This window comes from Paenibacillus sp. DMB5, assembly GCF_001517085.1.
Taxonomy (GTDB): domain Bacteria; phylum Bacillota; class Bacilli; order Paenibacillales; family Paenibacillaceae; genus Paenibacillus_AQ.
Map to the genome: position 1 here is coordinate 287,992 of NZ_LRAC01000124.1, position 57,671 is coordinate 345,662.

The window sequence follows — 57,671 nt, forward strand, 5'->3', positions numbered from 1 at the left end:
ATAAAGCTTTAACACAGGATAAGATCCATTAGATCAAGTGATTAGAGGCGGAACTCTTCTGCCTCTCTTTTCACTTTAGAAAGAGGGAGCATCTTGCGGGGAAAAACAAATACAAAAAAGATCGAAAAACATCATATTGAGGACATGGTAGGGCGTATATATATGTCCCTTTGCGTACTGCTTCTGATCGTGATCATTGTTTCAATGGTCTATTTCGTAGCGTCCAAGGGTATTGCCAACTTTATCAGCGGTGAAGTGAAACTGACCGACTTCCTGTTCGGCACCAAATGGGCGCCTGAAGCAGACACACCGTCTTATGGAGCTTTGCCATTTATCACCGGTTCCTTCCTGGTTACCTTGCTTGCTGCACTGATTGCCAGTCCGCTCAGCATCTGTGCTGCGCTGTTCATGACTGAAATTGTTCCAGGCTGGGGGAAAAAGCTGCTGCAGCCGGTAATCGAGCTGCTGTCCGGTATTCCGTCAGTTGTATACGGCTTTGTAGGTCTTAGCGTTATCGTTCCATTCCTGCGTGACACATTTCCCGGCCAGGGCATCGGGGTTGCTGCAGGCGCGCTTGTACTGTCGGTTATGATTCTGCCGACAATCACAAGCGTGGCTGCAGACGCGCTTGCTTCTTTGCCGCAAAATTTGAAAGAATCCTCATTTGCGCTCGGTGCCACCCGTTGGCAGACCATCTCGCGTGTCATTCTACCGACTACAATGCCGGCGATCATGACCGGGGTAGTACTGGGTATGGCCCGTGCGTTCGGTGAAGCTCTTGCTGTTCAGATGGTTATCGGTAATGCGCCTTTCGTGCCGCGCTCGCTCTTTGAATCGGCCTCTACGCTGACCAGTGTCATTACACTCAGCATGGGGAACACAACCATGGGCTCGACGATTAATAACGCGCTGTGGAGTATGGCGCTGGTTCTTATGCTGATGACGTTCGTATTCGTCCTCCTCGTAAGAATGCTCGAAAGGAGAAATAAGATTTGAAGCCGAAGACAGCAGACAAAATTGCCACGACCCTTATCGTATTTTTCGCACTATTGATTGTAGCCATCCTGATCGGACTATTGGGATACATTCTTGTACGCGGGCTTAATCATATCAGCTGGGATTTCCTGACCTCGGCTCCGCAGAAGATCCGCGCAGGCGGCGGGGTAGGGCCGCAGTTATTTAACTCCCTCTACCTGCTGGTGCTGACCTTGCTCATTACCATTCCGCTTGGCCTTGGCGCCGGTATTTTCATGGCGGAATATGCCCGTCCCGGCAAGCTTACGAACTTCATCCGTCTGATTGTGGAAGTACTGTCGTCCTTCCCGTCGATCATTGTCGGCCTGTTCGGCCTTTTGCTGATTGTAAACTTTTTTGATCTCGGATTCTCCTTGCTGTCCGGCGCCATTGCGCTTACGTTCTTCAATCTTCCGCTGATGGTGCGGATAACCGAGCAGGCTTTCCGCACAGTGCCCAAAGCGCAGAAGGAAGCCGGCTTTGCGCTTGGACTATCCAAATGGAAGATTGTAACCTCTGTATTACTTCCGGTAGCCCTGCCAACCATCATTACCGGAACGATCCTGTCCGCAGGCCGTGTCTTTGGTGAAGCAGCAGCTCTTATGTTCACAGCGGGGATGAGCAGCCCGCGTCTGAACTTCTCGGATTGGAATCCGCTGCATTCAAACTCACCGCTGAATCCGTTCCGTCCGGCTGAAACGCTGGCGGTGCACATCTGGAAAATCAACAGTGAGGGCCTGGCGCCGGATGCAATCCAAATCGCAGCCGGAGCTTCAGCCGTTCTCGTAATCATGGTATTGCTGTTCAACCTGCTGGCCCGTTATTTCGGCAGATTTATTTACCGCAAGCTGACAGCATCCAAAAGAATAAATTAGTGATAAACAGGAGGAGTAAGAGATGGGAACAGCGGCAGCGGTGCGCGAATCATTTCAAACAGAGAACCTTAGTATTTTTTATGGAACTTACGAAGCGGTTAAGGGAATCAGCCTTCCTTTTGCCCAGAATACAGTTACAGCACTGATTGGCCCTTCGGGCTGCGGTAAGTCAACGTTCCTCCGTTCGCTGAACCGGATGAATGACGATATTTCCGGTTCAACAACCAAAGGCAGCATCTGGATTGACGGGGTGGACATCAACGCGCAGGGTACGGATGTGATCAAGCTGCGCCAGAAGATCGGTATGGTCTGGCAGAAGCCGAACCCGTTCTACAAATCCATCTACGAAAACATTGCGTTCGGCCCGAAATATCACGGCGTGAAGGGTAAAGCAGCTCTGGATGAAATTGTGGAGAGCAGCCTGCGCCGTGCCGCACTGTGGGATGAGGTTAAAGACCGGCTGAAGGATTCCGCACTCGCCCTGTCCGGCGGACAGCAGCAGCGTCTGTGCATTGCCCGTGCGTTGTCTGTTAACCCGCAAATTCTCCTGCTTGATGAGCCGGCTTCCGCGCTTGACCCTGTATCAACAGGTAAGGTTGAGGAGCTGATTAAGGAATTGAAGGAAGACCTGCGGATCGTTATTGTTACTCATAACATGCAGCAGGCAGCCCGCATTTCGGATTACACTGCGTATTTCTACCTTGGTTCGCTCGTCGAATATGACAAGACCGAGAAGGTATTCAGCAATCCGGAGAACCAGATGACCCAGGAATACATTATGGGCCGTTTCGGCTGACAGTTAATAATCATAAGAGCATCCTTCGGGATGCTTTTTTTGTTCGCAGCGATGATAACACTTGAAAAACTAATGCCATTAGTTTATATTGTAACTAATATCATTAGTTTTATTGGGGGAGATCCGCATGAGAGTTATTCAAACAGGAAATTTACTGCAGCTTACCTGGTTTCCGAAGTTTTTTCCCGTCAATTGTTATCTTGTCGTTGAGGACAATGAGCTGACCCTTATTGATGCGGCGATGCCGTTCAGTGTAAAAGGAATTATGAGTGCCGCCGCCGGGCTGCAGATGCCGATTACACGCATAGTGCTGACTCATGCACATGGCGATCATGTAGGGGCACTGGATGAGCTGAAGAGGCAGCTTCCGGCGGCCAAAGTCTACATCTCTGAGCGGGACGCCGATCTGTTAAGAGGAGACCGGACATTAAGGGCGGATGAGCCGCAGATGCCGCTGAAGGGTTCAGTGCCCAAGAATATTACTACAGTGCCTGATGTGCTGCTGCAGGAAGGCGATCTAATCGGCTCCCTTCAGGCTATCAGCACACCTGGACATACACCGGGATCCATGTCCTTTTTGGACCAGCGCAGCAGGGCGCTGATTGCGGGAGATGCGTTCCAGACTTTCCGTGCTACCGTTGTAGCTGGTACGATAGTTCCGCTGTTTCCTTTTCCGGCGATGGCTACCTGGCATAAAGAATTGGCACTGGCAAGCGCCATTAAGCTTGCAGAGCTATCTCCGGCTGTGCTGGCGGCAGGTCATGGCAATATGCTGACAGAACCTGTTCAGGCGATGAAGCAGGCGATCCGGCAGGCTCAGAATTCTTTGAATAAAGGAGGCCGCTAAATGTCACCCAGAGCAGGTTTGGATAAACGTACCCTGGTGCTTGCTGCGGCAGAACTTACTGATGAACACGGTATGGAGGGGGTGACGCTCGCCCTGCTGGCTGCAAAGCTGGGCGTGCGCTCCCCGTCCCTGTATAATCATGTTAACGGGCTCAAGGAGCTGCGCACACTGCTGGCTGTATTCGGGCTGGAGCAGCTCTATGCCGTAATGTCAGCCTCATTAGAAGGAGTCAGCGGAGAAGCGGCAGTTCATGCTATTAGCAAAGCCTACGTTACGTTTGCGCAGCAGCACCCCGGTCTGTACGAAACGACGCTGCAGGCTCCGGAGCAGGGGAATGCAGAGCTTGAAGAAGCCGGTGCGAGAACCTTGCAGTTAATTATCAGTGTACTGTCCGGCTACGAGCTGGGCAGTACTGGCGGACTGCACGCAGTCAGGGGCTTAAGAAGTATTCTGCATGGCTTCGCCGCACTCAGGAACAAGGGCGGCTTCGGGATGCCGCTGGATCTGGAGGACAGCCTGACCCGGCTGATCGATTCTTATATTGCCGGAATCGGATGCATGAGAACCGTGGATTAAGCTGCAAGAGAACTGCTGGATGAAATCTAACCTAAGGGAGAGATGAGCAGGATGGAAGAGCAAGGTATTGTAACAACCTATGAAGAGATGACAAAGGTAGTGGACAGGCTGGGAATTCTGCCGCTGGCCCAGCTGATTCCCGGACATCCTTCGGTAAACGGATTAACCAAGGCCGAGAACTGGCATACCGGGTCAGAGCTTGATCCCTGGTCATGGCGGGCCAGGTTCCCCGGGGAGGGGTTAGCCGGATATGGCAAGTTCATCCGCAAAAAGGCCGTCCTGGTTTCGCGGGATTGGTTCCCGGCCTTTGTCAGAACTGTAGGCAGCTTAACGGAGCTTGAAGAACGGTACAACAACGGCCTGGCCAGCAGGGAGGCAGTAGTCCTGCTGCAGATCATCCGCGGCAATGAGGGCATTGAAACACGTGAACTGCGTACACTGGCCCAGATGAAAGCTAAAGAGCAGAAGACGGCGTTTGACAATGCATTGAATGAACTGCAGGGTACAGCAGATATTGTGATCTCCGGTGTCAAGGCACGGCTGAATGCTGAAGGGGAAGTTAACGGCTGGAACAGCACCTCCTTTGAAACAACCGGTCACTGGATGCAGGAGAATGATCTGCACAGGTTTGAGGGATCACGCGAGGAGGCAGCAGGTTGGCTACATAAGGCAATGGACAACGCATGGGCGCCAGAAGCGAAAGCCTGGATCAGCAAAGTTTTGTCTATCTAAAAACGAAGGATGTTCCTGATGGCCGGGTCACGGCCGGAGAACATCCCGGTAAGCGCTTTCTATTTGCGTTATATAAGGAATCAGCTCTACAGCATTGGTGCCAGGTAAGCAATCAGGAAATAAAGGAAGCCGAATAGAAGCATGATGTAGGCTGTGTATTTGATGGCGTTGGAGGCTACGATGCTTGCGTCCGTGGGTGGCTGAACCTTGGTGCGCCCGTTTTCCATGCGCTCCGGTTCCTGGGACAATGACTCTTTCATAGTGTTCCCTCCTAATATTGATGGATCTAAGAATTGGCAATACAATCCTTATTTGTATTGTGACATATTTGTGAATAAAATTCAACAATATTGTGAATGAATTTTGAACAAAAGTTAAAATTTAAGCAAAAAGCCCCCTGCCATGAAAATGGCAGGGGGCTTTTAATACTATTAAGTTTTAGGCCCAGTTTCCGGCACGGAAAATCGGTTCGATCTTGCCGTCATCCGTAATTCCGTCGATATTCATCTCCGGTGAACCCATCATAAAGTCCACATGGGTAAGGCTGTGGTTCATTCCATGCTCAGCAAGCTGCTCCTTGGTCATGTTAATACCGTCCTGGAGAGTGAAGGCATATGCCGCCCCCAGCGCCAGATGACAGGAAGCATTTTCGTCATACAAGGTTGTAAAATAAAGTATGCCGCTCTCGGAGATTGGCGAATGATATGGAACCAGTGCCACTTCACCGAAGTAAGCGGCACCCTCATCCATAGCGAGGAGCGAAGCCAGCGCTTCATAGCCGACTTCTGCGGTAAAGTCAGTCACTTTACCATTCTCCAGGGTCAGGGTGAAGCGGTCGATAATATTCCCGCCATAGCTAAGCGGCTTGGTGCTGCTGACTGTTCCGTTCGCGCCGGTCTTGAGCGGTGCTGTGAAAACTTCCTCTGTCGGGATGTTGGCGAGGAAAGGAACCCCGCGTCCGTTGACCGCGCCGGCCTGACACCAGATATGCCCTTCAGGCAGCTCCAGGGTCAGATCCGTACCGGGAGCTGTGTAATGCAGCTTACGGTATCTGCGCTCGTTGAGAATATCGCAGCGCTGCTTCAAGCCGCCCAGATGCTTGCTCCATGCTTCCACCGGGTTCTCCTGATCCGCACGGACTGCCTTGAATATAGCGTCCCAGAGCAGGTCTACCTGATCCTCAGGCGCCGCATCCGGGAATACCTTGGCTGCCCAGGAGACCGACGGATAGGCTACGATGCTCCAGCTGATCTGATTGGACATCAGCATCTCACGGTAAGGGGCCATGGCTATACCTGCTGTACGCTGATTGTCTGCAATCCGGCTGGCTTCAATGCCGTTCAGCAGATCCGGATTGGTAGACACTACGTTCAGGAAGGCTGCACCATTGCGGCCAAGGTCCTCCAATTCGTCTGCATGCCATTTTGGCGGCTCGAGAAAGCTCTCGGAAGGCGCGAGCTCATAACGGGTCCGCGTTACAAATTCATCGCTGTAATTGACTTTGACCAGCTTTGCGCCTGCTTCATAAGCCTTACGGACAATCAGACGCACCAGCTCCGCAGATACGATATCCGCGTTGATGACCAGAGTTTGTCCGGGTTGGACATTGACTCCGATCTTCACCGCTAGCAGTGCATAGTTCTCCAGCTTTTGCTTGAAATCCAGCATAGGTTCAGCTCCCCTTAATTGTCTCTGTATAATTAAAATGCCCAGTTACCCTTCAAGAAGACAGGCTCCTGTGATCCGTCTTCATTGATCCCGTATATATCCATCTCACCGGAGCCGATCATGAAGTCAACATGGGTAACACTTGTGTTCAGACCGTTCTCAACCAGCTCATCCTCGGTCATTTCTTTGCCGCCTTCCAGACAGAAGGCATAGGCTGTGCCAATCGCCAGGTGATTGGAGGCATTTTCGTCAAACAGGGTGTTGAAGTACAGAATATTGGACTCGGAAATCGGTGACTTATGCGGTACAAGCGCTACCTCGCCAAGGTATTTGGCTCCTTCATCCAGACCGATCAGATATTCCAGGGAATCCTGGCCCTTCTCGGCACTTACACTGATGATACGGCCGTTCTCAAAGGTAATGGAGAATCCGTCAATGATGTTGCCGCCGTAGCTGAGCGGCTTGGTTGCTCTGACGGTCCCGTTGACACCGGTTTTGAGTGGTGCGGTAAAGACTTCCTCAGTCGGCATATTGGCAACGAACGAATGTCCCTTGGCGTTAATGCTGTCACCCTGGGCCCACAGGTGGCCTTTTGGAAGCTCGATGGTCAGGTCGGTACCTGGTGCTATGTAATGCAGGCTCTTGTATTTTTTGGCGTTGAGGACATTAGCCTTCTGCTCCAGAGTATCCAGGTGCTCCTGCCAGGCGGCAACAGGATCTTCGCGGTCCAGGCGTACCGTGTGGAAAATGGCCTCCCACAGCTTATCAACACGTTCCTCAGCAGGTGAATCAGGGAATACCTTATCGGCCCAAGCCTGCGACGGAATAGCAACGATGCTCCAGCTGACTTTGTCGGACATCTGCAGCTCACGGTATTTTTTGAGCGCTGCTCCGCGTGTCTTCTGGAAGTTCGCAATCCGCTCCGGATCAATGCCCTTCAGTGCATCCGGATTCTCGGCAATTACATTCAGGAAGGCTGCTCCGTTCTCGGCGAATTCAGTCATTTCACCGGCAAACCAGGTCGGTGCTTTGGTGAACACCTCAGGTGCGGCATGCTCGAACTGCTGGCGGGTGATGAATTCATCACTCCAGTTCACTTTTACCAGGCTGGCTCCCAAGGCATAGGCTTTGGCAGTAATCAGACGGACGAATTCCGCTCCGGCAATCGGCGCATTTACAACCAGAGTTTGGCCGGGCTGGACATTGACTCCGACTTCAACGGCGAGGTCCGCATATTTACTGAGCTTTGCTGCAAAATCAGTCATTGGTTTTCCTCCAGTTTATTCTTTTTTTAGTGCTGGAAAGCATTGTACTAAATTATTAACCGCCGGATGAAAAAAGTCAATTGCTCCAGTAAAGAGAGGAAATATAATGGTTATAAATGCTATACTATGGTGGTATGATTCATCAGAAGAAAGGCAGGATAACAGCATGAACGTAGAAATTATCAAAGCCGAGCTGAAACAGGAGGAAGATAAGAGCTTCGTGGGAAGAACGGTATTCACGGTGGAGCAGCATAAGCACCCGTACGAAATTACCTTTTTCAGCAAAAAGGGCAGTGAGTGGGATTACAGCCTCAGCTTTGCCGGTGAACCGGGAAGTGAGGAGCAGTTCCTTGAGGTGGACGGGCTGCTGGAGAACGATGATGATTTCTTCAATCAGCTGCTGGACGCCGCCCTGGATACTCAAGAGGATACCGAAGAATAGTACAACACAAAAATGCGACCGCTTAGGGCAGAAGCCGCCTCCCAAGGGTCGCGTTTTTTTATCCTATCGTAATATTGCCTTCCGGATAGCGGAACAGCTCTTTGTTCTTCTTCGGTTTAATGGCATAAGCCAGAGTCAGCGGTCCGGTACGGCCGACGAACATCAGAATGATAACCAGGATTTTGCCGGGGGTGGTCAGCTCCGGAGTCAGGCCCATTGTAATACCTGAGGTGCCGAATGCCGATACAGCCTCAAACAGCACGGTCAGAAAATCAGCGCTTTCGGTAACAGACAGCAGCATTGTAGCAATAAGGACAAGCATCAGCGACAGCAGGGTCATTGTAATAGCTCTGTAGACGTTATCCTTGGAAATCCGGTGCCGGAACATAACGATGTCTTCCTTGCCCCGGATTTTGCTGTAGGCAGTGACGACCAGGATGGCAAAGGTGGTAATTTTGATCCCTCCGCCGGTCGATCCGGGTGCGGCCCCGATAAACATTAGCAAAATCATTAGAAACTGGGTTGATTCACGCAGCAGCGGAATTTCAATCGTTGTCACTCCTCCGGAGCGCGGTGTAATGGCCTGCAAAAAGGAAGCCATAAGCTTGCCGCCGGCGTGCAGCGGTTTAAGTGTTGTATTCAGCTCCAGCCAGAAAAAGACAGCCGCTCCGATCAGAATCAGCACCGCCGAGGTGGAGAGGACAACCTTGGAATGCAGGGTCAGGCGCTTGCGTTTCGGAAAATCCACAATATCCGACAATACGATAAATCCGATACCGCCGAGGAAGATCAGCAGCATAGAAGTAATGTTGACAATCGGGTCTTCCACATACCGGGTAAGCCCGCTGAACGGCCCGTGAACATCACCAAACAGGTCAAAGCCGGCATTGTTGAAGATAGACACACTATGAAAGAGTCCGTAATATACTGCTTTGCCGGCCGGCATATCCATAATAAATCTTACAGTAAACAGCATGGCCCCGATTAGTTGAATAACGAGTGAGTATATGAGCACCCGGCGGATCAGCTTCACTATTCCCTGCATGGAATTCTGATTCATCGACTCCTGCAGCAGCAGCCGCTCCTTCAGGGAAATCCGTTTGTTCAGCACCAGCGTAATCAGCGTTGCCATCGTAACAAAGCCGAGGCCGCCGAACTGAAAGAGCACCAGCAGCACAATCTGCCCGAACACGGTCAGCTGAGTGCCGGTATCAATCACGGCAAGCCCGGTTACACAGGTTGCAGATGTGGCCATGAACAGGGCGTCAATGAAGGAAATCCGCCCGCTTGTTGAAGCAGCAGGCAGGCACAGCAGCAGGGTTCCGACTGCAATCAGCAGTACGAAGCCGAGCGATAATATTTTGGGCGGTGTCAGTCTTAAATGCCCCAGCGATATATTAGCCAAACCATCAATCCTCCGAAGTCTTGTAATGATCCTCCAAGATTATAGCATAAGTTGCTGCCGCTTCACTAAAGGGGGCAGGGAATTGGCAGATTTTATCGAATAAGTAAGCCTGTGAATCCAATTCTGCAGATAATAGAGGAGGCTATGCTTGCTGTGACAAGTCCGATTATGAATCAGATTGGTGCCGTCTTTATACCGGTAAGTGACATTGAAAGATCGAGAAATTGGTATTGCAGCTTATTGGGACTTCCGGCAGACGAGGAAGTGTTGTTCGGGCATTTGTATGTGGTTCCGATGCAGGGTCCTGGTATTGTGCTGGACAGCAAAATTTATACACCCGAATCTATACTAAAAGTCCCGGCCTTTCATTTTAACACAGAGGATATTGATGCCGCCTATGATTTCGTCAAAGCAAGCGGCGCAGAGCTTCTGACTGATATCGAGCATGACCATTGGTTCAATTTCAAGGATCCTGACGGAAACGTCCTGATGATCTGCCGCTGCTGACAGCGGCTTTCCGCTGACAGGTATAGTTGAAAAGGAGCCTGATGTTATGATTAGAGAAGCATTGCCGCAGGATGCCGGTGCGCTTGAAGCCCTATACCGCAGCTGCTGCCGGACCATCCTGACATCCGGGTAACTCCGGACAGAATAAGCGCCATCCGCATAAATCCGGACAGCTTTTTGTTTGTATATGTCAGCAACGGGGAGGTGGCGGGGACAATACACCTGCATCTGTGCATGGATGCGCTCAGCGGCGACCGCCCGTTCGCCATTATTGAACGTGTTGTGACCGCCTCACATGTGCGCGGTCTGGGATTTGGAGCCGCCCTTATGCGACATGCTGAAGAAACGGCAATGAGCCGGGGAGCCCTTAAGGTAATGCTCTCCAGCAACACACGCAGGGAAGAAGCCCACCGTTTTTATGAACGGCTTGGATACGACGGCGAGGGTAGCCGGCTGTTCAAGAAATATCTGTAGAAATAGACAGAGGACTTGAAATAATTGGAGGACACCTTTATGAATGTATCATTCAGAAAGCTTGTCCCGGAGGATGCCGGCAGGCTGCTCAGCCTGCAGCATTCCCTGGATGAGGAGACTGCTTTTATGCTGCTGGAGCCTGATGAACGGCAGACGAGCGTACAGCAGGTCAGGGAGATGATAAAAAGCAAGGAGAGATCGGTTAATTCCATTCTGATCGGTGCCGAAGCAAATGGTGAGCTGGCCGGATATATATCGGTGAGCGGCGGGGATCTGAAGCGGATCAGACATAGCGCCTATATTGTAATCGGCATCCGCAAAGCCTTTCAGGGGCTGGGGATCGGTAGCGGATTGTTTCGGGAGATGGAGGCTTGGGCGCGTACAAGCGGAATTGTCAGACTTGAACTGACCGTGATGGCCCATAATGAACGCGGAATTGCACTGTACAAGAAATGCGGCTTTGAAATTGAGGGAATGAAGAAGAAGTCCCTGTACATAGACGGAGAATGGATTGATGAGTATTATATGGGTAAAATTCTGGACTGAAATATAGGGAAGCAGAGGCACGACGTCCTGATCTAAATACACAAAGTCGCCCCTTGGCAGGGGCGACTTTGTGTTAGTTATATATAAACTGAATTATTCCGCTGGCTGTCCATCTGCGTCTTTCTCGCCAATAAACACTTCAACTTTGCGTATCCGGTTCTTGTTCATTTCCCGGACGGTCAGTGTAATATGCTCATGCTCCATGCTCTTGCCGTTAGCAGGTTCGGCCATGTGACTGTACAGCCAGCCGCCGATTGTGGTCACTTCATCATCATGGAGGTCAATCCCTGCACGTTGCTTAAGCTCCATCAGCGATACCTTGCCGTCGAACAGATAGCGGTTCTCATCAAGCTGTTCTACGTTCTTGCTCTCATCGCCGTCGAACTCGTCGCGGATCTCGCCGACAATCTCTTCGAGGATATCCTCTATTGTGATAAGACCGGAGGTGCCGCCGTATTCATCAAGCAGCAGAGCAATATGTACGCGCTCTACCTGCATGCGGGTCAGCAGTGTCTTAACCGGGGTTACCTCGGATACGGTAAGCAACGGAAGAATCAGTTTTTTGAAATCAAAATCAGGATCGTTATCGTACTGCAGATAAAGCTGCTTCGTATTGATCATCCCGATAATATTGTCTTTGCTGCCGTCGGCCACCGGGAACCGGGTATACTGCTCTTTACGGATGATGTCGAAGTTCTCCTGGAGTGTATTATCGGTGAACAGACAGATCATATCAGTCCGCGGAACCATAATTTCCTTGGCCAGCATTTCGTCAAAGTTAAAAATACGGTTAACGTAGCCATACTCAGCTTTGTTGATCTTGCCGTTCTCGTAGCTCTCGGATAGAATGAGGCGGATCTCCTCTTCGGAGTGTGCATCTCCGTGCTCACTGGCCGGCTTCATGCCGAACATACGGACCAGCAGATTGGCCGAGCCGTTCATCAGCCAAATTAAAGGGTAAAGAATTCTGTAGAACCAAATGATCAGCGGTGAAGTAAATTGACCGATTTTTTCCGGAATGTTGATTGCAGCTGTCTTGGGAGCAAGCTCACCGACAACAACGTGCAGGAAAGTAGCGATGATGAAGGCCAGGAAGAAGGCAATCGGTTCACTGACACTGTGACTCACATTTGCGAGGTCAAACAGCGGCAGCAGCAGCTGCTCAAAGGCCGGTTCCGCAAGCGCCCCGATCCCGAGTGCTGTAATGGTGATCCCGAGCTGACAGGCGGAGAGATAACCGTCAAGGTTGGCAGCCACCCGCTGCACAGCTAATGCATTCTTCTTGCCGTCGAGGACCATCTGGCTTACCTGGCTGCCTCTAAGCCGTACCACTGCAAATTCCGTCGCTACAAAAAAAGCGGTTAATACAATCAAAATAGCCACCAACGTCAAACTAAGTCCTATACCCATAAAATCTTTACCATCCCTCTCGTCGTTAAAATAGGTTATACTCATATTATGAGTTCATATGAACTCATTGTACGAACTTTCGTTTGAAAAATCAAATGGCGGAGGGGTGCCATCAATGCAAGCTTTCACATTAAGCCGTAAGGAAATGTCTGCTCTCCTGCTCTCCCTGACGGATAAAAGTGAACAGAAGCCGCTACACATCCTGCAGGAAGCGTGGTCGAAATTCCATAAGGAGGAAGTGCGGAAGGGAAGGTCTCTCACTGCTTTTTTGTCTACCGATATCCCGCCTATTCTGCAAAAGATCATCAAAGGTAACACAATTAATGGACTCTCACTCGCAGATATTGCCGCCCTGGGCAAGCTCATTGAATATTCCTCCTTGTCGGCTACTGCGATGCAGAACTGGGTCAAACGCGATTTCAAGGAATATCTCGGCTCGCCCAGGCTGGGCAGGAAATACTCCGTTAATCAGGCTGCGCTTCTATTTATAATAGACGATTTGAAGGCCTCACTGGATTTCGAAAGCATCCGCCAGCTTTTCCGTATTCTGTTCCTGCAGCCAGAACGTGACGACGATGATCTGGTTGAACCGGCTGAGCTGTACTACGGCTACGCGGAGCTGTTTGAGGACATTAAGCGCAGTCCCGCGCTGCAGGCACAGGGAGTCGCCGAGCGAAGCGCCAGCAATGAATATTCATGGAAAACAGACAGTACCCTTAGGGGGGCGATGGAGAAAATGATGGACAGGCTGACCCATCTTTCCCGGTCCCAGAAGGATGCGGTGCGCAACATGCTGATGATTGCGGCGATTTCAGTGCAGACCTGTTATTTTCAGGCGCTGGCAAGACAATACTGCAATGCCGCTTTATTCCTTGATTTTTGACTGCTGCAAATTTAGAATGTACTGGAGTAAACAATGGTAACAGGCTACATAGCCGAAAGACGGGAAGAGGTGCATGGGTAGATGAGTCAAATGACGCTGCTGCGTAACCCGAAGCAGCGCAAGCTGCTGCTGAGCGCAGGCTTAAGCTGGATGTTCGACGCGATGGATGTCGGAATGGTTTCCTTTGTCGTTGCGGCGCTGGCTAAAGAGTGGTCGCTGGGCCCGGAAAAGATCGGGCTTTTAACCAGTATAAATTCAGTGGGGATGGCTGTCGGAGCTGCTGCGGCAGGTATTCTGGCCGACCGCTTCGGCCGCAAGTCGGTGCTGCTGTGGACGCTGCTGATCTTCTCGGCGGCGAGCGGATTATCGGCATTTGCCACAGGGTTTGCGATCCTGTGTGCTCTGCGTTTTGTAGCCGGCTTCGGCCTTGGCGGAGAGCTGCCGGTCGCTTCGACGCTGGTGTCCGAGAGCATGCCGGCGGCGGAAAGAGGACGGGCTGTCGTCCTGCTGGAGAGCTTCTGGGCGTTAGGCTGGATTGCCTCGGCCTTAATCGCGTTCTTCATTATTCCGGATTATGGCTGGCGGGTCGCGTTTGCCATAGGTGCGGTACCGGCGCTGTACGCCCTGTATTTGCGGAAGGCGATTGATGATTCACCGCGGTTCACCGAGATGAAGAAGCAGAAGCCTGTGCCGCTGGGCAAGCGGATTGCAGCGGTATGGTCTGCGGAATACCGCCGCTCAACCATCATGCTGTGGATTCTCTGGTTCACCGTAGTATTCTCATATTATGGAATGTTCCTCTGGCTGCCGACCGTAATGGTGCTGAAAGGCTTCAGCCTGGTGAAGAGCTTCGAATATGTGCTGATTATGACGCTAGCCCAGCTTCCGGGCTACTTCACTGCCGCGTACTTTATTGAGAAGTTCGGCCGCAAGTTCGTGCTTGTAATCTATCTGCTGCTCACGGCCGTCAGTGCCGCCTGGTTCGGCAATGCAACAACAGAAGGGATGCTGATGGCAGCCGGGATCTGCCTGTCCTTCTTCAATCTGGGTGCCTGGGGAGGCATGTATGCCTACAGTCCTGAGCTCTACCCGACAACGGTCCGTTCCACCGGTGTGGGGCTGGCAACCTCCTTCGGACGGATTGGCGGCATTCTTGCACCGCTGCTGGTCGGAGTGCTTGTAGGGAAGGATGTAACCATCAGCACCATCTTCATGCTGTTCTTCGTAACGATTGTCATCGGGGCACTTGCCGTGCTGGTGCTTGGCAAAGAAACAAAGGGAACGGAACTAACCTAGGATGTTTAACGTTTATGATGGCCCGCCTGTGATTTACGGCGGGCCCATTATTTTTTCTTTTTTTTCACAACAATAAAAATCATTATGACGAGCAGCAGCAAACCCGCAGATGACCATATAATTGGCCAGTCAAATGAAGCTCCGCCGGCATATTCTCCGTTATAGTCCGCTCTAATAAACGTTCCATTGTCCAGTTTGACCGCAATCGCTTCATTGATATTAACGCCTTTAATACTGTAATATTTAGTCCCCTTTGGGTATTGGTTCGAAAAATTACCGGAATAAGTGCCTTCCTCATCCGAATATTTTGTAACCTGGCCGATCATCGAATCCACTTCTTGGGCTTCTACCCGTTTGTCCGAAATGACATAAGACTTTCCTTCATTTACAACAAATCTGTTCGCCCAATCGGCATGCACAGCCTTTACTGCCAATAAAGTGCCGGCAAGCCAGAACGCAATCAGCAGAAACAGAGACCTTTTCAAATGATCACTCCTTTCATACCTATTATAAGACGGGTATATTTTAGTATTGTTGCGCTTTTGCAGCTATTGCGGACTAATCAGTACTATAGTATATTCTTACTTGAATACACAAACGAACGTTCTCATTGTCCGGCTTTGCGCGTGACAGATGCTCATCATAAGATCTTGAGGCGCGGCGCGCTCAGGGTCTTATTTTATAGGCTGGCCGCGGGCCGTTAACCGCTGCATCAGGCAGACACGCATATGATATAATGTTGAAATGACTAATGTTTACGAGTGGGGAGATTACGGATGGCGAGAGACAGGCAGGGCCTGCATTTTTCGGAGCTGGTCTGGGAGAGTACAGAACAGGATATGGCGGTTCCACCGCGGGAATCCGGACACAACCCGTCTGAAGAGCACAGCTCTGTGATGAAAAAGACGGCAAAAAGCGGACAGGCTGACGGAAGCGCTCCGCAGCAGCTGCAGCTGTGGGATCTGGAGCAGGGCAGCCCGCCGGCTTCTATGGGACAGTCTGTGCAGAAGACGGAACAGCCCAAAGAGTGGAATGTGCCGCCCAAAGAACCCCGGATGAAGTCTGCTCCTCCTCTGCCGCGTACAGCGTCCTCCGCTTCGCCCGCCAAGAAGGAGACAGAGAGCGAGTTCGTACAGCGTGCGGCTGAGCTGGAGGATATGACTGCAGATGAAGCAAAGCTTGTCCCGTTCAAAAGCTACTGGCCGACCTACAGCCATATGACCGCCGAGCAGAGCCGCTGGTACTTCTTCTGGCGGAATGAAGTGAGACAGGGTCGGTATCCGAAGACGGATCTGTCTTACATTTTTCTGCATGTGTATGAGCTGATTAACGGTATCGGCTGGCGTGATCCGAATGACGGTTACCGGCAGCTGGGGCTGATCTGGGAAGCTTACCGGGCCCAATATAAACGGCTGGATCAATACCTGGGCAGCTGGATGGCGGACTTTTCATTTGTACACAAGCTTGACGTTCCCCTGTCGCTGATCGTTGCGCGTACACGCGGATTATCCGGTGATCTGGCGGAGATCGAACTGCTTCGCTGTCTCAGCACCGCCCCGGAGCAGCTGACCTTCGAGGTTCTGACTGTGATGTCTGACTATGATATCAGCAAATCTAAGTTCTATGCCGGTGAGGGAAAAGAAGCGTCTGAGCGCTACATACCGCAGGTGGTAGCCTTAATCGACGCCTATGTCGCGAGGAAGCACGGGGCACGGCTGATCGAAAAGTTCCCTCCAGGGCCTCCGGTCATGCGGGAGCGCTACCTGTTCCGCAGTGCGGTATATGATATCTCGCGTTATGGCTATTCTGTACTTGTACCTGTCGTGAGGATCAGCAAGCTGCTGCCGCTGCGCAGCCTGATTACCCGCCTGTTCCGGCTGACCGAGAACAAGCTGCGGGAGCTTATGGGCTTCCGCGGACGGCTGAAGGATATCCGGATAGACCCTGACATGGACGAGCTGATTACCAAATACCTGCAGCGGGAATTCCGCAAAGCGGAGCAGGAGGCCAAGGGTCCGGCAGTTGTCATAGACCAGACGAAGCTGGAACAGCTGCAGAGCGATTCCGAGGTTGTCCGCAGCCTGCTGACAGTAGAGGTATATGATGAGCCGCTTAAGGAGCAGGAGTATGTAGCGGAAATGGTTCAGGCTGATAGCCGGGAGCAGGGTTCAGAGCAGCTGCATGCGGGGATATTGGAACGTGAACAAATTTTAATGGAAGCTGAGAACAACCTGGAACAGGATTATGGCCAGCCGCTTGAGGACAATATTGCTGCTGAAGGAGAAGCTGCGGTTGTACAGACGTCTGCCGGTGTCACTCCGGAATGGGAGGAGCTAAGCGCAGAATTGCTTCCATTGCACCGGAAGGTGCTGCTGGCGCTGGCCGCGGATAACGGGCCTGTCCAGGTTGACAGAATTGCCGCAGCTGCCGGAACGATGGCAGAGCTGCTGTATGATGAGATCAATGAGCTTGCGATGAATATACTTGGTGATCTGCTGATTGACGGCGGGGAGCTGGCTGAGGAATGGAAGCCGATGCTGGATTTACTTAATGAGGTGAATGATTAAATGAGTGAATTAAAAATACCAAAGCGGATGACAACGGCACTGGTCAATTCCCTGACTGCCGGAGTCGTGCCGCGGATCGGGCTGGAGCATATAGCTGTCGGCCGCCGGCCTGAGGTGGAGGCGATACTTCGGGACATGGAGAACATTGCGGACGGCGGCGCGGCCTTCAAGCTGATTACCGGTAAATTCGGCAGCGGCAAAAGCTTTTTGCTGCAGATTATCCGCAACTATGCGATGGACCGTGACTTTGTGGTCGCGGATGCCGATCTGTCGCCTGAGCGCAGGCTGGTGGGCACGAAAGGTCAGGGACTGGCAACCTACAGGGAGCTGATGAGCCATCTGTCGACCCGCACCCGTCCGGATGGCGGAGCGCTGGAGATCATGCTGCAGAAATGGATTATGGGGCTTCAGCAGGCTGTAATGCAGGAGAAGGGTCTTACAGCCGACGCTCCGCAGCTTGCGGAAGAGGTGGAGCAGCGGATTTACAGTGTCGCCTCCGGGATGCGGGGCTTAGTGCACGGCTTTGATTTTGCCAAGGTGCTGGCCTCTTACTGGAACGGCCATAAGCTGGCCGAGGATGAGCTGAAGCAGGATGCGCTGCGCTGGCTGCGGGGCGAATTCGCCACCCGGACAGAGGCGCGAAAGGCGCTTGGTGTCGGCGTATCATTGACGATGATAACTGGTACGATTATATGAAGCTCTGGGCGGAGTTCACCGGGGCAATTGGGTATAAGGGACTGCTGCTGTTCATTGATGAAGGCGTGAATCTCTATAAAATCACCAACAGCATCTCACGGCAGAGCAATTATGAGAAGCTCTTGACCATGTTCAACGATACGATGCAAGGCAAGGCGGAGCGCCTGGGCATCTTCATCGGCGGCACCCCGCAGTTTGTCGAGGACGGGCGGAGAGGCCTGTTCAGTTATGAGGCCCTTCGTTCACGGCTGGTTGCAGGGCGTTACGGTGCAGCGGGGCTAAGCAACTTTACCGGGCCGATCATTGCGCTGGAGATGCTTTCGCATGAAGAAATTCTGGTGCTGCTGCAAAAGCTGCGGGATATTCACGCCCTGCACTACGGCTATGAAGCAAGACTGACCCAGGAGCAGCTGGTGCATTTCATGGAAGAGGCTGTGGGCAGGCTGGGGGCGGACGAGCTGCTGACCCCGCGCGAAATCGTGCGTGACTTCATGGATCTGCTGCACACGCTGAGCCAGCACCCTGAGCTGTCCTTTGAGAAGCTTGTAGGTGAGCGGACGATTAAACCGGATGCAACCGATGAGAATGATCTGGACGGCCTGCTTGCGGAGTTTGACCTATGAGCAGCAACCCGTTCTACAGGCTTGCTCCGTTTATTAAAGAGTTTATATACAAAAACCGCTGGGAGACATTGCGAGAGGCCCAGGTGGATGCCTGCCGCGTGCTGTTCGACACGCCGCATCATCTGCTGATCGCCTCCGGGACGGCTTCAGGAAAGACGGAGGCGGCTTTTTTTCCGGCGCTGACCGAGCTGTATGAGCGGCCGTCCGATTCCGTGGGCATCCTCTATATCGCGCCGCTCAAGGCGCTGATCAATGATCAGTTCACACGGTTAAATGATTTGCTGCGCGAAGGCAACATCCCGGTCTGGCACTGGCACGGCGACGTGCCGCAGGCTGACAAGACCAAGCTGATGCAGAAGCCTTCCGGCGTCCTCCAGATTACTCCGGAGTCGCTGGAAGGCCTGCTGATGAACCGGCCGAATGCCATTCCGGCCCTGTTCCATGATCTGCGCTTCATCATCGTCGATGAAGTGCATGCGTTTATGGGCGCGGACCGCGGCATCCAGGTGCTCAGCCAGCTGGCGCGGATCTCGCGGATGGCCGGCTGCCATCCGCGGCGGATCGGGCTCTCCGCTACGCTCAGCGACTACGCCTCCGTGACGGAGTGGCTGGCCGCCGGCACGCGCGAGAGCGTAGAGGTGTCCGCGCCGCAGGGCGGGCGCAAGCTCCGGCTGAGCGTGGAGCATTTCTCGTTCCCGGATGCGCGGGACGAGGTGCAGGCCGAACGCCTGGAGCTGGCGCGCCAGGCGTATTACGGGTTTATCTACGACCATACGCATCTGAAGAAGGCGCTGGTCTTCACGAACAGCCGCACGGATGCGGAGGAGACCATCCTTGAGATGCGGCGGGTGGCCGCGAAGCGCGGGGAGCGCGACGTGTTCCATGTGCACCACGGCAGCATCTCGGCGATGCTGCGCGAAGAGACGGAGGCCGCGCTCCGCGAGGGCTCCGGCCCGGCCGTTACCGCAGCGACGCTGACGCTGGAGCTGGGCATTGACCTTGGCGAGCTGGAGCGCGTACTGCAGCTCGGCGCGCCTTACAGCTGCGCGAGCTTCGTGCAGCGGCTGGGGCGTTCCGGGCGGCGAGGCGATGCCGCGTCCGAGATGATCTTTGTCACGCCCGAGGAGGAGGACGAGGAGGCGCAGCTTCCCGCACGGATGCCGTGGACGCTGCTGCGGGCCATTGCTGTCATCGAGCTGTACGTGCGCGAGAAATGGGTTGAGCCGCTGAACGTGCGGCAGCTGCCGGTGGGGCTGCTCTATCATCAGACGATGAGCATCCTCAAGAGCATGGGTGAAGCCGAGCCGGAGGATCTGAAGGAGGCAGTCTTGACACTGCCATCCTTCCGCGGGATAGATCCTGCGGATTATGATGCTTTTATGGAATACATGATCGCGATGGGTCATATCGAGATGATGGATGAGGGCACGGTGCTGATCGGCCTGGCCGGCGAGAAGATTGTGAACAACTTCCGTTTCTACGCGGTGTTCAAGGACGATGAGGAGCATGTCGTGTACAACGGCACCGAGGAGATTGGCTCTATTACCACCGTACCGCCGCCGGGCTATTGCTTCACCCTTGCCGGTAAGCTGTGGAAGATCGAAGAGGTCGACAACCGCCACAAAGCGGTTTACGTCAAAAGCTCGCGCGGCAAGGTAGACACCCTATGGCTTGGCGCAGGCGGTGATGTGCATACCCGCATCATGACCAAGATCCGTGAGGTGCTGGGCTCGACAGCGATATATCCGTACCTTGCACCAAGCGCAGCCGCCAGACTGGAGCGGGCGCGCCGGCTGGCGAAGGAGAGCGGGCTGCTTACCCGCGAGGTGCTGCCGGCCGGCGGCGATTCGATCTTTATCCTGCCATGGGCGGGAAGCCGGCAGTTCCGTACACTGGAACGCCTGCTGAAGAACAACCTCAAGGGTCCGCTTGGCCTGCGATCCGTCGTGCCGATGGAGCCATACTACATGGTCGTCGCCGGCAAGGCGGATGCGGAGACGCTGGAGGCGGCGATTCTTGCGGAGACGACCGCTGCGTCCGACCCGCTGTCCTTGCTCAGCAAGGATGAGGCTCCCTACCTCGGCAAATACGATGAATTCATCCCACATGAACTGCTGCGCAAGGCCTTTTCCCTGGACGGGCTGGATGTGCCGGGACTGCAGGGAGTGCTGGATAAGTGGCAGCGGGGGCAGTGAAAAGGGGAGAAACCTAGCGTGACCTCCCCTGAGTGGCACTTGATGAGCCGGAATTTAATTGTGATTGTATTTTGTGCAACCGATCTGCTGTATACAATACAATTGATCATACGGGCAGCGTTAAGTGTTACTGTACAACGCCTACCCTCAGAAAAGGAGCAGCTGCGGCTGCTCTTTTTTGTGCGATTTCATTTACATTTAGGAGTGAGCTGATTAAACTAAGTGGAATTTCGCCATCTAATTCCAAGTCATTCGCTCTATATCAGATTTTAGTTGGAAAAACGCTACTTAATTTTAACGTTTCCGCTCCAAAAGCGGGATTCCGGCCAATTTAAGTGATGATTTACCACTTAATGATCTTCAATTCTGATAAACAGCAGAATTAAGTAGCAAAAATCCACCTAAATCCTGCACCCAAATAATCTGCGAGCCTCAACCGCTGATAGCATCCCGTTCCAATCCGTAGCATCCCGTTCCATTCCGCTCCAACCCGCCATCGAGGCCACCCCATTCCAGCCCTATCAATATAGAAAAAACAAACCTTTATTCTGCAGTTCCCACCTTGTTGGAAGCGCTTAATGGGATGATAATTAGCCTATCACGAGTTAGGGGGCATACAAACAATGGTCAAAAGAAACATGCAGAAATCACTGGCAATCGGATTCAGCGCAGTAATGGCACTCAGCTTGGCCGCATGCGGCAACTCGGACAATAATGCTAACGACTCCGCAGCCACTAACGCACCCAAGAGCACAAACAGCACGAACAGCGGCGGAAATGCAGCAGAGCCTGCACCGGACAGCGGCAAAAAAGTAACGATTACCTTCCAGAACATCTATCCGGACCCGGCAACGCCTTCGCACAAGATGATCAACGAGCTGACTGAGCAGTACATGAAGGAGCATCCGAATGTAACGATCGAGCTGGATACGCTGAATACGGACCAGCAAAAGGTCAAGTTAAAAACACAGGCCGCTTCCAAGGAAGTGCCTGATATTACGATTGTGAACCCGGCTGCGCAGATGAAGCCGTTCGTGGATGCCGGGCTGTTCGCTCCGCTGAACGATGTGCTGGACCAGAACGGGCTGAAGGATACCTATCAGGAAGGTCTGCTGGATTACTACAGCTTCGACGGCAACGTGTACGCACTCCCGGACGGCAATAACATTGAGGTTGTGTACTACAACAAAGAGCTGTTCGAGCAAGCCGGTATTGCAAATACGCCTACCACATTTGAGGAAATGCTGCAGGATGTCAAGATCCTGAAGGAGAAGGGCATCACACCGCTGGCAATCGGGGAAAAAGACTCCTGGACCGGTTCCTTCCTGTTCATGAATATCCTTCTGCGCACAAACGGCGGACCGGGCTTCCTGCAGGATGTACTTAGCGGCAAGAAAACGTTCGAAGATCCTGCGTTCATTGAAGCGGTAGATGCATTCCAGCAGCTGGTGCAGGCTGGGGCCTTCCCGGATGGGGCAACCTCGATTGATGCCAATGCCGGCGGCAATATTTTCAAATCCGGCAAAGCCGCTATGTGGGTTATCGGCTCCTGGGAGACCGGCGCGATCGACGCATCCTCTGTAGCCGGCAAGGTAGGCGCCTTCCAGTTCCCTACGGTTAACGGTAAAGGCAATCCGAACGAATTCATGCTGGCACCGGGCAGCGCCTTCGCGATCTCCGCGAACAGCGAGCATCTGGCCGAAACCAAGGACTTCCTGAATTTCTTTGCGTCCAATCTGCCGAAAAAACAATTCGAGCTGAAGAATGCCGTAGGACTTGGCCAGAAGGTGGACGGTGACCTGAAAGCGGCAGGATACTCCGATCTTGCTGTCAACATTGCCGGATTGTTTAACCAGGTTCAGGGCGGGGATCTCGCTTTTGACAACACGATGAATCCGGCAACCGCACAGGTTCACCTGAGCAGCATCCAGAATCTGTTCGTGCAGAAGGTGGATTCGGCGGCAGTGGCAAAAGAGCACCAGCAGGCTTTTGAAGCCAACAAGGAATAAGCATTAACGGTTTAGTTTTCAGGGGCTCCGGCCCCACATAATAACACACTCCCCATCTCCGGTGCGGATAACAGCCGATCTAAAGCTGCTCCGCACCGGATTGTAATGGGCCTAGATAAAAGAATCTGCTTGATCTGGAGGCGGGAAAGATGAAAGTACTTAAGGTGCCAGCGCGTACAATAGCCGTCTTCGTATTGCCGTGTCTGCTCTTATATGTGTGCCTTGTGTTCATACCCATACTGGTATCCGTATATACAGGTCTGCTGAAATGGGACGGCTTGTCGGCCGCGACGTTTATCGGGCTTGGCAATTTCAAGGATATGTTCTTTAATGATCCTGTGTTCTGGCCTTCCGTAAAAAGAACCCTGCTGTACGCCGTTGCTTCCATGGTGGAAATTCCGCTGTGTCTGCTCATGGCGATTCTGCTGAACCGTTATTTGCGCAGAGGCAATACACTGGTGTCGATCTATTTTACACCGGTCATTCTGTCTGTCGTCATCATTGGACAACTGTGGAAAACCGTCTACAATCCTACCTCCATGGGCGGTATGCTGAACGGTGTGCTGGTCTCCCTGGGGCTGGAAAGCTGGACGCATAACTGGCTGACGGAGCCGCAAATTGCGATGTACGCCCTGTATTTCGTATCCCTTTGGCAATACTTCGGCTATCATCTGCTGATTCAATATACAGGTGTGCAAAATATTCCCGATGAGCTCTATGAAGCAGCTAGAATCGACGGGGCAGACGGCTTCAAGGCCGACCGTTACATCACCCTTCCGCTGATTGTCCCGATTTTCAAAATATCGATTGTGCTTGCTTTTATCGGCTCGCTGCAGGCCTTTGATCTGGTTATGGTCATGACTGCCGGCGGTCCGGCACATGCCACTGATGTCATTTCCACGCACATGTACAACAGCTCGTTCGGCTCCTTTAAATACGGCTACGGCAGTGCGATCGCGACCTTCCTCGTTGTGGTATGCCTGGTCTTCACCGGCTTTATCAATATGATTTTTAACAGAATCGACCGTAAATTCAATTAGACAAGGGGTGCACGGTGATGCAAACATTCAAAAAAGGAATCGTGTATCTGCTGTTCGCCATTCCTGTAGTAACCCAGCTGTATCCGCTGCTGTGGCTGCTATTATACTCACTCAAGACGAATGAAGAGATTATGGACGGTAGCTTTTTTTCCTTTCCCAAATCCTTTCAATGGCATAATTACAGCGAGGCTTATACTTCGGGCAACTATCTGAAGTACCTGGGCAACAGCGTGTTTGTTACGGGGATTACGATGGTATGTGTCATTGTGCTGTCGTCCATGGTGGCTTACGCCATCTCCCGGTTCCGCTGGAAGTACGGCGGTGTGGTGATGACTATTTTCCTGATGGGGATGATGATCCCGATGCAGGCTACGCTGCTGCCGCTGATGATTATTTTTAAAAATATCCATGTCCTCAATACGCACTGGTCGCTGATTCTGCCATACATCGCTTTTTCCACACCGATTGCCGTCTTTATCCTGTCAGGCTTTATGCGCGATATTCCGCATGAGATTGAAGAATCAGCGTTTATCGACGGGGCGAGCGTTTACCGGATTTTTACCAGCATCATTCTCCCGGTGTCGGTTCCGCCAGTTATGACGGTGTGCATTCTGACGTTCATTAATATCTGGAATGAGTATATTCTGGCCGCCACGTTCATCTCTGCAGAGAAGCTGAAGACGCTGCCGTTTGGGGTATACACCTTTGTCAGCCAGTATTCGGTCAACTACGGTAATATCGGGGCTTTTCTCGTCATGGGGGCATTGCCGGTGATCCTGATCTACTTCTTTCTGTCGAACCGGATTACGAAAGGAATGGTCGCGGGGGCGGTCAAAGGCTAAAAGCCGTTGCTTTCCAAAAAGGGTTGGAATTATAATAGGGAACGGCAGGACAGATCAGGTGGGGCGAGGGAGGAGAGTCTTATGCGAAACGGCTTTCATTCCATCCATTACCGGTTGTTTCTGCTGTTTCTTTTTTGCATGTCCAGTATTCTGGTTAGTGTCAGTCTGCTGTACTATAACCGGACTACCGAGCAGCTGCATGAAAAAATCAGCGATTTGTCGCAGAAGAATGTCGCCCAGACGGCCGGGTTGTTCACCCTGCTTTATAAGGGATATGACGCGCTGTCCAAGTCGCTCAGCAATAACTTTGAAATGATCCGCCTGCTCAATGAAACAACCGATGAACCGGCGGTGGCCTATATTAACGAACAGACGATTACGAATATCATCGGCTCTATTTTTTACTCGCGTGATGATCTCGTAGGCATTCATGTCATTACCGACAAGGGCAAAATTTATAATTACGGCAACTATATGAATGTGGTCGATCCGGATTATAAAACAACCGACTGGTACAAGCAATTGCAGGCTTCCTCCGGTAAAATGGTCTGGCTCGGCGTCTATGAGCATTCGCTGATCGACCAGGTGGAGGACAGTCCTGTATTCGCTTTCGGACGGCAGATTTTTGACCTCAATGAGCATAAGCCGATCGGCATTGTCCTGTATGAGACCAATCCCGAGCCGGTGCTGGATGCGCTGGACAACCTGAAGCTCGGCGAGCACAGCCAGGTGTATCTGATGTCGCAGGACGGACGGTTTGTCTCCTCGGCTACTGATCCTACACCGGAAGTAGAGAATCTGCCCGCCCTGCCGGCTTATGAGGATGTGATGGTGAAGCAGGAGACGGACAGGCTGATTGTGGCCTCGAAGCTCTCTTTTTCAGGCTGGTGGGTCATGTCGATTACGCCGGATAAGGATCTCAATGTGGAGCTGGTCGAGATGAAGCGCTATCTTCTGATTGTCATTTCGATTCTGATTCTGGTTTCCACACTGATTGCGTTCATCGTCTCAAGAACCATTTCTTCCCCGCTGAAGAAGGTTATCCGTGAAATGCGGCAGGTGGAGGTCGGGAATTTCCGCGGAATGGTCAATGTGTCGTCCTATCAGGAGATCAACATTCTCGTTGCTTCTTTCAACCGGATGGTCCGGCGGATCGAGGAGCTGATTGAACGTGTGAAGCTGTCGTCCGTCAGTGAAAAGAACGCCGAGCTGCACGCTGCAGTCCCAGGTGAATCCGCATTTTCTGTACAACACGCTCGATATGATCTACTGGATGCTGGATGAGGAGGGCAATGAGCAGCTTGGGGAGCTGGTGCTTTCCCTCTCGTCAATGTTCCGTTATAGCAGCCACTGGGAGGACGGGGCAGAGGTTACACTTGCGGAAGAGCTGGAGCAGACCGGCCATTATCTGGCCATCATCTCGATCCGCCTGGAAGGCCGGCTGAAGATTGTAACGGATGTCGGAGAGCACTGGCTGGGCATTAAGGTGCCGAAGATGACGGTGCAGCCGGTCATTGAAAATGCGGTGAAGCATGGTCTGGAGCCGCTGGACCGGCAGGGCATTCTCAAGGTGTATACCTGCGAGGAAGACAATATACTTAAATTGGTGATAGAAGATAACGGCAACGGCATGACGGAAACGGAGCTGCAGCACCTGCTTGATTCCCTGGATGGCAGAGGTCCCAGAGAATCCGGCAAAAGCGGCATCGGACTCCAGAATCTGCACCGCCGCCTGCAGCATATGTTCGGGGAGAGCTACGGGCTGCAGATTCAGAGCTATCCGGGGACCGGGACCAGAGTTTCGATCCTGCTGCCGCTTACCGGGGAAGGAGACCTGATTACATGAACATACTCATCGCCGACGATGAACGGGTTATCCGAGAAGGTATCATGCGCACCATCAAGCATCTCTATCCTGAGTATGAGGTATATGTTGCGGAACGGGCCGAGGACGCGGTCAGGCTGATGGAGGAGCAGCATATTCACATTGTCCTGACCGATATTCTGATGCCGGGGATGAGCGGTCTTGAATTCATGAAGATCACAAGGCGCAGATTTCCTTACGTGAAATGGGTGGTCATCTCGGCCCACAGCGAATTCGCATACGCCCAGGAGGCCGTCCGGCTTGGTGCCCGGGATTATCTGCTCAAGCCGATCGGTAAAAGCAAGCTGCAGGAGATTATCAGCAGTCTGACTGAGGAGATTCAGCAGGATAGCGATTTATCCAGGCAGGGGGAGCGGCTGCGGGCCAGTCTGCGCTTCCTGCGGGAAGGGGTATTTCAGCGGCTGGCTTCGGGACTTGATATAGGCAATCTTGATTTGAGCCCTTTTATCGCAGACTACAGCTGCTATTATCTGGTGATGGTGCAGCTTGAGCCAGGTGAAGGCGGGGTAAGGCTGGAGCATTTTATCGTGGAAAATGTGCTGTCGGAGCTGGTTGAGCGGCACGGGCGCGGTTTTGTGGTCAGCTATGACCGGCGGAGCCTGCTGGGTCTGATCACCCTGGAAGAACATGCTCAGATCGGGAAGTTTCAGGCGGAGGTGCAGGAGCATCTTAGCCATTATCTGAAAATTCCCTTTCAGCTGCTGTATTCCGGATTAAGCCATGACTTCAGCAGTGTGCCGCAGGTAGTGAAGCGGATGCGGGAGCCTCGGCTTCACAGGCCTTTGAGCTGGAGCCGGTGAAGGGCAGCGGGGAGAAGGCGGTTGAAGTGGCGCTGCACTATATCCGGGAGCATTATGCGGAAGACCTTTCCCTGGAGCGGATGGCTTCTGTCGTTTTTCTCAATCCGGCTTATTTCAGCCAGCTGTTCAAGCAGAAGACCGGACAGGGCTATAAGGAATATGTAACCTCGCTCCGGCTGGAGCAGGCCAGGCTGCTGCTGTTGAATCCGAAGCTGAAGCTGGCCGAAATCGCTGAGCGGGTCGGCTACCAAGACATGAAGCATTTTACCCAAATGTTCCGTAAAAGGACCGGGCTTACGCCGACCGAATACCGCCAGCAGGCGAATATTAACATTCAGCTGTCGAAGGGGACACCGCCGCAGTAAAAAAGCAGCAGATTCCGGTTTCGAAACCGGTGTCTGATGCTTTTTTCACATTTGATTTCGTTTCCCTTTATATTCCGCGTCGCTGTTTAGATATTATTGGTATTGAAGTAGAAATTGCTGATGCTGTCCTCTGCTCCGGCCGCAAACAGAATGATTACAACGAACAGCAGGATAAGCAGGGCGTAAATAATCGTTCCGACAATCCCGCAGACCAGTCCGGCAATGGCCAGGCCCCGGCCGCCCTCATAACGGTTACGGATTTCCTTCAGGGATAGCGCGGACAGTATAATCGCCACGATTCCGAAGAGAAGGCCGATATAAGGGGTTACAATGGAGAGAATCCCCAGTACGAGAGAGGCGATGGATTTGCCGTTAGTGTGTGCCGGCGGAGGCGGCGGGGGCGGATAGTAATCCTGTTGCTGACCATACGGTTGATAATTCATGATAAACTCCTTCTAAAAAGTAATGGTTGCTTCGTCTTTTTTAAAAGCTCATACGTCCATTATATTACATTCGTTTCAGGTATAGCAGACCCCGATTTCACTTATTTCTGCTCTGGGGTGTAATTGATCCAGTGCTCCAGCTTGACTGCCAATGTCAGCCCGGCAGCTTCAGCCAGGCGGATAGACGCTATATTGGTATCCTGCACCTGATATCTCGGTATGTAACCGCGTGCCAAGGTATAATGCAGCGCTGTTCTGACTACACGGACAGCCAGCCCCTGTCTCCGGCCGGTTCCGCTGTATGCACTGCCCCGATCTCCCAGATCTGCTCCCCGTTGCGGAAAACGATACAAGTACTGAGCGGAGTCAACTCCTTATAAATGGCTACCGAAAAGGCGCTGTCCTCAAAATATTGTGCAATCTCCTCCGGTGTATAACCGTTCTCCATCCACAGCGGCAGCAGACGCTCATCTATCTGATCGTTAACGATAGCTTCCATATCCGGTTTGAATATTTGGCCGGGGGTGGTGGTGTAGGAATAGAAGCTGCGGACCTGTGTTAGCGGAAAATGAGGGGCAACAGCAATCCTCGCTTCCTGCTGGAGCTTGAACACCAGGCTGGCATCTGCGGGAATCCTGCTTATGAGATCAGAGAGCACTTCCGGATTGCTGTAATCCATGAGTACAACATAATCCGCTTCCGGATATACCCTCCTGTCATAGGCAAAGACATCAGCCGGCAATAGCAGCAGAATCCCCCAATGCTCTGCTTGTTCCACCAAATAACTGTCCATAACCTGATGATAGGCAGTCATCATTTTTAGCAGTGTCACATTTTTCAGCGGATTTCTGCGCAGGTAACACATGATATCATCATAGCTGCTCAATTCTTTATCACCTCTTTTTTCCGGCAAGCGCTGTTTGGCTCTGATTCTCCACATTTTACTATAAAACAGCCCAGATGGCTTCACTTATATCTGCGGATCTGCTTGAGCGTTAACACTGCGGCGGTACCGAACAGGCTGAGCAATACCCCTGCAGCACCCATGACCATGGAGACTCCGAATGCATCCGCACCTGCTGAGAACACCGCCAAACCGAGCGGTGGGGCGACACTCATCAGCGAGCCCAATACGCCGAACATCCGGCCCTGCAGCTCTCCGGGCACCTCCAGCCTCAGGATGATATTGATCAGCAGAGTACTGAAGGAGAAAGTGAAGCCGATCAGCAGAATGACGGGAAGAGCCGCGTTCATCGCTGAGGTGACGGACAGAAGGATATAGAGCGGACCGAGCAGTACCAGGCTTGCGGACACAACGATACCGCGGTGCTTCAGTCTTTTTCCTGCCAGAATAATCATCCCTGAACCCAGCATATAGCCCAGTGGAATACTGCTCTCCAGCAGTCCGAACTGTAACGGCGTCGCTTTCCAGACCTGGACGGCCATTACCTGGGTAAGCATCAGGCAGGACAGGAAAAACATCGTAAGCACCGGCAGCAGAATGGTAATAGATCTGGCAAAGGCATGGCCCCAGATGTAGCGGAAGCCTCCGGCCACATCCTGTTTAAAGGAGCGGGCCGTATCAGCGGCCGGGACATTACCAGCAAAAGAGCCGGCGGCTGCAACCAGCAGGCACGCGAGCATAAACGTCATTCCGTCTACGAATACAGCCCAGGCTCCGCCGACGGCTGCGACAAATATACCGCCTAAGGCATAGCCCAGCGTCCGCGAAATATTCTCGGACAGGGTCATCCAGCCCGCCGCCTGCTGTATGTAATCTTTACCGACGACCGGAAGCAGCGAAGCCTGGAAGGCAGGGGCCTGGAACTGGCCGGCTGCGGTCACGATGCCGGTCAGGCAAATGATAAGTATGTAGGACGGGGAGTTCAGGGTGAGCGTGAAGGCTATTGCCAGTACGGCTATGCTCTGGACAAGATAGGAGCACATAATCAGCGTTCTGCGGTTCATCCGGTCGGCAAGCGTACCTGTCACACTGCCCAGCAAGGAGCAGAGGAGAAGATTGCTGATTGTCAGGATGCTCATCATCCTCGCGCTGCCTGTTTCCTGCAGCACCCACAGGCTGAGCGCCAGCGCATGAAAGGCATTCCCCAGAACCGATAAGGTACTGGCACTAAAAAGAAAAAGAAAGGTCCGGTTTCTGTACAGAGCCGGGTACTTGCCGGATGCTTCAGGTACCGTTTGGCCGGAACCGGCAGCAGATGGAATCATGGCATAGCCTCCTATAATAACTTGGTTTAAGAAGCAGCAATGGTTAATGAGCCGCTATCACTTAAACGTTTAAGTTATTATAAAGAAATTAAGGAGAGATATCAACCAGAAATTGGTTGCTGGCGGCAATTGCCGATCATCCGGAGCGGATTTCAGGGTCGCCATCAGTTCAAACGCAGTCTGTGCCCGGTCATTCTGAAAGCGGATGATCCGTGTATCCGGCTGGACAATTTCCGGAAAACCGCAGGTGCACAGCGCTGTAACCGAGGCAGCGAGCCCGGTGCGTTCGACCGCTTTTGCCAGAAACTCATTAATGACGATGATATGCTTACCGCGGCTCTGCAGCAAAAAGGCTTCAAGTTCCTCCTGCGCCAGGTCAGCTTCAGCCGTTACATGAATATCCTCCCTGGCCAGACCGGAGCTGTCCATAATCCAGCCAGTAAGCGCTGTATTATTGTGGTTCTCCATGATTAAGCAGGAGGGGGCAGCAGCAGCGGATATAGCTGTCTCCAGCGCCTGGGGGTAATTATAATTCACCTGATTAAACATCCGGTCATTGATCAGACTGCCGATCAGAATCAGGGGCACACCATCCACGAAATTAGCAGAAATCCGGTAAAACATCTCATCCATCACATCCAGGACAAAAACGGCATCCAGCTTGCGTTCCCGGATGACATCCATTGCCGGGTTAAGCGGATCGAGGCTAATTACCAGTGTATGGTAACCGGCAGAGGTAAGCTTTGACTCCAGACTGTCTGTGAGGGACAAATAGCTTTGGCGCTTCCAGTAGGGAAGCCCCGGGGATTTGTTGATGAGGATGCCGACCATGCCTGTCCGCTGAACAACAAGCGAACGTGCTGCCAGATTGGGGACGTAGTTCAGCTCTTTGGCGATTGCAAGAATGCTCTGGCGGGTGGCGTCCGGAATAGTCTGGTTTTTGACATTATTCAGCACATAACTGACCGTGGCCACCGATACATTAGCCAGCCGCGCGATATCCTTCATCGTTGCTTTCTTCATCCTGCATTCTCCTTTATGTACAACAGCCTTAGAAGAAAAGACTATCACCCGCAGCATGGGGAAGTCAACGTATGAAGGGGCTTCAATAGCAATTGTGAGCCTGCAAAAAAGCCGCCCAAGTCATGTAGTGACATTGAACGGCCTGCGGAACAAATGCTCTAGGTTTCGTTTTTGGTTACTCCGTTTAGACTAGGCACGTAAACGGCTGTTTTATCCGGATCCGTCATTTGCGGAATCTCCGTGATTGAAGCATGATTCTGCTGGCTGTCTTTGGTATCGGCCTTGTTATTGGCACGGCTGTATTTGGCATCGGCATTGTTTTTTGGCATAAATGTCACCTCCGTTTGCTAAAAGATAGTATGAGTCGGCGCCTGGCATTTTATGCCGGATCATCAGAACCATTGACAGGCGCTGCTATACTATTGTTAGTTAATTAATTTTTGCTGCCTGTTGCAGCACCCTTAGATCGGAGGAAACCTTACTAATGTCCCAAACTGCTTCAACTGGAATTGCCCCTTCCGGTAAGGGAGCTTCCAGGGGATTAATTCTGCTTCTGGCTGCTACTTCTGGTCTTGCTGTAGCTAACCTGTATTACAATCAGCCGCTGCTCGCGGAGATCGGCCGCACGTTCGGAGCTTCGTCCAATGAGACAGGGTATGTCTCCATGTTCACTCAGATTGGTTATGCGCTGGGTATGCTGCTGTTTGTTCCGCTCGGAGACATCCGGGAACGGCGGACGCTGATTTCCCTGCTGCTGATTGCGGTGGCTGTGTCGCTGGTTGGCTTTGCCGTTTCGCCGTCCCTGCTGTGGATGTATATTGCCAGCTTTGCTGTCGGCATTACGTCCGTGGTTCCGCAGATTATTGTACCGTTCTCGGCACAGCTTGCCCGGCCGGAAGAACGCGGCAAGGTAATCGGAACGGTCATGAGCGGGCTGCTGTTCGGTATTCTGCTGGCCCGCACCATCTCCGGCATCGTCGGAGATTTCTTCGGCTGGCGGTCGATGTATTGGATTGCCGCTGCATTAATGCTCCTGCTGTCGGTGATCCTGTACCGTCTGCTTCCGTTGACCAAACCGGAAACCTCCGCCTCATATAAGGAACTGCTTGGTTCTATGGTCCAGCTGGTCCGGAAATACCCCACCCTGCGTGAAGCCTCACTGATCGGTGCCTGCATGTTTGGCTCATTCAGTGTATTCTGGACTTCCCTGGCTTTTTACCTGGAGGGGCCCCCATACCATTACAGCAGTGCAATCGCCGGCTTGTTTGGTCTGATTGGTGTAGCAGGCGCGGCTGGTGCACCGGTAGTCGGACGCTTGGCAGACAAAGTTGCACCTAAACGGATCATCGGGTTGCTGATTCTGCTGACCTTACTGTCCTTCGGGTTGTTCGGATTATCCGGCCTGACCATCTGGAGTCTGGTTGCCGGAGTCATCGTGCTTGATCTTGGCGTACAAGGAACCCAGGTCAGCAACCAGGCCCGGATCTACGCGCTGGAACCGGCTGCACGCAGCAGGATTAATACCGTGTTCATGGTCAGCACCTTTGCCGGCGGCGCGCTTGGTTCCACGCTGGGCAGCTATGCCTGGCAGCACTGGGGCTGGAGCGGTGTCTGCTGGAGTGGAGGCATCCTGGTAACTGCCGCACTGGCAATATGGGGTGTGCACCGGATTATATACAGAAAAGCAGAGCTTGCGGTAAGCTGATTGCGCATTCTTCTATATTCTATCTGGAAGCAAATGTCCAAACCCGTGCCGGCAGGCTGCATACATTATAGGGAGATATCTATGAAATACAGGTTAGGAGGCGTAGCCCTGTGTCTGTTAGACAGCATACTCTTGTACCGAATACGGCGTTCGCCACTCCTTATTATGTGATAAACAGCCATAAGAGCGGTCCGGTCTTTATGATTGTATCCGGTATTCACGGTAATGAGCCAGCCAGCATCGCTGCGGCCCAAGCGCTGGCAGGGAAGTTTCAGCGCAGTGAGCTGATGCTGAGCCGGGGCAAGCTGATCATTGTACCGCTGGTGAATCAGCGGGCATACCGCAGGAAGAGCAGGGGAGTGCCGGATTTGAACCGCACTTTTCCGCATGCAGGCTCCTCCCGGGCAGGGCATCCGCTTTCTGCTGCCCTGTTCGCACTGGCCAAACGCCACCGCCCGGACTGGTATCTTGATCTGCATGAAGCTAACGGGTTGTCGCAGCGTAATCCGCGGCGTGTCGGCCAGACCCTGATAGTCAGCCATGGCACAAGAGCAGCTTCTGCAGCGCGGCGGATTATCAGCACCATGAACCGTTCCGTCGGGGTGACCTCCTACCGCTTCAATATCAAGCACCGTGAACGCGCCGGTACCTCGCGAATGGCTGTCCAGCAGCTGCTGGGGGCCAAAGCGGTTACGGTGGAAACCTGCTGGAGTCTCGATTTTGCACTGCGCGTGAAATACCAGCAGAGGATTGTCCGCCATTTTCTAAAGGCAGCAGGTATGACGAATTGACATGTAAAGGCTTAGCACGCCTTGTTTGCGGGTTCACAGAAACGGATAACGTCCCTTAAAGGACGGCAAATCCGTTTCTTTTTGTGATACATAAATCACATACAATATGCCCCCCGGGGGGATATATTTCATGATAATGTTTCTCAATATAAACGTAGTGGGAGTGAGGAGTATGGGAGAAGTGAATACTGCTGCATATTCGGAAGGTTCTGCTCTGCGGGCTGTCTGGGAGAAAAATGGCGGCATCCTTATCGCTGCATCCTGCCTGGTACTGATTGCACTGGCCTGGATTCTGGAGAAGCAGGGGCTGCAGGCAGGCGCGGTTGTCCTGTTCGTGCTGGCGTATGCAGTAGGCGGATACCGTAAAGCTCTTGAAGGGCTTGAGACATTAATCAAAGACAAGGATCTTGATGTCGATCTCCTGATGGTTATTGCGGCAATCGGGGCAGCTGCTATCGGCTACTGGCTGGACGGGGCGATTTTAATCTTTATTTTTTGCCTGAGCGGTGCACTGGAGGAATACTCCATGGAGAAAACCAATCAGGATATCGCCGCTATTCTTAAATACCGTCCTGAAGAAGCGGTACTTGTGAAAGACGGGATTGAAGTTACTGTTAGAGCTTCCGGGCTGCTGCCGGAGGATGTTGTCAGAGTAAGACCCGGCGAGCGGATTCCCTGCGACGGCATAATTCTTGGAGGAAGCTCCGCAGTGGACCAGTCGGCGATAACCGGGGAATCGGTACCTGCTGACAAAATGCCTGAGGATGAAGTCTACGCGGGTACAATGAACGGGCAGGGCGCACTCACCATTCGGGTTACCAAGGCGGCCGAAGACACACTGCTCTCACGAATCATACATATGGTGCAGGAGGCCAAAAATGAGCTTCCGCCAAGTCAGCTTTTTGTAGAACGGTTTGAAGGCATTTATGCAAAAGCGGTGGTAGCCTTAGCGCTTCTGCTGATGGTTCTGCCGCCTTATCTGCTGGACTGGTCGTGGGAGGATACCATCTACCGGGCAATGATCTTCCTGGTGGTTGCTTCTCCCTGTGCCCTGGTGTCCTCCATTATGCCTGCTGTTCTCTCCGGAATCTCCAATGCCGCGCGTAAAGGGGTATTGTTCAAAGGGGGAGTCCATTTGGAGGGAATCGGCGGTGTGCAGGCGGTGGTCTTTGACAAAACCGGAACCTTGACCGAGGGAAAGCCGGAGGTTACCCATGTATGCCCGGCCGAGGGAGTAACGGAAGCTGAACTGCTGGCTGTAGCGGCTTCGCTGGAAAAGCTGTCCCGGCATCCGATTGCCGGTGCGGTAGTAGAGTATGCCGATGCGCGGGGTATTGCGTTCGAACCGGCCGGGGCGATGCAGGATGTGACCGGGCTTGGCGTCAGCGGAATGGTCAATGGTATCCCTTGTCTGGTCGGAAAAAGAAGCATGCTGCGTAATCATGAAATACCGGAATTGTATGAAACAGCTGCAAAACAGCTTGAGGCGGAAGGGAATACCGCCCTGTATGTGGAGGCAGACGGGCGGCTGATCGGACTGCTGGCAGTGCAGGATGTGGTCCGCAGCCAGGCGGCGGAAGCCGTTGCCAGCCTCAAGGCAATGAACAAGACGGTCATCATGCTCACCGGCGATGCCCGCCATACGGCAGAGGCAATCGCACGCAAGACCGGGATCGATGAAGTCTATGCCGAAATGCTGCCGGACGGGAAGCTGGATATGATCAGGGAGCTGACCCGAAAATACGGTAAAGTAGCGATGGTAGGAGACGGTGTCAATGATGCTCCTGCACTTGCAGCAGCTTCAGTAGGCATTGCCATGGGCGCCGCTGGCAGCGATGTTGCGCTGGAAACGGCTAATGTAGTGCTGATGAATGATGATATTTCAAAAATCCCGTATGCCATTACACTCGGAAGCCGGACGACCCGGGTCATTAAACAGAATATTACCTTTGCCCTTGCCGTTATTGTTGTACTGGTCGTTTCAAATTTCTCGGGCGGATTGAATCTGCCATCCGGGGTTGTAAGTCATGAGGGTAGTACACTGCTGGTGATTCTCAGCGGAATCCGCCTGTTAAGATAAGTTTGATTATGAATCTATTCCTGATATAATACCCCTAGCTGATAGCTTTGACAGAAAATTGTAAATACAGCCGGAGGGAATTATGGTCCAGGAAGCAAACGATGAATTTCACGATGAGGATTATGAGCATAAATACCGGAAGCAGATTGTGAACCGTCTGGCCCGGATTGAAGGGCATGTCAGGGCTGTTAAATTAATGACGGCAGAAGACCGCGACTGCTCCGAGGTGCTGCTCCAGATCGCTGCCATCCAGAAAGCGCTGGACAAGGCCGCCAAGCTGCTGCTTAAGGATCATTTGGAGAACTGTGTAGTCAAAGCCGTCCACCACGGCAACCAGGAGAAGGTGCTGGAGGATCTCAACAAAGCCCTTGATAACTATATCCGTTAAGCAACATGCCGGAAGGGCTGATCTTCCGGTTTTTTTCGTTCTGGCTAACCTTCCATAAGGTGGAATGCTCAATGTCATAGATGGTCTGTCCCGGTATATGATACTTTCTAGGCAAATTTCATGCCAAGGAGGCAGAATCTATTGATTACTCCGGACAATCTTGAGACGTATTATGTGAGAATAGGCAGGCTGAAGCAGCGTTATCTGCCGGAACGGTTTGAACAGGAACTACCGGTGTTCGGCTCCCATACGGAGGCAGCAGACTGGTTCCGCTCGTTGTTCAGCGAAGATTTTATTTTTGTCGAGGTCATGGAGGCAGCAGGCGCGCAGCAATATTACCAATATGACATTATCCATGACCGGGAAATCTGGGAACGCAGACAGAGGGACCTCCGGGAAAAGGGGTCAGCAAGCGGGCCGGGAATGCTTCTGTGCGCCCAGCGTGTTGATATTTACGAAGATGGTTCGGTGCATCTGGCAGTATAAGCCGAATAAATTAAAAGCGGCCGTCCGGGACGATTGATCTGTCCGGGCGGCGCTCTAATTACCGGAGCATTAAGGCGGCGTTAGTACGGTGCGCCCGCTTGCATAAGAAAAAAAGCCGTACAAACGTACGGCTCATGAATAACAGCTCAGATTTTGAATCGGGCGGACAATTCCTGCAGCTCCTCCGCCATTTCGCTCAGTGATTTGACTGCACCTTCGACATCCTTCATGGTTGCTGTCTGCTGCTCGGAGGCAGCGGCAACGTTCTGTGTCTTGTTGAAGGAGGAATCGGCAATTTCTTCGGTCACGATCAGGGAGGCGCTGACCTCCTCGGAGCTGGCCGAGATCTGCTGGGCGGCGGCCGAGACATCCTCCAGCTGCAGGTTTACTTCTTGAATGAAGTTTACTATCTGTTCAAAGGTTTCTTTCGCTTCCTGCATGCCGGTAAGGCCAAGACTGATCTCGCTGCTCTCCTTGTCCATCATGGAGGCGGCCTCTTGGGTCAGCGTCTGGACTTCCGAGAGGATGGAAGCGATCTGCTCGGATGACTGGTTGGACTGCTCGGCAAGCTTGCGGACCTCCTGGGCCACGACGGCAAAGCCCCGTCCGTGCTCACCGGCGCGTGCAGCCTCAATCGAAGCATTAAGAGCCAGCAGATTGGTCTGTTGGGCAATCCCTCTGATCAGGTCTACAATAGCGCCGATCTCCTGCGAGTAATTATGCAGCTTGCGGATTACCGCTGCTGATGCCTGGGAGGTGGAGAGTATCGTATCCAGCTGGCCGCTGACGGTAGTAATCTTCGCGCCGCCGTGTACCGCCTGCTCGGTTGTGTAGCTGGTTACGCCGGAGATGTCGGTCACCGACTCGGCAACCTTTTGAATGCCGGTGGATACCTCATCCATGGCCCGGCTGCATTCCCGGGAGCTGCTGAGCTGGGTAGCCGAACCGTCCGCTACAGCCTGAATTTCTTCGGCAATGTGACTGCTGGCCTCGGCAGTCTGCACGGAACTGGCCAGCAGCTCCTCAGAGCTTGCCGACAGCATCTGGGAATGCTCTCCGATCTTCGAGATAATGCCCCGCAGTCTGGCAATCATTTCATTAAACCCTGCAGTCAGCACACCGATTTCGTCTTTTGAGCTGTAGCTGCCTTTGACAGAGAGATCGCCGTTCTGGGCGTCATGCATCAGCAACTTCAGATTGTTCAGCGGCCGGGTAATCATACGGGAGAGCAAGAGACTTACGGTACCGCACACAAGCAGGGAAGCTGCCAGCATCAGAATCAATTCCAGCTTGCTGGTCGAGGCGTCCTTTTTATTGCTGCTATTCAGCTCTGCGGCCGCATTCTGGTTCAGCTGTTTGATGGATTCAAGTATACTCATAATTTCGGTGCGGACCGGAGTCAGCTGGTTTTCGAAAACGGTATAAGCTTCAGCCGGCTGGTTGGCTTCGAGTCTGCCGAGCATCAGATCGCGGGCTTCGTTGCTTACCGGAATCAGCCCCTTGAACGAATCGTACAGCTGCTGCACATCCTCCGGCATCCCGACCGACTCGATTTCTTTCTGGGCGGCAATGTTACCTGTGATGATCGCGGCGATAGAGTCATTAATTTCCTTTTGCCGTGCGGCTGTCTGGTTGGAAGGGATCATCAGCTGCAGCTGCAGGGTATTGATCTGGGCGTTGCCCATGATAATCTCACTGATCAGCTCGTTGGGAACCATGTATTGATGGTACATCTGCTTGGCGTTTGCATTAATCCTGCTAAGGTAATGGTACCCTGTGAAGCCGACGAGCATCATGAACATAATGGATAGCCCGACTAACCCCGTAATTTTTACCGAAACCTTCTGATTGACCATAAACCTCATCACGACAACAACTCTCTCTCGTTTCTAGATGTAGTAAATATTAAATCTATGTTATTAATATCGTAAAAAACAGCTCCAATCTAAAGAGCAGGGAGTTACTTTTGTATCAGCTTCCCCGTCGCCGATATGTATGAGCAGCGGGTTAACTGCATAAAGTCAAGGATGGGGTTTTATTGCAAAAGAACGTGGAATTGCCTATCTTTCCCGTAGAATCACCTCTTATTGCCAGGCTGGCCGGGTCTCTATAATGGGGGTGTATCCCAACATATTTTTACTGAGGAGGATTATAATGCGTAACAAGTTTGCCATCTGGTCACTTGTAGCGACGATGCTGGTCTCGACCCTGTACCTGGCTGCCGGTTCCTTCGGAATCGCAGCTGCCGCCGGTGGACAGAATCTGACCCCGGGCAAAACAGTCACCGCAAGCGGCCAATCCCAGTCGTACACACCGGATAATGTAAAAGACAGTAATCCGGGCACCTACTGGGAAAGTACGAACAGCTCATTTCCGCAATGGATTCAAGTCGATCTCGGGACAAGCACCAGCATTGACCAGGTCGTGCTGAAGCTGCCGCCTGCCTGGGAGACGCGTACCCAGACCTTATCTGTTCAAGGCAGTCCGGACGGAGCTTCATTCAGCACCCTTGCCGGCAGCGCCGCTTATGTATTCAACCCTGCATCGGGCAACTCAGTGACAGTTGACTTCAGCGCTTCCAGCACCCGCTACGTCAGGATCACTGTGACGGCCAATACCGGCTGGCCGGCCGCGCAGTTCTCGGAAGTCGAAATTTATGGCGCGGCCGGTGCAACGCCGACACCTGCACCGACAGCTACACCTGCTGCCGGTACGTATCAGGCTGAATCCGCAGCACTTTCCGGCGGCGCAAAGGTGAACACCGATCACACCGGATTTTCGGGAACGGGGTTTGTGGACGGCTACTGGACACAAGGGGCTGTCACTACATTTACGGTTAACGTTCCGGCTGCCGGTACACGCAATGTTACTCTCCGGTATGGTAACGGGAATACCTCGGCACAGACCTTGAGCCTCTATGTGAATGGGGCCAAAATCCGCCAGACCTCGCTGCCGAACCTGTCCGGATGGGATACATGGGGGACAAAGACAGAGGCGCTGAATTTGAATGCCGGGAACAATACGGTCGCCTACAAATATGATGCCGGTGACAGCGCCAACGTGAATCTTGATCAGATCACAGTAGCGGACACCGTAACAGCTACACCCACTCCAGTTGTGACTCCAACCGTTACACCAGCTCCTACGGCGGTGCCCACACCTACGGTTGCGCCTACACCTGCACCAACCCAGACCGTAATGCCTTCACCATCCGCAACCCCTGCAGCAACAGCTCCGCCGGGCAGCAATATCGCGATCGGCAAAACCATCACCGCCTCCTCAGTAACGCAGAACTTTACAGCAGCAAATGCTAACGACAATAATACCGCAACCTATTGGGAAGGCGGCAGCAACCCGAGTAATCTGACTCTGGATTTGGGAGCCAATCAGAATATTACCTCTATCGTCCTGAAGCTGAACCCGTCTGCTGAATGGGGAACTCGGGCCCAGACCATTCAGGTGCTCGGACATAATCAGACTACGACTACCTTCAGTAACCTGGTCTCTGCCCAGAGCTATACCTTTAACCCGGCCACCGGCAACACCGTTACTATTCCTGTAACAGCAACGGTCAAGCGCCTGCAGCTGAATATCACAGCCAACAGCGGCGCACCGGCAGGACAGATAGCCGAATTTCAGGTGTTCGGCTCACCGGCTGCCAATCCCGACCTGACGATTACAGGTATGTCCTGGACACCGTCAGCTCCTGATGAAGCCGCTGCAGTTACACTGAACGCCACTGTAAAAAACAACGGTAATGCAGCATCCGCAGCAACCACGGTTAACTTTTACCTTAATAACGAGCTGGCCGGCTCCGCTGCCGTCGGTGCGCTCGCCGCCGGGGCTTCAGCCACGGTGTCACTGAATGCCGGAACCAAACCTGCGGCCAGCTACTCTTTAAGCGCCAAGGTGGACGAGAGTAACCTGGTCATCGAGCAGAATGAAACCAATAACAGCTATAGTCATCCATTACCGCTTATCGTCAATCCCATTTCCAGCTCTGACCTTACCGGTACTGTCACATGGAGCCCTGGGACACCGTCAGCGGGCAGCAATGTCTCCTTCACACTCAATCTTAAGAATCAAGGCACAATTGCTTCAGCCGGCGGAGCCCATGCGGCTACGGTAGTGCTCAAAAACGCCGCCGGAGCCACAGTGCAGACCTTTACCGGCACATACAACGGCGTCATTGCTGCAGGCCAGACTGTTCAAGTCGCCGTTCCAGGAACATGGACAGCCGTGAACGGTAATTATACAGTGAACAGTACTGTTGGGGCAGATGGTAATGAAGCTGCCTCCAAGCAGAATAATAATACCAGCACAGCAAATCTGGTGGTCTACGCGCTGCGCGGAGCAAGCATGCCGTACAGCAAATATGATACAGAGGATGCAGTAAGAGGCGGTGCGGCGGTGCTTCGAACAGCCCCGACCTTTGACCAGTCGCTGACCGCATCTGAAGCTTCCGGCCAGAAGTACATTGCCCTTCCGTCGAACGGATCGTATGCCGAATGGACCGTAAGATCCGGGCAGGGCGGTGCCGGGGTAACGATGCGCTTCACCATGCCGGATTCCCCGGACGGCATGGGACTTAACGGTTCAGTCGATGTCTATGTTAACGGCAGCAAGGTCAAGACGGTTGCTCTAACCTCTTATTACAGCTGGCAGTATTTCTCCGGTGATATGCCGTCAGATGCACCGGGCGGCGGACGTCCGCTGTTCCGCTTCGATGAAGTACACTGGAAGCTGGATACGGCACTCAAGGCCGGAGACACCATCCGCATCCAGAAAAATAACGGGGATGCCTACGAATACGGCGTGGACTTTCTGGAGATTGAACCTGTTCCTGCCGCAATTGCCCGTCCTGCAGGTTCGGTAGCTGTTACAGACCATGGCGCAGTGGCAAATGACGGCCAGGATGATCTGCCTGCCTTTAAAGCCGCCGTTACGGCAGCAGTCACTGCGGGCAAACCGCTGTATATCCCGGAAGGAACATTTAACTTAGGCGGCATGTGGGAGATCGGCTCGGTCAGCAGCAAGATTAATAACATCACGATTACCGGAGCGGGCCTTTGGCATACCAATATCCAGTTCACTAATCCGAATTCAGCCGGGGGAGGCATCTCCCTGCGTGTCACCGGACGGCTTGATTTCAGCAATGTCTACATGAATTCGAACCTGCGTTCACGTTATGGCCAGAATGCCATCTATAAAGGCTTTATGGACAATTTTGGCACCAACTCAGTGATTCATGATGTGTGGGTGGAGCATTTTGAATGCGGGATGTGGGTTGGGGATTACGCGCATACACCGGCGATTTATGCCACCGGACTGGTTGTAGAGAACAGCCGGATCCGCAACAATCTGGCCGACGGCATCAATTTCTCTCAGGGAACCAGCAATTCAACCGTGCGCAACAGCAGCATCCGCAATAACGGGGACGACGGTCTCGCTGTATGGACCAGCAACACCAACGGGGCTCCGGCCGGAGTAAATAATACCTTCTCGTACAATACGATCGAGAATAACTGGCGGGCTGCAGCGATAGCTTTCTTCGGCGGAAGCGGGCATAAAGCGGACCACAACTACATCATTGATACGGTCGGCGGTTCCGGCATCCGGATGAATACGGTATTCCCCGGATACCATTTCCAGAACAATACGGGCATTGTGTTCTCGGATACAACGATCATTAACAGCGGTACCAGCCAGGATCTTTACAACGGCGAGAGGGGAGCCATAGACCTGGAAGCCTCTAATGATGCCATCAAAAATGTGACCTTTACCAATATTGATATCATCAACACCCAGCGTGATGCGATCCAGTTCGGCTATGGCGGCGGATTCGAAAACATAGTATTTAACAACATTAATATTAATGGTACAGGTCTCGACGGGATTACAACCTCGCGCTTCTCCGGACCGCATAAAGGTGCTGCAATCTATACGTATACAGGCAATGGATCGGCAACCTTCAACAATCTCGTCACAAGCAACATTGCTTATCCGAATCTGAATTATATCCAGTCTGGCTTTAATCTGACCATTAACAATTGATAGCTGTACCTGCCGGCAGGGAGGAGGGGGTCTTCAGACCCTCTCTTTTTTGAGAATAAGATTAATGAAGTTAATAATTAATGAAGTGAAAAGAACTAAGATATCAGGCAGAACGCGTTATTTAGGTGGAAAATCAGGAAACCGGTTTCTGATTGTCTAATAAGCAGGAAAAAGGAGCATTAACCAGATAAAGTTCCGGATATTAGCTCAAAAGATCCATTGACCGCGCTCCGCTGCGGATACTATAATCAGAATCAGGAAAAATTCATTGGAGCAGAAGCGGAGGATACCGCTTTATTTCATTTAATTTATGCAAGCGCATACAATGGAGCTTTTCCGCTCAGTCCATGGGGGTGATGGATGGTTTAAATTTAGCACAGGCAGTGATGCCAATAGCCGGCAGTTCATTTATTACCTTTTTTGCAAACGTTTGCGCATTAAAAGATGTGAGCTTCAATATCAAACATTTGATCAGGAGGTAGTCTATTTGGTAAGAAATAAAACGAGGCGTTTTCTTTCCTGGCTGGTTATTTTTGCGCTATGCTTCAGCTTGTTCGGTGCATCAGGCGGTGCGTCCGCCAGCAATACCAATTATACGGTTACTTACACTAACACCACGGCAACGGCTGTAACCCTGCATTGGACAACGAATAACTGGTCGAGCGTCACCGACACCACAATGACAAGAAACGGAACGACCTTTACAGCCAATCTGGCAGTCGCTGAAGGAGCAACCTTAACGTATTGCTATCACATCACCGCTCCAGCCGACAGCTGGGATAATAACGGCGGCAAAAACTGGACCGTAACCATTCCCTCAGCCGGCAGATATGAAGCGGAGAATGCAGCATTAACAGGCGGGGCAAAAGTAAACACCAATCATACCGGATACTCGGGAGCAGGCTTTGTGGACGGGTATACGGCCAGCGGCGCAGCTACAGCTTTTACAGTGCAGGCTTCAGCTGCAGGCGCATACAACGCAACTCTGCGTTATGCGAACGCGACAGGCAGTGCCAAGACGGTATCTGTATATGTGAACGGGACCAAAGTCAAGCAAACCACACTTCCAAGTCTAAGCAGCTGGGACACCTGGGGTGAACAGAGCGAATCGCTCAGCCTGCAGGCCGGAAGCAACACCATCACCTACAAATACGATTCAACCGACAGCGGAAATATCAATATCGATTATGTAACGGTTCTGCCCGGAACAACACCAACACCAACGGCAACTCCGGTGCCAACAGTTCAGCCTACGGCAACTCCATCTGCTACTCCTTCACCTACTCCAGTAGTTACACCATCACCAACTCCAATACCAACGGCAACAGCAACACCAACACCTACGAATACTCCTACAGCAACTCCAACAGCCAGCGTAACCCCATCACCAACAGCAACGGCAGCGGGCATTACGGTCCATGTGAAAAAGCCGTCCGGCTGGAACGCTGCAATGCGTATCCATTACTGGAACCTGAGTCCGTCCACGGTACCCGTCAGCGGCGCCTGGCCAGGCATTCTGATGAAATCCGACGGTAATGACTGGTACAGCTATACCATTCCCGGTGCGGCAAGCACCAGCCTGATTTTCAATGACAGCAACGGCAAACAGACTGGTGATTTAACCCGCAATGTAAAAGAAAGCTGGTATTACACAGACAACGTCTGGTATACCGCTAATCCCGAGGCGCTGAAGACACCGGTCATCACTGTCTCGCCGGCTCCAAAAACATACGATGCTGCACAAACGGTTGCACTTTCAAGCAGCAATACCGGAGACAAAATCTACTATACAACCAACGGCTCTACACCGACCGTAGCCTCGGCCTTATATACGGATCCAATCCAGGTATCGTCCTCGATGACCATAAAAGCGTTTGGCGTGAACGCGGACGGCGTTACAGGCAGTGTGTCCTCTTTTGCCTATGTGATTGACCTGAATGCCGATTTGCAGCCGCCGGTGATTACGCCGAATCTGCCGGTAGGACAATCCGCTACAGCGGTAAATGTCTCTTTTAACATCAAAGACAACAAAGCAGCCACAGTAACTGCCTACTATACAGATAATGGCACAGAGCCTACTACCAGCTCAAAAGTATACCTTACAGGTAATGTGCTTGCCGGGCTGACCGGGCCGCAGATTCTGATCGCCAAAACAACGACCCTGAAATTCCTGGTGATCGACGCCGCCGGCAACAAGACGACCCAAAGCTTTGTTTACAGCATCGGCAGCAAAGGGGATTTCCGCGAGGACTCCATATACTTTGTGATCACATCCCGCTTCTATGACGGCGATACCAGCAACAACGCCCATGCCTGGGATGATGCCAAGGCTGGCAACCCGGATTCCGACCCAGCGTGGAGAGGGGATTTCAAGGGACTGATCCAAAAGCTTGATTACATCAAAGCGCTTGGCTTCAGCGCCATCTGGATTACACCTGTTGTTCAGAATGCCAGCGGTTATGATTACCACGGCTATCACGCGATTAATTTTGCCAAAGTTGATCCGAGATACGAGTCCGCAGGCGCCTCCTACCAGGATCTGATCAACGCCGCCCATGCCAAGGGCATCAAGGTCATTCAGGATATCGTCGTCAATCATACCGGCAACTTCGGCGAGGAGAACCTGTTCCCGATGTTTAAGAAGGATGAGACCAAGCCGGACACGATCGCGAATTTGCTCAAAATAACCAACAAGCTGCCGGCCAACTACGATTCCATGACACCGGATCAGCAGTATCAGGCCAGACTGGCCCTGATGAAGACTGCCGAGACCAACAACAATATCTATCACACGGAAAAAAGCCTTTCCTGGGAGTCGTACACCGTCCAGACCGGCCAGATCGCCGGGGATTGTGTGGATCTCAATACGGAGAATCCGGTGGTCAACCAGTATCTGATCGACAGCTATAACCAGTATATTGATATGGGCGTAGATGCTTTCCGGGTGGATACGGTTAAGCATGTCAGCCGGTATATTTTTAACAAGTATTTTGTTCCGGCGTGGAAGGAAAGAGGCGGCTCGGACTTCTTCATCTTCGGTGAGGTCGCTACCCGCTACAGAGATGTCTGGAACAGCGGCATTCCGGCGATTTCGACGCCGTTCTATACCTGGAAGTCGGCAAAGTCCTACCCTGGCGACGGTCAAAATGACTACGCTTCCAACAAGCTGTCCGTTGAACAGGAATGGGCGGATAACTCCACAACTGCGGGTCAGCCGACGTCGAACAATGCTTTTCTGATCGGCAACAATTATCATACGCCGGACTACTCGATGAAATCAGGCATGGACGTAATCGACTTCCCGATGCACTGGGCGTTCAAAACAGCGCAGGAAGCTTTCAGCATGCGCAGCGGAGACCAGTTCTACAATGATGCTACCTGGAACGTGACGTATGTGGATTCCCATGACTATGCTCCTGACCAGGCGCCGGAAAATCAGCGGTTTGCCGGAACCCAGGACACATGGGCAGAAAATCTTGCTCTGATGTTCACCTTCCGCGGCATCCCGGCCATCTATTACGGCTCGGAAATCGAGTTTCAGAAGGGAAAAGCAATTGATGTAGGCCCGAATGCACCGCTCAGTACGACGGGACGCGCTTATTTTGGTGATCATATTGAGGGTAGCGTTACCGTGCAGGATTTTGGAAGATATACGAATGCTACGGGTACACTTGCTGAATCACTGAGCCATCCGCTGGCTAAGCATATCCGTCAGCTCAATCTGATCAGAAGAGCCGTACCTGCCCTGCAAAAGGGCCAATACTCTACAGAGAACGTCAGCGGCAATCTGGCCTTCAAAAGAAGATACACCGATGCCTCCAAAGGCATCGACAGCTTTGCGCTGGTCACTATCTCGGGCAACGCTACCTTCACAGGCATTCCTAACGGCACCTATGTAGATGCTGTGACTGGGGACATCAAGAACGTAACGAATGGCACCATCACACTGAACTGCTCGGGCAAAGGCAATGCCAGAGTCTATGTGCTGAACGGCAGCGGCGGGATCGGTGAGAGCGGAACCTATTTAAAGTAGAAGCGGTTATCAAATAAAGGAACGTATAGCCCCCCTTGCCATTGTGCAAGGGGTTTTATATCATTGAACAAAAGTATCTGGAAGAATTACAGAGAACTGGGAGGTTTATCATGGAAAGACGGAACGAGGTTTTGTTTGAGCAGCTGTCTGCGTACCGCAGCGAGCTAATCGGTGCGGTAGCGGATCTTTCGGATGAGGAGGGAGAAAAGGTTCCGGCCGGGTTTAATAACAATATCCGCTGGAATCTGGGCCATCTGTATACCGATCAGTTTCTATGGCTGCAGGCGCTTACCAGGGAGCAGCAGCCCCTCCCGCCAAGCTATATGAAATGGTTCGGGTACGGGACGGGACCGGCCGATTTTTCGGAGCATACACCGTCTATAGCTGAGCTTAAGACCCTGCTCAAACAGCAACCGCTGGTTATCCGCCAGACGTACGGGGAGCGTATGGAGGAAGAATTTCCCCCAACTGAAATGGGAATGTATACAGTCAGCCAGGTGCTGATCAGAACCATATATCATGAAGGGCTGCATCTTGGTGCCATCCTGGCAATAAAGCGGAAATTGCGGTTAGACTAAAGCTCTTCCGCCAAAGCTGATGCTGTAGCCAGTCCGCAATACATATTTCATTGAACACATGAAGCTTTTTCGCATAAATTATGGGGCAGCCGTATCCGGCTGTCTTTTTTCATCAATGAAGAAGGTCTTGTGTTAAAATAGATAGGCAATTATCAAGCACGAAAAGAGTGAAATTATGCGGATTGGTTTTTTTGACTCCGGAATCGGCGGAATTACGGTGCTGCACCAGGCCCTGAAGCTTCTGCCAAATGAAGATTACCTGTTCTATGCGGATACGAGGAATGTGCCCTACGGAGAGAAAACAAAAGAAGAAGTGAAACAATATATTTTTGAGGCTGTGCAGTTTATAGCGGAGCAGCAGGTAAAAGCACTCGTCATTGCCTGCAATACGGCAACCAGTGTGGCAATTGAGGAGCTGCGTGAACGTTATGAATTTCCGATTCTCGGAATTGAACCGGCCGTGAAGCCGGCTGTGCAGAAATGGGAGGTTCACCGCAAAAAGGTGCTCGTCCTGGCCACGAATCTTACGCTGAGGGAAGAAAAGTTCACTAACCTGGTCAAGCGGCTTGACCACCGGGATATCGTCGACAGCCTGGCGCTTCCGGGCCTGGTTACATTTGCTGAGCAGCATGAGTTTAATGATGAGCTGGTCAAAAGCTATCTGGAGCAGGAGCTATCACGCTTCGATCTGTGCCAGTACGGAACGGTTGTGCTCGGATGCACTCATTTTCCTTACTTCACCAATGTTATCAAGGAGATTTTTCCGGTAGGTACGGACTTTATCTCTGGCAGTACCGGTACAGCCAACAATCTGAAGCGGATTCTGGAGTGTGATCAGCTGCTGGAGAGCGGAAGCGGAGATATCGCCTTCTATAATTCGGGAATCAGAGTGGAAGATACAGCTACTCTGGAGCGTTACGGGCAGCTGCTGCTGATGCTGGATGGGTTGTAACACAGACAAATGAATTGAGCAATCTGCCTAATCCTGCTATACTTTTCGCATGTGAATTGGATTGGGGGTTGTTACTGATGGCACTTCTTAATTGCTCATTGGCTAGGCTGTCCTCATGCAGAGCCTAATCAGGGGCGATACTTTGCGTGAGGTGCGATAGAATAAGGAATTCATTCGCCCAAACTGGATTTTATCGTTTCTAATAATAGGCTTTGCACCGGTATGAATGCATCTATCATATCTAAGGGGCGAAAACCTATGAATACACCATTTATTAGAAACCATCAATTGAATGTGATTAAGAAACAAACGGATTTCCTGCAGAATACGTTACGTACGGTCGCTGACCGGAGAGTACTGGAGACGGTAAGGTATACAGCAGCTGCAACAGTGGTTAATGCCTTTAGTGAACTGACTGTGGAGCAGCGGCAGATGCTGGAGCAGATCTCTTCTTTCGAGTCGGGTTATGATTTTCAGCGCTTCCTTGACAGTCTGGAGCCGCTGATGGTTCCTTATCCGGATATTACGCTGAAGCAAATCCAGAAGCTTTTTCCCAAGACCAAGAAGCTGAGGGTACCGGATCTGAACACAATTGATTTCAGGTATCTGACCTATCTGAGCTGGGTGGACATTGCGGCCAATAAGCTGTTTATTGTCTATCCGCATCACGGGCAGTTTATCGGGATTGAGGGAAGGCTTATCCCAACGAATAAGAAGGGCTACTGCCTGTTCTGCAACCGGCATCAGGAGCTTGCGTTCCTCTCGGTGTCGACCAAGCCTGTACATGCTTCGCAGGATAACATTGCTTCTGTGGGCCAATATGTGTGCATGGACAATCATGCCTGCAATCACAGCATCACCAGTACAGAGGCACTTGAGAAGTTCATTCTGTCTGTGCGGAAATCCTGATCATATTAAGAGACGGCTGCCCTTAGCGGGGCAACCGTCTTTTTGCATATCTGACTGTATAATTGTGCAGGTTACGACGGAGGAGACGGCGCTCCAGCTGCTGAAACAGTGAGCAATGGTGGTCAAATGCAGCTTAAGGGTAATAATTTCTGGAACGCCAGATATCCTATGAACGATTGAGCAAAGGAGCGATAAACAATGATCGTAACATTAACTGTGAATCCAGCTGTTGATGCCAGTACAGGAATTGATAAGGTAGTCCCTGAACATAAAATGAAATGCAGGGAGGCCACTTATAAACCGGGTGGTGGAGGAGTCAATGTTGCCAGGGCAGTCCACAGGCTTGGCGGTAAGTCGCTGGCGGTGTATGCTTCAGGCGGATTGCACGGACAGCTGATCGGCAGCATGCTGGATCAGGAAGGTGTAGCCTGGCAGGCGGTACCGATTACAGGTCAGACCCGTGAGAATCTGATTGTGCTGGAGGAATCGAGCGGGAAGCAGTTCCGTTTTGATATGCCTGGCCCGTCCTTTAACGAGAATGACTGGGAAGCATGCCTGCAGGCACTCAAACAGCTCGAAGCAGCGCCGGATATCATTGTAGCCAGCGGAAGTCTTCCTCCCGGGTGTCCGAAGGATTTTTACGGCCGGGTGGCGGAGATTGCTAAAGCGCGGCAAGCGCGCATTATTGTTGATACGTCGGGAGAAGCGCTCCAGCTGGCTGCTGATGCCGGTGTTTATCTGCTAAAGCCCAATCTGCGGGAGCTTGAAGAGCTTAGCGGAAGGGCAATCGGTAACCACAAGGAGGCTGAAGAAGCTGCACTTAGCCTTATCGATGAAGGGCGTACGGAAGTAGTGGTGATCTCGCTGGGAAGTGAAGGGGCTCTGCTGGTGACAAAAGAAGGTTCAGAGCACATCCGGTCACCTAAGGTGAAGGTGGCCAGCGTTGTCGGGGCCGGGGACAGTCTTGTAGGCGGGCTTGTGTACAGCTTATCTCAAGGACATCCGCTCAGGGAAGCGGTAAGATATGGAGTCGCTTCTGGTGCGGCGGCGGTGATGAATCCGGAGCGTGAGCTCTGTAGGCGGGAGGATACGGAACGTTTATACGCGGAAATGGAATGACCCTAAGGGAGATTTACATGCAGAAAAGTCCGGATTCCGGGCTTTTCTTTTTGTTGTCTGCAAAACCCGCTGCCAATACAGCATTCTTGCAAATGTACAGTAACATTTCAGTGTCCTTCATGCTATCTTGGGCTTGCGGAATCTAAGTAGAACAACCAAAAGGGGGAAAGCGATCAATAGAGCTGAATCTGTTTACTGTTTACATTGATGAACTTGTCCTTACAAAACAGATTTACTTGGGAGGCGGATTTATTGAAAAAGCCAAAGCAATATAAGCTCAGCCTCATTTTGCTGGCTCTGCTGACTCTGATGCCGGCGGGAGCGGGAACTGCAGCACCAGTGCTGGAGGTGGTTCCTTTTCCGATGGATTCCAGCAATCAGGCCGGATGGTGGTCACCGCTTGCTACTTACGGGCTTGGTTTTGAGTACGCTTACATGGCTTACAATGCGCCGGGATCGATTCCGGGAAAACACACGGTTGCTATTGCCAGACGGGATAATGACGGGAATTGGAGCAAACTGCCGCTTATGGACGGCACTACACCTGCAGAGTACATCGACGATCTTGGTCATAATCAGCCTTCTATGGCCAGAGACGGGAGCGGCCGGTTTCATGTCTTTGCGTCCATGCACAGCAATACTTGGCGGTATTACCGGTCTGATACAGTAGGCGGAGTTCCGCAGAATCATTCGGATGAGCTGCCTCAGGGCATGACGGTAACCTACCCGGTGCTGACAACAGCTCCTAACGGGGATTTGTATTTGCTGGTACGTGCAGATAAAGATCTGGCAGGTAAAAGAGAGGCCGTGCTGTTCCGCTGGAACAACGCCGATTCGGTATGGACTCAGGTCAAAGTCATTGCGGCACACCTTAACCGGTCTGTCTATCCGGACGATCTTGTTTTTGATGCAAACGGCGATCTGCATATTATATTCGAGTGGGCGTATTTTGCAGCCAGTCCGCTGCGTCACCAGCTGTCGTATTTAAAATATAGTCCCGCTACGAACGAGTTCACCAAAGCAGACGGAACGCCGGTTGCAACACCGGTAAGCCTGACAACAGCGGATATTGTACAGCCTATGGCTCCTGGAGAAGCCTACGTTCAGAGCGGCAGCGATCCCGGCGGTCCGGGTGTGCAAAGCGCCAAGCTAACGCTAGATTCAGCAGGAAGTCCGGTTATCGCATACCGCTACCGTGAGGAAGGGAGTACAAGCTTTTCAGTCAAGCAGGCTACTTATGGCCCTGGAGGATGGAACCTGCAGACCGTCTATAATGCAGCTCCAACTACAGCGGCAATTGATGTGACCTGGACGGGAACTACAGCAAGAATCTATTATGTAAAAAGCAGCGGGACTGACCGTGCCTTCATGGCTGTCAACACAGGCGGAACCTGGACGGAAACCTCGCTTGCGCCGGGTATTCCGATAGAGCGGCTGGCCGTGGACCGCAGTCCTAAAGGCGTAGATATTTTGTATCTGGTGGATGTGACGAATCTGAAGCTTTATTACGGACGTAATAATTAAGGCAGTGCAACGGATGGCAATGGATGACGCCAGATAACTGAACGGATGAGCAGGGTGAGGCGAGTGAATTAACGGTGCTCATATGATGAAGAGGCAGCCGATGCATATAAGCACTGGCTGCCTTTAAATTTAATATGAATCAGAACGGGATAGGATGTAGTGGAAAACATATTTATCCATACGAAATGGAAGATTTTCCGGGCGCTATAAATTAATTTAGTCATATTTATCCATGTTGATGAGGGTTTAGTACAAAGCCTGGGCTGCAGTCTTGGAGATTCACAAATCTGCCAATAGCCGTGTAAAGTGCAGGCAGGGATTGGACTCCGAAGTCTAGAATAGAGTCGTAATCCCATTAGTTGGATATACTGGTGATCGAAGAACCGTAATTAGCTTTTTTAAAAGGAGTGCTGCTGATAATGAATTTTGAATTTGACAGTGAAATTAAGATGCTGGAAGGTAAAATGAAATGGAAAGTGATTTATTTCCCATATTCTGTTCAGGAATTATTCAACACCAGCGGTAAGGTACCCGTACAAATCTCAGTGGATGGTCAAGAGTTCGAACATACCTTGCTGCCGTCAAAAAACGGGCATTATTTAGTTTACAATGAATTTATCCGCAGAGAAGTGCGTAAAGAGTTGGGTGACCAGCTTCATGTCATTTTAACCAAATGTGAGGAAAAGCGTGGAGTAACCGTACCAGATAACATATCACAGACCCTAGAGGATCACCAGCTTCTGGACCAGTTCCTGGGTCAGCCTGATTACATCAAGCGGGAACAGCTTAATCACATCGAATTGGCCAAAAAGGATGAGACGAAAAACAACCGGATTCTGGCCCTAATGAAGAAGCTTAAGGAGAAATGAAAAATCTATCAAGGATAATATATGGTAAAAATGTGCAAATTGATATTGATAAGTCAATTTAAGATGAGCGGTTAGTTAAACTGGTAATTTGGATGTAGTTTTGTAAATAAGAATTAAATTTCAGGATAAGTAAAAGTATTAGTAACAGCATAAAACAAAAAAAATAACAACAATCAAACAACTAAAGAAAATAAAATCAAAACAAAGAAGAAAGAAATAGAGCACAAATAGAGCACTAAAATTACATAATATTCAGTTAACTGAATATTCAGATTCGGACACAAAACAGCTTAAATCAGCCTAGTACGGATTGTTTAGTCACTACTTCCTCACAAAACCCGTATTTTGTACATATGTAGCTAGGTTAGATTCAAGGCTCTTCAACCAGGCTATATGTCGGAGGACAAGAACATAGTCCCTTGTAGGACAAGAACTTGATCCCATTGCCGATTAGTCTCCTATTTTGGCCACAAAAAAACAACTCACTCGAGTTGTTTTAATAATCATGTTTCTTTATATATGAACTAACGTAATTAATCAGTTCATAATTTTTTGGATATTCGATGGATATCCGTGCCGGTAAATATGATTTCATTTTTGAAATAGCTCTCTTTCTTCTTAAGCTATGATTTGGACATTGATGTTTAGGTATTTTAGTGTTAGCTGTATTCTCATAATACATTTTAAAATTTATACCTTCAGCGCGCTTTCCTTCAATCTCTTGATATTTGAAAGCAATTTTAAAATTGGCTTTTGTGCTCATGAGGATCTTATCCCAATCCGTATGTTTCTTGCCATGCAGCAAAATATCGTTGGCATATTTAAGACAGTCATAAAAAAATGCTAAACTAAAACGATATGACCATTGTTCTTGAATCCACACCAATGTATCCTTATTAACCTGTTTACCCTTACTACTAAGAACATATTCTTCTAATAATAATTTAATGTCATCAGTTATTGCATTAGTAAGCAGCTCATATCCGTGTCGTCCTCCACTTCGCGCCACAACACTACTTCGGGTATCAGAACTATAAAAACGTTCAGTCTTTAAAAGTGTTTTACGCCAGTTAACATACGCGTAAGCGTATGGACAAATATCAGGGAACTCTTCCCCATCACTTTTTAGTAACTGCCAAAATTGTTTTATACAATTAGAATGATTCCTGAGTAGATTCTTTCTTAAATAACGATTAACAGTTTGGAATGTATTCACATTATTATTATATAGATCTTTGTTAAATTGAGTAGAATAATAAAAATCATCTATAAGTATCTTATTGTTATCCTGAGTAAACGATTTCATTGATACATATGGTTGAAAATCGGAAAGTATATTTAGACTCGCGGATTCAGGAGAAAATAGAGTTCTGATTCCTTCAGAATTATTGGTTTTGGACAACCAATGTAAAGTTGCTGGATCCACTATCTTAAATTTTGTATCCCATTTTTCCCAAAGTATATTTGAAAAATCAGCAAATTGAAATCCGCATTTACAGGAAAAAGCGTCTCCAAAAAATCGGTTGGAAAATATAAAGGGAATATTCATCTCACATTTTGGACATGTCTCTTTTAATTTTGTATTGTGAAAAGGACAATAATCCAATAATTTAAATTGATGTAACCAGCTATGATGTCCGTATGAAATGCACTCGCTACACCATCGTAGATGTTTAGAAAACCAGGACGTGACTGGATATCGATGGCTATGTAGAGGAATTGTCAGTGAGTGTAAGGATTGTTGAGTAAACTTTACTAAGTTCACTCCAAAAATCATTTCTAAGATCGACTCGTCAAAACTTTTAAGGGAGAATAGATCAATTTTTCGTTCATCTTTTTTTGGATTGTTTTTATTTTTCTCACAACTATTTGCAGCATATTTAAAAATATTGCCTCTGCTTGTACGATTAGCAAATGACAATTTCTCGAATATGGACCAAGGAGTCTCGTATTCATGGATCCATTCGGTTCTCCAAATAGCTTGCATCAATATTCCCCCCAGCTCAATTTAAACAAGAGCCATGTAGATCTCTGACTCTACATAACCCGACATTTCGATGGCTTCCCTCCACTGCGCTTTATTAATCCAGTAATGTTGATCTCCATGTATCCCATACTTTTTCAAAGCATTTTCAATGGTAAAAGAGAAATATTCCATAGGAATTTCTAAGGCTGCAGAAACCCCATGTTCTTTTCTCAAATCCGCGAATAGCTCAAATAACATTTTCGCTTCGCTCTCCAATCTTTCCTTCTTTTTATAACCTTCTGGGAAAAAATATTGACTAAAGCTACACCCGCTTGCTTCAGGGTAACAAGAGATTTCTGGTGAATCATAGCCGCTTAATATCAGTTGCATATCTTCCCAGGTTCTTATTCCATGAAAGTCATGTTCATGTGTCATAAAACGACCAATAACCTGAGATTTCCTTTGCTCCAGAAAAAAGGTACGTCTTGCAAGGAGTTCTTCTTGGCCAACGGAGATAACAGTCATTGAAATTTTTCTCTGCACAAGCGCATTATAAATATCCATGAGCCAATTATAATGTGCCTCTGTGAGCCGGTGTGCTTCGTCAATGATTAGAACCAAACGCCGAAGCTTTGATTTTTCTGCTTTTTCAAGCATAAAATTTACAACCTGTCTCCGTAATTCTGATGAATTACGTTTTGATATAAAGGGAAAATTAAAGTCGCTAAGTAGATCTGAATAGAATTTTTCCTCACTTGGTACACGGTATGAATTACAGTTGGCATAAAGAATAGGCAATGGTGCACCAAAATTTGTAGGCAAATGATCAATGGCAAAACGTAAAGCCCATGTTTTTCCGATTCTCGGTCTACCGTAAACTATCATTCCAGGAAGACGATTGTTTACGATTCTCGTCATACTGCCCATTAGTCGTAAAACTTCCTTCGTCGGTATGATATAGTCACCTGTCTCGATCGGATGTGTGCCTATCTGTACTTGAGGTCTCTCCAAGACAATCTCCTCACTTATAGTTTCGTTTTGTATAACTTCATTAAGTCTTTATAATCGGTGTACTCCCTATTGTCCTGTTCTTTTTTTGTATGTTCTCTTGCTCTTTCTAGCGCTGCATTGCGTTCCTCTACTCTCTCTAAAGCGTCTCTCTGGCCTTCAGGTTCATTAATCGTTGTTCGCTTCCGAGTTGATTCTTTAACCTGCGTGACCTTGTTTGCAGCCCCCCGCTTCCCTTTGGTTGCGTTAATTCGTAGAAACTCAGTATAAACAAATATTGGATCGTCCCAAGTAGTAAGATAAATTAAGCGCTGACGGACTAAAGAGTTTATTGCTTTTCGTATCTGTAATGAATGCGGAGTAATAGACCATTTACCCGCTGCAGCAAGATAATCAAATTCACTCCCATCTGGCAAAAATGTTCTAATCGTCCGAAGATCATCAACATTAATGTGAAGGATGAGTTCTTTGTTTAGTAGGTGAGTTGATTGGCCTAGTTTGTCACTTCTATACTCTACCCCTTGAAACTGAATGTATGGTTTCTTGCCAGATTTTAATGATCCTCTAATCGTTGCTGTCTTTGTCACTTGCATAAATAACACCTCTTTGCGGAGTTCTTCTTCTAATTGTCTCGGTAATAGTCCAGCATTTAAACGTTTTCCAAGTAGTTCCAGAGGTGTTTGATGATAAATTCCTCCGTGCGGCTTTCCGTTGTAATCAGATATAAGGATGTCTATAAGTTGTTTTAAATGTTCAAAACTCATCTTGTATTTAATAGCATTCTTTTCGGGATCTGTTCTCCGTGGATCGCTTGGATTACTGCCCGTTGTATTTGGAAGCCTGTGAAATCCTGTTTCTTCTAAAATTTTAAAAAATCGCTCGATAATCCCTCTTCTCATTGGTAAAGCAACAGGTCCTAAATTAATATCACATCCAATAAGATGTTTAAGTCGATCCTGTACTAAATTGGCTAAGTGGGATTTTGCATTATCAAAATAAATCACATCCCAAACGGCCCAGGCAGTTGATGAAGGATACACTTCAGAAGGAAATCCACCCGTTTCATTGTATTTGAGGCCTTCAATTGAAACCGTGCCCTTTTCATGTGGAATCACAGTGTTTCGAAAACAATGCATTACATCAACTGCACTATATTCTTTATTTAAGCTAATGGCATAACCCAATACTACTCTTGTAGCCACATCAATTAGTGTTAATATCCAAAAGCGGTCAAGCACAATCGGAACCAGGTCACCTTCTGGCGTCATGACTTCGATTATAAAAAAGCCGTCAATACGATGAGCATCAAATTGTACTTTTTGATAAGGATGCAGTGTTGAAGGGTGATTTTGTTCGCCCTCTCCTGTATGTTTAGCTTTAGTAATCGCATCTTGTCCATATCGGGTCCTGTTTTTCCCAAAATACATGAAGCTTAATTTGGTGATATATCTTTGAAGAGCCTTAAATCCCAAATGGTCAGTGTTAAAGGGATATTGATGTAATGGAATTCCTAAATCTCGGCATGAATCTATAAATTTTTTATGTATATGATGGGTTTTCATGGCAGGCTCTAAAGAGCGACGGTGATTCCCTAGAAACAGATCTTTAATTAAATCCTGAAGCGACGGGTATGTTTCCAGTAAAAGTTTAAATTCACCAGTTTTCCTGCTTGGATTTTTCTTCTTACTGGATAGATTAAGATGATAGGGTTTTACCTTCTTTTGCGGAATCAATGCTCTAAAGCCCCAAACAAGAC

45 protein-coding genes and 3 pseudogenes (1 of these 48 running past the window's edge) are annotated in these 57,671 nt (G+C 50.8%); 33 read left to right on the plus strand and 15 right to left on the minus strand.

The genetic code is table 11. The annotated features are described in order from the left end of the window. Positions 1-144 precede the first annotated feature (144 nt). The 6 genes from pstC to AWJ19_RS16165 all read left to right on the plus strand — a co-directional run bounded on the left by pstC (position 145) and on the right by AWJ19_RS16165 (position 4,840). On the plus strand, positions 145-996 hold the full coding sequence (gene pstC, locus AWJ19_RS16140) for a phosphate ABC transporter permease subunit PstC (protein ID WP_277815818.1): 852 nt from the start codon (positions 145-147) through the stop codon (positions 994-996). Continuing rightward, positions 993-1,889, plus strand: coding sequence for a phosphate ABC transporter permease PstA (gene pstA / locus AWJ19_RS16145; RefSeq protein WP_068725194.1), 897 nt, complete (start codon positions 993-995; stop codon positions 1,887-1,889). The genes pstC and pstA overlap by 4 nt, the downstream gene beginning before the upstream one ends. A gap of 22 nt (positions 1,890-1,911) precedes the next feature. Then, positions 1,912-2,685 (plus strand): phosphate ABC transporter ATP-binding protein PstB, encoded by a 774-nt coding sequence (gene pstB / locus AWJ19_RS16150; RefSeq protein ID WP_068725196.1) that lies wholly within the window; start codon positions 1,912-1,914, stop codon positions 2,683-2,685. Positions 2,686-2,812: 127 nt separating this feature from the next. Beyond that, positions 2,813-3,532 (plus strand): MBL fold metallo-hydrolase, encoded by a 720-nt coding sequence (locus AWJ19_RS16155; protein WP_068725197.1) that lies wholly within the window; start codon positions 2,813-2,815, stop codon positions 3,530-3,532. Continuing rightward, positions 3,533-4,108 carry a TetR/AcrR family transcriptional regulator gene (locus AWJ19_RS16160; RefSeq protein WP_068725199.1) on the plus strand — a complete coding sequence of 192 codons (576 nt, stop codon included), beginning with the start codon at positions 3,533-3,535 and terminating at the stop codon, positions 4,106-4,108. Between the two features lie 51 nt (positions 4,109-4,159). After that, entirely contained in the window at positions 4,160-4,840 is a 681-nt protein-coding gene (locus tag AWJ19_RS16165) for a hypothetical protein (RefSeq protein ID WP_241781770.1), read from the plus strand. An 86-nt stretch (positions 4,841-4,926) separates the two neighbouring features. Here AWJ19_RS16165 and AWJ19_RS35240 read toward each other — a convergent pair whose 3' ends face one another. The 3 genes from AWJ19_RS35240 to AWJ19_RS16175 all read right to left on the minus strand — a co-directional run bounded on the left by AWJ19_RS35240 (position 4,927) and on the right by AWJ19_RS16175 (position 7,773). After that, on the minus strand, positions 4,927-5,100 hold the full coding sequence (locus tag AWJ19_RS35240) for a hypothetical protein (protein ID WP_157890021.1): 174 nt from the start codon (positions 5,098-5,100) through the stop codon (positions 4,927-4,929). A 178-nt stretch (positions 5,101-5,278) separates the two neighbouring features. Beyond that, entirely contained in the window at positions 5,279-6,508 is a 1,230-nt protein-coding gene (locus AWJ19_RS16170; RefSeq protein WP_068725202.1) for an aminopeptidase, read from the minus strand. A 32-nt stretch (positions 6,509-6,540) separates the two neighbouring features. Beyond that, complete coding sequence (locus AWJ19_RS16175) at positions 6,541-7,773, minus strand: aminopeptidase (RefSeq protein WP_068725204.1); 1,233 nt, start codon at positions 7,771-7,773, stop codon at positions 6,541-6,543. Positions 7,774-7,939: 166 nt separating this feature from the next. Between AWJ19_RS16175 and AWJ19_RS16180 the strand changes: the two genes are divergently transcribed. After that, positions 7,940-8,215, plus strand: coding sequence for a hypothetical protein (locus AWJ19_RS16180; protein ID WP_068725205.1), 276 nt, complete (start codon positions 7,940-7,942; stop codon positions 8,213-8,215). A gap of 58 nt (positions 8,216-8,273) precedes the next feature. On the opposite strand, the gene AWJ19_RS16185 is transcribed toward AWJ19_RS16180, so the two are convergent. Then, the gene (locus AWJ19_RS16185) at positions 8,274-9,620 is read right to left on the minus strand and encodes a TrkH family potassium uptake protein (protein WP_082707926.1); all 1,347 of its coding nucleotides are present in this window, start codon (positions 9,618-9,620) and stop codon (positions 8,274-8,276) included. A gap of 153 nt (positions 9,621-9,773) precedes the next feature. Here AWJ19_RS16185 and AWJ19_RS16190 point away from each other — a divergent pair, with 153 nt between their 5' ends. From AWJ19_RS16190 to AWJ19_RS16200, 3 genes are all read left to right on the plus strand, one after another. Further along, on the plus strand, positions 9,774-10,127 hold the full coding sequence (locus tag AWJ19_RS16190) for a VOC family protein (protein ID WP_068725316.1): 354 nt from the start codon (positions 9,774-9,776) through the stop codon (positions 10,125-10,127). A 204-nt stretch (positions 10,128-10,331) separates the two neighbouring features. Further along, on the plus strand, positions 10,332-10,601 hold the full coding sequence (locus AWJ19_RS16195) for a GNAT family N-acetyltransferase (RefSeq protein ID WP_241781771.1): 270 nt from the start codon (positions 10,332-10,334) through the stop codon (positions 10,599-10,601). 39 nt (positions 10,602-10,640) lie between these two features. Then, on the plus strand, positions 10,641-11,147 hold the full coding sequence (locus AWJ19_RS16200; protein WP_068725207.1) for a GNAT family protein: 507 nt from the start codon (positions 10,641-10,643) through the stop codon (positions 11,145-11,147). A gap of 93 nt (positions 11,148-11,240) precedes the next feature. Here the strand turns inward: AWJ19_RS16200 and AWJ19_RS16205 are convergent, their stop codons facing one another. Further along, entirely contained in the window at positions 11,241-12,557 is a 1,317-nt protein-coding gene (locus AWJ19_RS16205; RefSeq protein ID WP_068725209.1) for a hemolysin family protein, read from the minus strand. 115 nt (positions 12,558-12,672) lie between these two features. On the opposite strand from AWJ19_RS16205, the gene AWJ19_RS16210 reads away from it, so the two are divergent. Both AWJ19_RS16210 and AWJ19_RS16215 read left to right on the plus strand, forming a co-directional pair. Continuing rightward, positions 12,673-13,440, plus strand: a complete 768-nt coding sequence (locus tag AWJ19_RS16210; RefSeq protein ID WP_068725210.1) for a DUF1836 domain-containing protein — start codon at positions 12,673-12,675, stop codon at positions 13,438-13,440. Between the two features lie 81 nt (positions 13,441-13,521). Continuing rightward, complete coding sequence (locus AWJ19_RS16215; protein WP_068725212.1) at positions 13,522-14,736, plus strand: MFS transporter; 1,215 nt, start codon at positions 13,522-13,524, stop codon at positions 14,734-14,736. Positions 14,737-14,783: 47 nt separating this feature from the next. Here AWJ19_RS16215 and AWJ19_RS16220 read toward each other — a convergent pair whose 3' ends face one another. Continuing rightward, on the minus strand, positions 14,784-15,221 hold the full coding sequence (locus AWJ19_RS16220) for a hypothetical protein (protein WP_241781772.1): 438 nt from the start codon (positions 15,219-15,221) through the stop codon (positions 14,784-14,786). A 291-nt stretch (positions 15,222-15,512) separates the two neighbouring features. On the opposite strand from AWJ19_RS16220, the gene AWJ19_RS16225 reads away from it, so the two are divergent. The 8 genes and pseudogenes from AWJ19_RS16225 to AWJ19_RS16260 all read left to right on the plus strand — a co-directional run bounded on the left by AWJ19_RS16225 (position 15,513) and on the right by AWJ19_RS16260 (position 27,758). Continuing rightward, a complete protein-coding gene (locus AWJ19_RS16225) occupies positions 15,513-17,303 on the plus strand; it encodes a TerB N-terminal domain-containing protein (RefSeq protein ID WP_068725214.1) in 1,791 nt (596 codons plus the stop codon). Beyond that, positions 17,304-18,622: pseudogene (locus AWJ19_RS16230) on the plus strand (ATP-binding protein). Continuing rightward, on the plus strand, positions 18,619-20,817 hold the full coding sequence (locus tag AWJ19_RS16235; protein ID WP_068725215.1) for a DEAD/DEAH box helicase: 2,199 nt from the start codon (positions 18,619-18,621) through the stop codon (positions 20,815-20,817). Before AWJ19_RS16230 ends, AWJ19_RS16235 begins: the two are co-directional and overlap by 4 nt. Before the next feature lie 623 nt (positions 20,818-21,440). Then, complete coding sequence (locus AWJ19_RS16240) at positions 21,441-22,826, plus strand: extracellular solute-binding protein (RefSeq protein WP_082707928.1); 1,386 nt, start codon at positions 21,441-21,443, stop codon at positions 22,824-22,826. A gap of 149 nt (positions 22,827-22,975) precedes the next feature. Next, positions 22,976-23,866 (plus strand): sugar ABC transporter permease, encoded by an 891-nt coding sequence (locus AWJ19_RS16245; protein WP_068725217.1) that lies wholly within the window; start codon positions 22,976-22,978, stop codon positions 23,864-23,866. Positions 23,867-23,883: 17 nt separating this feature from the next. Then, complete coding sequence (locus tag AWJ19_RS16250; RefSeq protein WP_068725219.1) at positions 23,884-24,708, plus strand: carbohydrate ABC transporter permease; 825 nt, start codon at positions 23,884-23,886, stop codon at positions 24,706-24,708. A gap of 81 nt (positions 24,709-24,789) precedes the next feature. After that, positions 24,790-26,554, plus strand: a pseudogene (locus AWJ19_RS16255) (sensor histidine kinase). Beyond that, positions 26,551-27,758: pseudogene (locus AWJ19_RS16260) on the plus strand (response regulator). The pseudogenes AWJ19_RS16255 and AWJ19_RS16260 overlap by 4 nt, the downstream one beginning before the upstream one ends. Positions 27,759-27,844: 86 nt before the next feature. Here AWJ19_RS16260 and AWJ19_RS16265 read toward each other — a convergent pair. From AWJ19_RS16265 to AWJ19_RS35245, 5 genes are all read right to left on the minus strand, one after another. Then, positions 27,845-28,201 (minus strand): DUF4190 domain-containing protein, encoded by a 357-nt coding sequence (locus tag AWJ19_RS16265; RefSeq protein ID WP_068725220.1) that lies wholly within the window; start codon positions 28,199-28,201, stop codon positions 27,845-27,847. A gap of 259 nt (positions 28,202-28,460) precedes the next feature. Continuing rightward, positions 28,461-29,087, minus strand: coding sequence for a hypothetical protein (locus tag AWJ19_RS16270; protein ID WP_068725222.1), 627 nt, complete (start codon positions 29,085-29,087; stop codon positions 28,461-28,463). Positions 29,088-29,167: 80 nt separating this feature from the next. Next, positions 29,168-30,430 carry an MFS transporter gene (locus tag AWJ19_RS16275; protein ID WP_082707929.1) on the minus strand — a complete coding sequence of 421 codons (1,263 nt, stop codon included), beginning with the start codon at positions 30,428-30,430 and terminating at the stop codon, positions 29,168-29,170. Between the two features lie 69 nt (positions 30,431-30,499). After that, positions 30,500-31,453, minus strand: coding sequence for a LacI family DNA-binding transcriptional regulator (locus AWJ19_RS16280; protein WP_068725224.1), 954 nt, complete (start codon positions 31,451-31,453; stop codon positions 30,500-30,502). A 158-nt stretch (positions 31,454-31,611) separates the two neighbouring features. Beyond that, positions 31,612-31,782: a hypothetical protein gene (locus AWJ19_RS35245; protein ID WP_157890024.1), complete on the minus strand. Its 171-nt coding sequence runs from the start codon at positions 31,780-31,782 to the stop codon at positions 31,612-31,614. 155 nt (positions 31,783-31,937) lie between these two features. Here AWJ19_RS35245 and AWJ19_RS16285 point away from each other — a divergent pair, with 155 nt between their 5' ends. From AWJ19_RS16285 to AWJ19_RS16305, 5 genes are all read left to right on the plus strand, one after another. Continuing rightward, on the plus strand, positions 31,938-33,158 hold the full coding sequence (locus tag AWJ19_RS16285) for an MFS transporter (protein ID WP_068725225.1): 1,221 nt from the start codon (positions 31,938-31,940) through the stop codon (positions 33,156-33,158). Positions 33,159-33,268: 110 nt separating this feature from the next. After that, positions 33,269-33,949, plus strand: a complete 681-nt coding sequence (locus AWJ19_RS16290; RefSeq protein ID WP_068725227.1) for a succinylglutamate desuccinylase/aspartoacylase family protein — start codon at positions 33,269-33,271, stop codon at positions 33,947-33,949. A gap of 172 nt (positions 33,950-34,121) precedes the next feature. Then, on the plus strand, positions 34,122-36,029 hold the full coding sequence (locus AWJ19_RS16295; protein WP_068725229.1) for a heavy metal translocating P-type ATPase: 1,908 nt from the start codon (positions 34,122-34,124) through the stop codon (positions 36,027-36,029). An 82-nt stretch (positions 36,030-36,111) separates the two neighbouring features. Beyond that, positions 36,112-36,417 (plus strand): metal-sensing transcriptional repressor, encoded by a 306-nt coding sequence (locus AWJ19_RS16300; protein WP_068725231.1) that lies wholly within the window; start codon positions 36,112-36,114, stop codon positions 36,415-36,417. Positions 36,418-36,558: 141 nt separating this feature from the next. Continuing rightward, positions 36,559-36,903: a hypothetical protein gene (locus AWJ19_RS16305; RefSeq protein ID WP_068725233.1), complete on the plus strand. Its 345-nt coding sequence runs from the start codon at positions 36,559-36,561 to the stop codon at positions 36,901-36,903. A 146-nt stretch (positions 36,904-37,049) separates the two neighbouring features. On the opposite strand, the gene AWJ19_RS16310 is transcribed toward AWJ19_RS16305, so the two are convergent. Beyond that, positions 37,050-38,768, minus strand: coding sequence for a HAMP domain-containing methyl-accepting chemotaxis protein (locus AWJ19_RS16310; RefSeq protein WP_082707931.1), 1,719 nt, complete (start codon positions 38,766-38,768; stop codon positions 37,050-37,052). A 289-nt stretch (positions 38,769-39,057) separates the two neighbouring features. Here AWJ19_RS16310 and AWJ19_RS16315 point away from each other — a divergent pair, with 289 nt between their 5' ends. The 8 genes from AWJ19_RS16315 (at position 39,058) to AWJ19_RS16350 (ending at position 52,941) form a co-directional block, all read left to right on the plus strand. Further along, positions 39,058-42,957, plus strand: a complete 3,900-nt coding sequence (locus AWJ19_RS16315; protein WP_068725237.1) for a discoidin domain-containing protein — start codon at positions 39,058-39,060, stop codon at positions 42,955-42,957. A gap of 487 nt (positions 42,958-43,444) precedes the next feature. Then, entirely contained in the window at positions 43,445-46,990 is a 3,546-nt protein-coding gene (locus AWJ19_RS16320; protein WP_068725238.1) for an alpha-amylase family glycosyl hydrolase, read from the plus strand. Positions 46,991-47,100: 110 nt separating this feature from the next. Continuing rightward, positions 47,101-47,568: a DinB family protein gene (locus AWJ19_RS16325; protein WP_068725240.1), complete on the plus strand. Its 468-nt coding sequence runs from the start codon at positions 47,101-47,103 to the stop codon at positions 47,566-47,568. Positions 47,569-47,743: 175 nt separating this feature from the next. Beyond that, complete coding sequence (gene murI / locus AWJ19_RS16330; RefSeq protein ID WP_068725242.1) at positions 47,744-48,520, plus strand: glutamate racemase; 777 nt, start codon at positions 47,744-47,746, stop codon at positions 48,518-48,520. 258 nt (positions 48,521-48,778) lie between these two features. Next, on the plus strand, positions 48,779-49,429 hold the full coding sequence (locus AWJ19_RS16335) for a FusB/FusC family EF-G-binding protein (protein ID WP_068725244.1): 651 nt from the start codon (positions 48,779-48,781) through the stop codon (positions 49,427-49,429). Positions 49,430-49,627: 198 nt separating this feature from the next. Then, positions 49,628-50,548 carry a 1-phosphofructokinase family hexose kinase gene (locus AWJ19_RS16340; protein WP_068725246.1) on the plus strand — a complete coding sequence of 307 codons (921 nt, stop codon included), beginning with the start codon at positions 49,628-49,630 and terminating at the stop codon, positions 50,546-50,548. A 252-nt stretch (positions 50,549-50,800) separates the two neighbouring features. Next, complete coding sequence (locus AWJ19_RS16345; protein ID WP_068725248.1) at positions 50,801-52,072, plus strand: BNR-4 repeat-containing protein; 1,272 nt, start codon at positions 50,801-50,803, stop codon at positions 52,070-52,072. 419 nt (positions 52,073-52,491) lie between these two features. Further along, positions 52,492-52,941 carry a YdeI/OmpD-associated family protein gene (locus tag AWJ19_RS16350; protein WP_068725250.1) on the plus strand — a complete coding sequence of 150 codons (450 nt, stop codon included), beginning with the start codon at positions 52,492-52,494 and terminating at the stop codon, positions 52,939-52,941. 496 nt (positions 52,942-53,437) lie between these two features. Here the strand turns inward: AWJ19_RS16350 and AWJ19_RS16355 are convergent, their stop codons facing one another. The 3 genes from AWJ19_RS16355 to AWJ19_RS16365 all read right to left on the minus strand — a co-directional run. Further along, the gene (locus AWJ19_RS16355) at positions 53,438-54,928 is read right to left on the minus strand and encodes a TniQ family protein (RefSeq protein ID WP_068725252.1); all 1,491 of its coding nucleotides are present in this window, start codon (positions 54,926-54,928) and stop codon (positions 53,438-53,440) included. A gap of 21 nt (positions 54,929-54,949) precedes the next feature. Continuing rightward, entirely contained in the window at positions 54,950-55,834 is an 885-nt protein-coding gene (locus tag AWJ19_RS16360) for an ATP-binding protein (protein WP_128083621.1), read from the minus strand. Positions 55,835-55,932: 98 nt separating this feature from the next. After that, positions 55,933-57,671 carry the 3' portion of a hypothetical protein gene (locus AWJ19_RS16365; RefSeq protein WP_082707934.1) on the minus strand. It continues 244 nt past the right edge of the window, so only the last 1,739 of its 1,983 coding nucleotides appear in the window; the start codon falls outside the window, past its right edge; its stop codon occupies positions 55,933-55,935.

Coding starts and splice junctions, on each gene's coding strand:
- pstB (WP_068725196.1), top strand. CDS start 1,912: ATGGGAACAGCGGCAGCGGTGCGCGAATCATTTCAAACAGAGAACCTT.
- AWJ19_RS35245 (WP_157890024.1), bottom strand. CDS start 31,782: ATGCCAAAAAACAATGCCGATGCCAAATACAGCCGTGCCAATAACAAG.
- AWJ19_RS16160 (WP_068725199.1), top strand. CDS start 3,533: ATGTCACCCAGAGCAGGTTTGGATAAACGTACCCTGGTGCTTGCTGCG.
- AWJ19_RS16155 (WP_068725197.1), top strand. CDS start 2,813: ATGAGAGTTATTCAAACAGGAAATTTACTGCAGCTTACCTGGTTTCCG.
- AWJ19_RS16335 (WP_068725244.1), top strand. CDS start 48,779: ATGAATACACCATTTATTAGAAACCATCAATTGAATGTGATTAAGAAA.
- pstC (WP_277815818.1), top strand. CDS start 145: ATGGTAGGGCGTATATATATGTCCCTTTGCGTACTGCTTCTGATCGTG.
- AWJ19_RS16310 (WP_082707931.1), bottom strand. CDS start 38,768: ATGAGGTTTATGGTCAATCAGAAGGTTTCGGTAAAAATTACGGGGTTA.
- AWJ19_RS16300 (WP_068725231.1), top strand. CDS start 36,112: ATGGTCCAGGAAGCAAACGATGAATTTCACGATGAGGATTATGAGCAT.
- AWJ19_RS16165 (WP_241781770.1), top strand. CDS start 4,160: ATGGAAGAGCAAGGTATTGTAACAACCTATGAAGAGATGACAAAGGTA.
- murI (WP_068725242.1), top strand. CDS start 47,744: ATGCGGATTGGTTTTTTTGACTCCGGAATCGGCGGAATTACGGTGCTG.
- AWJ19_RS16340 (WP_068725246.1), top strand. CDS start 49,628: ATGATCGTAACATTAACTGTGAATCCAGCTGTTGATGCCAGTACAGGA.
- AWJ19_RS16295 (WP_068725229.1), top strand. CDS start 34,122: ATGGGAGAAGTGAATACTGCTGCATATTCGGAAGGTTCTGCTCTGCGG.
- AWJ19_RS16235 (WP_068725215.1), top strand. CDS start 18,619: ATGAGCAGCAACCCGTTCTACAGGCTTGCTCCGTTTATTAAAGAGTTT.
- AWJ19_RS16170 (WP_068725202.1), bottom strand. CDS start 6,508: ATGCTGGATTTCAAGCAAAAGCTGGAGAACTATGCACTGCTAGCGGTG.
- AWJ19_RS16240 (WP_082707928.1), top strand. CDS start 21,441: ATGGTCAAAAGAAACATGCAGAAATCACTGGCAATCGGATTCAGCGCA.
- AWJ19_RS16215 (WP_068725212.1), top strand. CDS start 13,522: ATGAGTCAAATGACGCTGCTGCGTAACCCGAAGCAGCGCAAGCTGCTG.
- AWJ19_RS16210 (WP_068725210.1), top strand. CDS start 12,673: ATGCAAGCTTTCACATTAAGCCGTAAGGAAATGTCTGCTCTCCTGCTC.
- AWJ19_RS16250 (WP_068725219.1), top strand. CDS start 23,884: ATGCAAACATTCAAAAAAGGAATCGTGTATCTGCTGTTCGCCATTCCT.
- AWJ19_RS16360 (WP_128083621.1), bottom strand. CDS start 55,834: ATGGGCAGTATGACGAGAATCGTAAACAATCGTCTTCCTGGAATGATA.
- AWJ19_RS16285 (WP_068725225.1), top strand. CDS start 31,938: ATGTCCCAAACTGCTTCAACTGGAATTGCCCCTTCCGGTAAGGGAGCT.
- AWJ19_RS16315 (WP_068725237.1), top strand. CDS start 39,058: ATGCGTAACAAGTTTGCCATCTGGTCACTTGTAGCGACGATGCTGGTC.
- AWJ19_RS16180 (WP_068725205.1), top strand. CDS start 7,940: ATGAACGTAGAAATTATCAAAGCCGAGCTGAAACAGGAGGAAGATAAG.
- AWJ19_RS16280 (WP_068725224.1), bottom strand. CDS start 31,453: ATGAAGAAAGCAACGATGAAGGATATCGCGCGGCTGGCTAATGTATCG.
- AWJ19_RS16350 (WP_068725250.1), top strand. CDS start 52,492: ATGAATTTTGAATTTGACAGTGAAATTAAGATGCTGGAAGGTAAAATG.
- AWJ19_RS16200 (WP_068725207.1), top strand. CDS start 10,641: ATGAATGTATCATTCAGAAAGCTTGTCCCGGAGGATGCCGGCAGGCTG.
- AWJ19_RS16245 (WP_068725217.1), top strand. CDS start 22,976: ATGAAAGTACTTAAGGTGCCAGCGCGTACAATAGCCGTCTTCGTATTG.
- AWJ19_RS16205 (WP_068725209.1), bottom strand. CDS start 12,557: ATGGGTATAGGACTTAGTTTGACGTTGGTGGCTATTTTGATTGTATTA.
- AWJ19_RS16225 (WP_068725214.1), top strand. CDS start 15,513: ATGGCGAGAGACAGGCAGGGCCTGCATTTTTCGGAGCTGGTCTGGGAG.
- AWJ19_RS16355 (WP_068725252.1), bottom strand. CDS start 54,928: ATGCAAGCTATTTGGAGAACCGAATGGATCCATGAATACGAGACTCCT.
- AWJ19_RS16265 (WP_068725220.1), bottom strand. CDS start 28,201: ATGAATTATCAACCGTATGGTCAGCAACAGGATTACTATCCGCCCCCG.
- AWJ19_RS16325 (WP_068725240.1), top strand. CDS start 47,101: ATGGAAAGACGGAACGAGGTTTTGTTTGAGCAGCTGTCTGCGTACCGC.
- AWJ19_RS35240 (WP_157890021.1), bottom strand. CDS start 5,100: ATGAAAGAGTCATTGTCCCAGGAACCGGAGCGCATGGAAAACGGGCGC.
- AWJ19_RS16175 (WP_068725204.1), bottom strand. CDS start 7,773: ATGACTGATTTTGCAGCAAAGCTCAGTAAATATGCGGACCTCGCCGTT.
- AWJ19_RS16275 (WP_082707929.1), bottom strand. CDS start 30,430: ATGATTCCATCTGCTGCCGGTTCCGGCCAAACGGTACCTGAAGCATCC.